Source organism: Streptomyces sp. NPDC002176 (assembly GCF_044903645.1).
GTDB lineage: Bacteria > Actinomycetota > Actinomycetes > Streptomycetales > Streptomycetaceae > Streptomyces.
Genome location: NZ_JBJDQW010000003.1, coordinates 223841 through 279921 on the forward strand (window position 1 = coordinate 223841; position 56081 = coordinate 279921).

Annotated in this window: 52 protein-coding genes (2 of these 52 running past the window's edge); 17 read left to right on the forward strand and 35 right to left on the reverse strand. The window is 72.8% G+C overall.

Translation table 11 applies throughout. The features are described from left to right. Together pyk and ACI2LY_RS14820 are read right to left on the reverse strand one after the other, a co-directional pair. Positions 1-74, reverse strand: the beginning of a protein-coding gene (gene pyk, locus ACI2LY_RS14815) for a pyruvate kinase (protein WP_404707492.1). The gene continues 1351 nt to the left of window position 1, outside the view; only the first 74 of its 1425 coding nucleotides appear in the window; the start codon lies at positions 72-74; its stop codon lies off the left edge, out of view. Positions 75-232: 158 nt separating this feature from the next. Then, positions 233-916: an SIMPL domain-containing protein gene (locus ACI2LY_RS14820; RefSeq protein WP_404707493.1), complete on the reverse strand. Its 684-nt coding sequence runs from the start codon at positions 914-916 to the stop codon at positions 233-235. A gap of 150 nt (positions 917-1066) precedes the next feature. Here ACI2LY_RS14820 and ACI2LY_RS14825 point away from each other — a divergent pair, with 150 nt between their 5' ends. Then, on the forward strand, positions 1067-2878 hold the full coding sequence (locus tag ACI2LY_RS14825; protein ID WP_404707494.1) for a bifunctional metallophosphatase/5'-nucleotidase: 1812 nt from the start codon (positions 1067-1069) through the stop codon (positions 2876-2878). Here the strand turns inward: ACI2LY_RS14825 and ACI2LY_RS14830 are convergent. The 4 genes from ACI2LY_RS14830 to ACI2LY_RS14845 form a co-directional block, all read right to left on the reverse strand. Beyond that, the gene (locus ACI2LY_RS14830; RefSeq protein ID WP_404707495.1) at positions 2875-4308 is read right to left on the reverse strand and encodes a lysine N(6)-hydroxylase/L-ornithine N(5)-oxygenase family protein; all 1434 of its coding nucleotides are present in this window, start codon (positions 4306-4308) and stop codon (positions 2875-2877) included. The two genes, ACI2LY_RS14825 and ACI2LY_RS14830, sit on opposite strands and share 4 nt — an antisense overlap. After that, the gene (locus tag ACI2LY_RS14835) at positions 4305-5663 is read right to left on the reverse strand and encodes a pyridoxal phosphate-dependent decarboxylase family protein (RefSeq protein WP_404707496.1); all 1359 of its coding nucleotides are present in this window, start codon (positions 5661-5663) and stop codon (positions 4305-4307) included. The genes ACI2LY_RS14830 and ACI2LY_RS14835 overlap by 4 nt, the downstream gene beginning before the upstream one ends. Positions 5664-5941: 278 nt before the next feature. Continuing rightward, positions 5942-8422: an aminopeptidase N gene (gene pepN, locus ACI2LY_RS14840; RefSeq protein ID WP_404707497.1), complete on the reverse strand. Its 2481-nt coding sequence runs from the start codon at positions 8420-8422 to the stop codon at positions 5942-5944. Positions 8423-8511: 89 nt separating this feature from the next. Beyond that, entirely contained in the window at positions 8512-8850 is a 339-nt protein-coding gene (locus ACI2LY_RS14845; RefSeq protein WP_388992228.1) for a chorismate mutase, read from the reverse strand. 94 nt (positions 8851-8944) lie between these two features. On the opposite strand from ACI2LY_RS14845, the gene ACI2LY_RS14850 reads away from it, so the two are divergent. Next, positions 8945-9853, forward strand: a complete 909-nt coding sequence (locus tag ACI2LY_RS14850) for a hypothetical protein (RefSeq protein ID WP_404708143.1) — start codon at positions 8945-8947, stop codon at positions 9851-9853. 7 nt (positions 9854-9860) lie between these two features. On the opposite strand, the gene ACI2LY_RS14855 is transcribed toward ACI2LY_RS14850, so the two are convergent. After that, positions 9861-11072, reverse strand: a complete 1212-nt coding sequence (locus tag ACI2LY_RS14855) for an esterase/lipase family protein (RefSeq protein WP_404707498.1) — start codon at positions 11070-11072, stop codon at positions 9861-9863. Positions 11073-11318: 246 nt separating this feature from the next. Here ACI2LY_RS14855 and ACI2LY_RS14860 point away from each other — a divergent pair, with 246 nt between their 5' ends. Further along, on the forward strand, positions 11319-12236 hold the full coding sequence (locus ACI2LY_RS14860) for a rhomboid family intramembrane serine protease (protein WP_404707499.1): 918 nt from the start codon (positions 11319-11321) through the stop codon (positions 12234-12236). A gap of 99 nt (positions 12237-12335) precedes the next feature. Here the strand turns inward: ACI2LY_RS14860 and ACI2LY_RS14865 are convergent, their stop codons facing one another. The 3 genes from ACI2LY_RS14865 to ACI2LY_RS14875 form a co-directional block, all read right to left on the reverse strand. Next, entirely contained in the window at positions 12336-13799 is a 1464-nt protein-coding gene (locus tag ACI2LY_RS14865) for a glutamate synthase subunit beta (RefSeq protein WP_404707500.1), read from the reverse strand. After that, positions 13792-18387 (reverse strand): glutamate synthase large subunit, encoded by a 4596-nt coding sequence (gene gltB, locus ACI2LY_RS14870; protein WP_404707501.1) that lies wholly within the window; start codon positions 18385-18387, stop codon positions 13792-13794. Before gltB ends, ACI2LY_RS14865 begins: the two co-directional genes overlap by 8 nt. Positions 18388-18804: 417 nt before the next feature. Next, positions 18805-19536 (reverse strand): VIT1/CCC1 transporter family protein, encoded by a 732-nt coding sequence (locus ACI2LY_RS14875; protein WP_401444625.1) that lies wholly within the window; start codon positions 19534-19536, stop codon positions 18805-18807. A gap of 282 nt (positions 19537-19818) precedes the next feature. On the opposite strand from ACI2LY_RS14875, the gene ACI2LY_RS14880 reads away from it, so the two are divergent. The 7 genes from ACI2LY_RS14880 to ACI2LY_RS14910 are packed head-to-tail and all read left to right on the forward strand — an operon-like array spanning position 19819 to position 27563. Further along, a complete protein-coding gene (locus ACI2LY_RS14880; RefSeq protein ID WP_404707502.1) occupies positions 19819-21006 on the forward strand; it encodes an ADP-ribosylglycohydrolase family protein in 1188 nt (395 codons plus the stop codon). Further along, the gene (locus ACI2LY_RS14885; protein ID WP_393597238.1) at positions 21003-22115 is read left to right on the forward strand and encodes an ADP-ribosylglycohydrolase family protein; all 1113 of its coding nucleotides are present in this window, start codon (positions 21003-21005) and stop codon (positions 22113-22115) included. Before ACI2LY_RS14880 ends, ACI2LY_RS14885 begins: the two co-directional genes overlap by 4 nt. A 7-nt stretch (positions 22116-22122) precedes the next feature. Beyond that, complete coding sequence (locus tag ACI2LY_RS14890; protein ID WP_404707503.1) at positions 22123-23307, forward strand: ADP-ribosylglycohydrolase family protein; 1185 nt, start codon at positions 22123-22125, stop codon at positions 23305-23307. Further along, positions 23295-24659, forward strand: coding sequence for an ADP-ribosylglycohydrolase family protein (locus ACI2LY_RS14895; protein ID WP_404707504.1), 1365 nt, complete (start codon positions 23295-23297; stop codon positions 24657-24659). The genes ACI2LY_RS14890 and ACI2LY_RS14895 overlap by 13 nt, the downstream gene beginning before the upstream one ends. After that, positions 24656-25549: a ribokinase gene (rbsK, locus tag ACI2LY_RS14900; RefSeq protein ID WP_404707505.1), complete on the forward strand. Its 894-nt coding sequence runs from the start codon at positions 24656-24658 to the stop codon at positions 25547-25549. The genes ACI2LY_RS14895 and rbsK overlap by 4 nt, the downstream gene beginning before the upstream one ends. Beyond that, on the forward strand, positions 25546-26760 hold the full coding sequence (locus tag ACI2LY_RS14905; RefSeq protein WP_404707506.1) for a CaiB/BaiF CoA transferase family protein: 1215 nt from the start codon (positions 25546-25548) through the stop codon (positions 26758-26760). Before rbsK ends, ACI2LY_RS14905 begins: the two co-directional genes overlap by 4 nt. Continuing rightward, on the forward strand, positions 26757-27563 hold the full coding sequence (locus tag ACI2LY_RS14910; RefSeq protein WP_404707507.1) for an HpcH/HpaI aldolase/citrate lyase family protein: 807 nt from the start codon (positions 26757-26759) through the stop codon (positions 27561-27563). Before ACI2LY_RS14905 ends, ACI2LY_RS14910 begins: the two co-directional genes overlap by 4 nt. Positions 27564-27624: 61 nt before the next feature. Here the strand turns inward: ACI2LY_RS14910 and lgt are convergent, their stop codons facing one another. From lgt to hisI, 11 genes are all read right to left on the reverse strand, one after another. After that, a complete protein-coding gene (gene lgt, locus ACI2LY_RS14915) occupies positions 27625-28662 on the reverse strand; it encodes a prolipoprotein diacylglyceryl transferase (RefSeq protein WP_404707508.1) in 1038 nt (345 codons plus the stop codon). An 84-nt stretch (positions 28663-28746) separates the two neighbouring features. Further along, on the reverse strand, positions 28747-29523 hold the full coding sequence (locus ACI2LY_RS14920; RefSeq protein WP_388992269.1) for a DsbA family protein: 777 nt from the start codon (positions 29521-29523) through the stop codon (positions 28747-28749). Positions 29524-29605: 82 nt separating this feature from the next. Continuing rightward, positions 29606-30424: a tryptophan synthase subunit alpha gene (gene trpA, locus ACI2LY_RS14925; RefSeq protein WP_404707509.1), complete on the reverse strand. Its 819-nt coding sequence runs from the start codon at positions 30422-30424 to the stop codon at positions 29606-29608. After that, positions 30421-31707 (reverse strand): tryptophan synthase subunit beta, encoded by a 1287-nt coding sequence (gene trpB / locus ACI2LY_RS14930; protein ID WP_404707510.1) that lies wholly within the window; start codon positions 31705-31707, stop codon positions 30421-30423. Before trpB ends, trpA begins: the two co-directional genes overlap by 4 nt. 79 nt (positions 31708-31786) lie before the next feature. Then, a complete protein-coding gene (gene trpM, locus ACI2LY_RS14935) occupies positions 31787-31990 on the reverse strand; it encodes a tryptophan biosynthesis modulator TrpM (protein ID WP_393603771.1) in 204 nt (67 codons plus the stop codon). Between the two features lie 21 nt (positions 31991-32011). Next, the gene (gene trpC, locus ACI2LY_RS14940) at positions 32012-32821 is read right to left on the reverse strand and encodes an indole-3-glycerol phosphate synthase TrpC (RefSeq protein WP_393911239.1); all 810 of its coding nucleotides are present in this window, start codon (positions 32819-32821) and stop codon (positions 32012-32014) included. Positions 32822-32955: 134 nt separating this feature from the next. Beyond that, entirely contained in the window at positions 32956-33414 is a 459-nt protein-coding gene (locus tag ACI2LY_RS14945) for a DUF2752 domain-containing protein (protein ID WP_404707511.1), read from the reverse strand. 92 nt (positions 33415-33506) lie between these two features. Then, a complete protein-coding gene (locus ACI2LY_RS14950; RefSeq protein ID WP_404707512.1) occupies positions 33507-33764 on the reverse strand; it encodes an HGxxPAAW family protein in 258 nt (85 codons plus the stop codon). A gap of 168 nt (positions 33765-33932) precedes the next feature. Then, positions 33933-34571, reverse strand: a complete 639-nt coding sequence (locus ACI2LY_RS14955; RefSeq protein ID WP_393911236.1) for a TIGR02234 family membrane protein — start codon at positions 34569-34571, stop codon at positions 33933-33935. A gap of 49 nt (positions 34572-34620) precedes the next feature. Continuing rightward, complete coding sequence (locus ACI2LY_RS14960) at positions 34621-36102, reverse strand: anthranilate synthase component I (protein ID WP_404708144.1); 1482 nt, start codon at positions 36100-36102, stop codon at positions 34621-34623. 5 nt (positions 36103-36107) lie between these two features. Further along, positions 36108-36488, reverse strand: a complete 381-nt coding sequence (gene hisI / locus ACI2LY_RS14965) for a phosphoribosyl-AMP cyclohydrolase (RefSeq protein ID WP_404707513.1) — start codon at positions 36486-36488, stop codon at positions 36108-36110. Between the two features lie 82 nt (positions 36489-36570). Between hisI and ACI2LY_RS14970 the strand changes: the two genes are divergently transcribed. Further along, on the forward strand, positions 36571-37206 hold the full coding sequence (locus tag ACI2LY_RS14970) for a TIGR03085 family metal-binding protein (protein ID WP_404707514.1): 636 nt from the start codon (positions 36571-36573) through the stop codon (positions 37204-37206). A gap of 25 nt (positions 37207-37231) precedes the next feature. After that, positions 37232-37630 (forward strand): VOC family protein, encoded by a 399-nt coding sequence (locus tag ACI2LY_RS14975; protein WP_404707515.1) that lies wholly within the window; start codon positions 37232-37234, stop codon positions 37628-37630. Positions 37631-37638: 8 nt separating this feature from the next. Here the strand turns inward: ACI2LY_RS14975 and ACI2LY_RS14980 are convergent, their stop codons facing one another. From ACI2LY_RS14980 to hisD, 9 genes are read right to left on the reverse strand one after another with little or no spacing between them, the layout of a single operon-like run. Next, positions 37639-38907, reverse strand: a complete 1269-nt coding sequence (locus ACI2LY_RS14980; RefSeq protein WP_404707516.1) for an MFS transporter — start codon at positions 38905-38907, stop codon at positions 37639-37641. Beyond that, positions 38900-39658 (reverse strand): imidazole glycerol phosphate synthase subunit HisF, encoded by a 759-nt coding sequence (hisF, locus tag ACI2LY_RS14985; RefSeq protein WP_401631562.1) that lies wholly within the window; start codon positions 39656-39658, stop codon positions 38900-38902. Before hisF ends, ACI2LY_RS14980 begins: the two co-directional genes overlap by 8 nt. After that, positions 39655-40050: a RidA family protein gene (locus ACI2LY_RS14990; RefSeq protein WP_404707517.1), complete on the reverse strand. Its 396-nt coding sequence runs from the start codon at positions 40048-40050 to the stop codon at positions 39655-39657. Before ACI2LY_RS14990 ends, hisF begins: the two co-directional genes overlap by 4 nt. Next, positions 40047-40772 (reverse strand): bifunctional 1-(5-phosphoribosyl)-5-((5-phosphoribosylamino)methylideneamino)imidazole-4-carboxamide isomerase/phosphoribosylanthranilate isomerase PriA, encoded by a 726-nt coding sequence (gene priA, locus ACI2LY_RS14995; protein ID WP_388992314.1) that lies wholly within the window; start codon positions 40770-40772, stop codon positions 40047-40049. The genes ACI2LY_RS14990 and priA overlap by 4 nt, the downstream gene beginning before the upstream one ends. A gap of 4 nt (positions 40773-40776) precedes the next feature. Continuing rightward, positions 40777-41424, reverse strand: coding sequence for an imidazole glycerol phosphate synthase subunit HisH (hisH, locus tag ACI2LY_RS15000; protein WP_388992317.1), 648 nt, complete (start codon positions 41422-41424; stop codon positions 40777-40779). Then, positions 41415-41579, reverse strand: a complete 165-nt coding sequence (locus ACI2LY_RS15005; RefSeq protein WP_030810044.1) for a hypothetical protein — start codon at positions 41577-41579, stop codon at positions 41415-41417. Before ACI2LY_RS15005 ends, hisH begins: the two co-directional genes overlap by 10 nt. A gap of 4 nt (positions 41580-41583) precedes the next feature. Beyond that, entirely contained in the window at positions 41584-42177 is a 594-nt protein-coding gene (hisB, locus tag ACI2LY_RS15010) for an imidazoleglycerol-phosphate dehydratase HisB (protein ID WP_161187986.1), read from the reverse strand. Continuing rightward, on the reverse strand, positions 42174-43298 hold the full coding sequence (locus ACI2LY_RS15015; protein WP_404707518.1) for a histidinol-phosphate transaminase: 1125 nt from the start codon (positions 43296-43298) through the stop codon (positions 42174-42176). The genes hisB and ACI2LY_RS15015 overlap by 4 nt, the downstream gene beginning before the upstream one ends. Next, positions 43295-44620: a histidinol dehydrogenase gene (gene hisD, locus ACI2LY_RS15020; RefSeq protein WP_404707519.1), complete on the reverse strand. Its 1326-nt coding sequence runs from the start codon at positions 44618-44620 to the stop codon at positions 43295-43297. Before hisD ends, ACI2LY_RS15015 begins: the two co-directional genes overlap by 4 nt. 304 nt (positions 44621-44924) lie before the next feature. Between hisD and ACI2LY_RS15025 the strand changes: the two genes are divergently transcribed. From ACI2LY_RS15025 to ybaK, 4 genes are all read left to right on the forward strand, one after another. Next, positions 44925-46436 (forward strand): oxidoreductase, encoded by a 1512-nt coding sequence (locus ACI2LY_RS15025; protein WP_404708145.1) that lies wholly within the window; start codon positions 44925-44927, stop codon positions 46434-46436. A 163-nt stretch (positions 46437-46599) separates the two neighbouring features. Next, positions 46600-47616 carry a hypothetical protein gene (locus ACI2LY_RS15030; RefSeq protein WP_404707520.1) on the forward strand — a complete coding sequence of 339 codons (1017 nt, stop codon included), beginning with the start codon at positions 46600-46602 and terminating at the stop codon, positions 47614-47616. Between the two features lie 101 nt (positions 47617-47717). Next, positions 47718-48458, forward strand: a complete 741-nt coding sequence (locus ACI2LY_RS15035) for an LON peptidase substrate-binding domain-containing protein (protein WP_404707521.1) — start codon at positions 47718-47720, stop codon at positions 48456-48458. Between the two features lie 23 nt (positions 48459-48481). Continuing rightward, positions 48482-48991: a Cys-tRNA(Pro) deacylase gene (ybaK, locus tag ACI2LY_RS15040; RefSeq protein WP_393597185.1), complete on the forward strand. Its 510-nt coding sequence runs from the start codon at positions 48482-48484 to the stop codon at positions 48989-48991. A 7-nt stretch (positions 48992-48998) separates the two neighbouring features. Here ybaK and ACI2LY_RS15045 read toward each other — a convergent pair whose 3' ends face one another. The 4 genes from ACI2LY_RS15045 to ACI2LY_RS15060 all read right to left on the reverse strand — a co-directional run bounded on the left by ACI2LY_RS15045 (position 48999) and on the right by ACI2LY_RS15060 (position 52925). After that, positions 48999-49682, reverse strand: coding sequence for an AAA family ATPase (locus ACI2LY_RS15045; RefSeq protein WP_393911221.1), 684 nt, complete (start codon positions 49680-49682; stop codon positions 48999-49001). 34 nt (positions 49683-49716) lie between these two features. Then, positions 49717-50538, reverse strand: coding sequence for an ABC transporter permease (locus tag ACI2LY_RS15050; RefSeq protein ID WP_404707522.1), 822 nt, complete (start codon positions 50536-50538; stop codon positions 49717-49719). Positions 50539-50614: 76 nt separating this feature from the next. After that, on the reverse strand, positions 50615-51628 hold the full coding sequence (locus ACI2LY_RS15055) for an ABC transporter ATP-binding protein (RefSeq protein ID WP_388992342.1): 1014 nt from the start codon (positions 51626-51628) through the stop codon (positions 50615-50617). Between the two features lie 79 nt (positions 51629-51707). Continuing rightward, positions 51708-52925, reverse strand: a complete 1218-nt coding sequence (locus ACI2LY_RS15060; RefSeq protein WP_404707523.1) for an NYN domain-containing protein — start codon at positions 52923-52925, stop codon at positions 51708-51710. A gap of 226 nt (positions 52926-53151) precedes the next feature. On the opposite strand from ACI2LY_RS15060, the gene ACI2LY_RS15065 reads away from it, so the two are divergent. After that, entirely contained in the window at positions 53152-53325 is a 174-nt protein-coding gene (locus ACI2LY_RS15065; protein WP_404707524.1) for a hypothetical protein, read from the forward strand. A gap of 101 nt (positions 53326-53426) precedes the next feature. Here ACI2LY_RS15065 and dnaE read toward each other — a convergent pair whose 3' ends face one another. Further along, positions 53427-56081, reverse strand: partial view of a DNA polymerase III subunit alpha gene (dnaE, locus tag ACI2LY_RS15070; protein ID WP_404707525.1) — the 3' portion only. Its footprint extends 885 nt past the window's final position; 2655 of the gene's 3540 nt are visible here — the last part of the coding sequence; its start codon lies beyond the right edge, outside the window — the gene reads right to left on this strand; its stop codon occupies positions 53427-53429.

Sequence of the window (56081 nt, forward strand, 5' to 3'; positions counted from 1 at the left end):
TCGACCAGTGCCTTGATCTGGTCGTACGAGTCGGTGGCGGGCCCCAGGGTGCAGACGATCTTTGCTCGGCGCATGGGTCGAGCCTATGGCTTACCGGCGGGTAGAGAATTCGGGCTCGATGGCCACTCAACGACCTTTGGGGAAAGGGTTATTGACAAGTGTTGAATTGTGCGATGACCCGCTCCTATGAGCGATGTTTTTCGCGCAATAGTTCTTTGGAGTGAAGGCTTCGCTAAAGCCGGGGCGGTACCAGCGTGAATCGCGCGGTGACCTGCGCGGAGACCCACAATTGCGCGGGCTGGAGGTCGAAGGGCTCGGCGGATTCGGCCGCGTCGGCGCGGCGGGCGGAGCGGCCGAAGGCGGTGACGTTGCGCGGCCGGTCGGCGCCGGTGTCGGCGAGTTCGGTGAGCGCGGCGAGGGAGGTGCCGAGCGCGTCGGCGTACTCGCGGGCGCGCTGGAGGGCGTCGGCGACGGCGCGGCGGCGGGCCTCGGCGTGCGCCGGGGAGTCGGGGCGCAGCGACCAGCCGGGGCCGTCCAGCTCGGTCAGCTCCAACTCGGCCAGGCGGGAGGTGAGTTCGCCGAGAATGCCGAAGTCGGTGATCTCGGCGTCGATGCGGACGATCCCCCGGTGGCTGCGGACCCGTTCGCCCCGGCCGCGTTCGCTGAGTTCGGGGGTGACGCTGAGGGCGCCGGTGGTGAGGTCGGGGACGGCGTCGCCGTAGGACTTGAGGACGTCGAGGGCGGTGGTGTTGCGGTGGGTGAGGTCGTCGAGGGTGGCGCGGCGGTCGCGGCCGCGGGCGGTGACGGTGATGCCGAGGCGGGCGATCTCGGCCTCGGTCTGGAACTCGGCCTCGCCCCGGACGGCGAGGAGGGGGGCGTCGGGGGTGCCGTACGCGGGGTTCGCCTCAGGGGTCATACGTCCCACTGTGTCACGTGTCCGGTGTGCCGGTGGGGGGAGTTGACGGGAATCGGTCACCGGATCGCAACCTGGGGGGTCTGTTGCGACCTGTCATGGTCGGGCCACAATCTACGCGCGTTGTCGACCCCTTGCCGAGGAGACCGAGAGATGCCGTTCGACCGCCGGAAGTTCCTGAAGCAGTCCGCCGTGACCGGGGCGGGCGTGGCGATCGCGGGCGGGGCGGGAGCCCCGGCGGCGGAGGCGGCCGGGGCCGTCACGGCGCGCCACGGGCATCACGAGAAGCGGTACGCGCTGACCGTGATGGGCACCACCGATCTGCATGGTCACGTCTTCAACTGGGACTACTTCAAGAACGCGGACTACGCCGACGCGGCGGGCAACGCGCAGGGCCTGGCCCGGATCTCGACGCTGGTGAACCAGGTCCGCGCGGAGAAGGGCCGCCGCAACACCCTGCTGCTGGACGCGGGTGACACGATCCAGGGCACCCCGCTGACGTACTACTACGCGAAGGTGGACCCGATCACCGCCAAGGGCGGGCCGGTGCACCCGATGGCGAAGGCGATGAACGCGATCGGGTACGACGCGGCGGCGCTGGGCAACCATGAGTTCAACTACGGCATCGAGACGTTGCGCCGTTTCGAGCACCAGCTGGACTTCCCGCTGCTGGGGGCGAACGCGGTGGACGCCAAGACGCTGAAGCCCGCGTTCGCGCCGTACTACATGAAGCGGTTCCATGTGCCGGGTGCGCCGCCGGTGAAGGTCGCGGTGCTGGGTCTGACCAATCCTGGTATCGCCATCTGGGACAAGGCGTTGGTGCAGGGCAAGCTGGCGTTCGAGGGGCTTGAGGAGCAGGCCGCGAAGTGGGTGCCGAAGCTGCGGTCGATGGGCGCGGACATCGTGGTGGTGTCGGCGCACTCGGGTACGTCGGGCACGTCGTCGTACGGTGACCAGGTGCCGTACGTGGAGAACGCGGCGGCGAACGTGGCGCGGCTGGTGCCGGGGATCGACGCGATCCTGGTGGGGCACGCGCACCAGGAGATCCCGGAGCTGCGGGTCGTCAATGAGAAGTCGGGGAAGACGGTGGTGCTGTCGGAGCCGCTGTGCTTCGCGGAGCGGCTGACCCTGTTCGACTTCGAGCTGGTCTTCACGCGGGGCCGCTGGCAGGTGGAGTCGGTGAAGGCGTCGCTGAAGGACTCGCGGACGGTGGCGGACGACCCGAGGATCACCAAGCTGCTCTCGAAGGAGCACGCGAAGGTGGTGGCGTACGTCAACCAGGTGGTGGGCCGGGCGACCGAGACGCTGACCACGGTGGAGGCGCGGTACAAGGACGCCCCGATCATCGACCTGATCACGAAGGTGCAGGAGGACGTGGTCAAGGCGGCGCTGGCGGGCACCGAGTACGCCTCGCTGCCGGTGCTGGCGCAGGCGTCGCCGTTCTCCCGGACGAGTGAGATCCCGGCGGGCGATGTGACCATCCGGGATCTGTCGGGGCTGTACGTGTACGACAACACGCTGGTGGCAAAGCTGCTGACGGGTGCGCAGGTGCGGGCGTACCTGGAGTACTCGGCGCAGTACTACGTACAGACGGCGCCGGGTGCGCCGGTGGACGTGGCCAGGCTGACGAACGCGGGCGACCGCCCCGACTACAACTACGACTATGTGTCGGGGCTGTCGTACGACATCGACATCGCGCAGCCCGCCGGTTCGCGGATCAAGAACCTGACCTTCGGTGGGGCTCCGCTGGACGACGCGGCGCGGTTCGTGTTCGCGGTGAACAACTACCGGGCGAACGGCGGCGGCGCGTTCCCGCATGTGGCGTCGGCGAAGGAGCTGTGGTCGGAGTCGACGGAGATCCGGACCCGGATCGCGGAGTGGGTGACCGCGAAGGGTGTGCTGGACCCGAAGGACTTCGCGTCGGTGGACTGGAAGCTGACGCGGGCGGGCACGCCGGTGTTCTAGTACGTCTGGCGGGGTGAGACCCCGGTGGTGGTGCGGGCCTGGTGGGCCGTGCCGTCGCCGGGGTTTCCGCGTTGTGGGTGGAGCCCGAAGGTGGTGAAGGCGGTCCGGGTGGGGAGCGGGTACTGCTCCTTGCCGGTCAGGGAGTTGAGGATGGTGGCGCTGCGCCAGGCGGCGAGGCCGAGGTCGGGGGCGCCGACGCCGTGGGTGTGGAGTTCGGCGTTCTGGACGTGGACGGAGCCGCCGACGGCGGGGTCGAGGACGAGCCGGAACTCGTCGTCGATCAGGGGGCGTCCGGCGTTGTCGCGGCGCAGGTGGGGGTCGAGTCCGGCGAGGAGGCCGTCGAGGGGGCGCATGCGGTAGCCGGTGGCGAGGACGACGGCGTCGGTGGTGAGGCGGGTGCGGCTGCCCTGGTCGAGGTGTTCGAGGTGGAGTTCGACCTGTCCGGTGCCGAGGCGTCCGGCGGTGCGGACCTGGACGCCGGGGGTGAGGACGGCGTCGGGCCAGCCGCCGTCGAGGGTGCGCCGGTACAGCTCGTCGTGGATGGCGGCGAGGGTGCCCGCGTCGACGCCTTTGTGGAGCTGCCATTGTGCGGCGACGAGCCGGTCTCGGACGGGTTCGGCGAGGGCGTGGAAGTAGCGGGTGTGGTCGGGGGTGAAGTGTTCCAGGCCGAGCTTGGAGTACTCCATGGGGGCGAAGGCGGCGGTGCGGCCGATCCAGTGGAGGTGTTCGCGTCCGGCGGGGCGGTGGCGGAGCAGGTCGAGGAAGACCTCGGCGCCGGACTGTCCGGAGCCGACGACGGTGACGTGTCGGGCGGCGAGCAGGGTGTCGCGGTGGGCGAGGTAGTCGGCGGCGTGCAGGACGGGGACGCCGGGTGCGGCGGCGAGGGGGCGCAGGGGTTCGGGGACGTGGGGTGCGCTGCCGATGCCGATGACGATGTTGCGGGTGCGGGTGCGGCCGAGGGCTTCGGCGTGGCCGTCGGTGTCGAGCCGGGTGAAGTCGACCTCGAACACGTCGCGTTCGGGGTTCCAGCGGACGGCGTCGGCCTGGTGGCGGAAGCGGAGTCCGGGGAGTTGTCCGGCGACCCAGCGGCAGTAGGCGTCGTATTCGGTGCGCTGGATGTGGAAGTGCTCGGCGAAGTAGAAGGGGAAGAGCCGGTCGCGGGTGCGGAGCCAGTTGAGGAAGCTCCAGGGGCTGGTGGGGTCGGCGAGGGTCACCAGGTCGGCGAGGAAGGGGACTTGGAGGGTGGCGCCGTCGATGAGGAGGCCGGGGTGCCAGTCGAAGCCGGGGCGTTGTTCGTAGAAGACGGCGTCGAGTTCGGCGAGGGGGGCGGCGAGGGCGGCCAGGGAGAGGTTGCAGGGGCCGATGCCGATGCCGACGAGGTCGCGGGGGGACTCGGGCTCCTGGCATGAAGGGTGGGGCGGGTGGCTCATGCGGGGGTGTTTCCTTCGGCGAGTTTCACGAGGTGGGCCAGGTCGTCGGGCCCGGTGTGGGGGTTGAGGAGGGTGGCCTTGAGCCAGAGGCGGCCGTCGGCGCGGGCCCGGCCGAGGACGGCGCGGCCCTCGTGCAGCAGGGTGCGGCGGACGGCGGCGACGGTGTCGTCGCTGGCGTGGGCGGGCCGGAACAGCACGGTGGCGAGGGTGGGCCGGTCGTACAGTTCGAGGCCGGGGTGTGCCTCGATGCGGTCGGCGAAGTCCTGGGCGAGACCGAGGACTTGGTCGATGAGGTCGGCGAGGCCGGTGCGGCCGAGGGTGCGCAGGGTGACCGCGGCCTTGAGGATGTCGGGGCGGCGGGTGGTGCGGGTGGAGCGGCCGAGCAGGTCGGGGAGGCCGGCCTCGGTGTCGTCGTCCGCGTTGAGGTAGTCGGCGCGTTGGTGGAGGGCGTCGAGTTCGGTGGCGTCGGCGACGGCGAGGAAGCCGGTGGCGACGGGCTGCCAGCCGAGTTTGTGCAGGTCGAGCGCGACGGTCTGGGCGGCGTCGAGTCCGGTGAGCAGGGCGCGGTGGCGGTCGCTGAGGGCGAGGGCGCCGCCGTAGGCCGCGTCGATGTGCAGCCGGACACGGTGGGCGGCGCAGCGGGCGGCGATCTCGGGGAGCGGGTCGATGAGTCCGGCGTCGGTGGTGCCCGCGGTGGCGGCGACGAGGAGGGGGCCGGTCAGCTCGGTGAGGGCGGCGTCCAGCGCGGCGGGGTCCAGGGTGCCGTTGGGGGCGGGGAGGACGACGGGGTCGGGCAGGCCGAGCAGCCAGGCGGCGCGGGGCAGGGAGTGGTGGGCGGCGGCCGAGCAGACCAGCCGGACGTGGGCGCCGTCGGCCTCGCGGGCGAGCAGCAGGGCGAGCTGGTTGGCCTCGGTGCCGCCGGTGGTGACGACGGCGTCGGCGAGGCCGATGCGGGCGGCGAGGGCGCCGGTGACGCGGGCTTCGAGGGCGGAGGCGGCGGGCGCCTGGTCCCAGGAGTCCAGCGAGGGGTTGAGCGCGCTGACGGCCAGGTCGGCGGCGGTGGCGACGGCGAGCGGCGGGCAGTGCAGGTGGGCGGCGCAGAGCGGGTCGGCGGGGTCGGCGGCGCCTGCGGCGAGGGTGTGGACGAGGGCGCGCAGGGCGTCGGGGTCGCCGTGTTCGGGGAGTACGTCGCCGAGGGCGTCGGTGACGCGGGCGGCGACGGCGTCCGGCCCGCCCGCGGGGAGGGGGCCGCCGCGGGCGGCCGCGCCGGTGGTGAGGGCGCCGAGGACGGTGTCCAGGAGCGGGCGCAGGGCGTCCGGGCCGTGGGGTCCTGAGGCGAGGGGCGGGGTGCTCATGGGCTCTCCTGCGGGGCGGGGACACGCACCGGCCCTCAGGTTCGGGAGCCGGGTGTCCGCGCTGCACAACGAGCGGGAGCGGGAAATGGGTACTGCCGTACGGGGAAAACGCGTCGGAACGGTGTGCGGGTGGCACGGGTGTCGCAGCGGGGCGGTGTGGCCGCGGGACATGTGGTCCCGCGGCCGTGTGGTCGCAGGACATGTGGCCCGAGACATGTGGTCCCGGCACATGTGGCCGCAGCACACGTCGTCCCGGCTTACACCGCCCGACCCCGGCGCTACTCCCCCCGCACCCGCAGTGCCCGCGCCAGGTCGTCCAGTTCGTCCGCGAGCTTGCGCCGCAGTGCGGGTACCGGGTCGGCGTCACGCAGGCACGCCTCTCCCAGTGCCAGGTTCTCGGCGTCGACGGCGTGGTGCGGGAAGGCCCAGGCTCCGGCGGCGGCGGCGATGGCGGGGCCGCGCCGGTCGGACACCGCGACCGCCTCCTCGTAGTAGCGGGGTACGTATTCCCGGACGAGGTCGGCCTGTTCGGGCTGCCAGAAGCCCTGGGCGGTGGCCTTGAAGAGGTAGTTGGAGAGGTCGTCGGTGGCGAACATGGCGTCCCAGGCCCGCCGCTTGGCCTCCGGGTCGGGCAGCGCGGCGCGGCAGCGGGCGGCGCCTTCCTGGCCGTTGGCGGAGGGGTCGCGCTCCAGTTCGGCGGTGATGGCGGCCTCGTCGGTGGCGCCGAGCACGGCGAGTCGGCCGAGGATGCGCCAGCGCAGCTCGGGGTCGAGTTCGGGGCCGCCGGGCACGGTGCCGTCGGCGAGCCAGGCGGCGATGGTGTCGGGGTGCGCGGCGACGTCGATGAAGTGCCGTACGGCGACCAGGCGCAGGCCGGGGTTGTCGCCGTCCTCGGTGCGGCGCAGCAGGTCGCGGCAGAGGGAGCCGAGGGTGGCGAGGGCGGCGGGCCGCTGCTCGGGGGTGAGGTAGCGGTCGGCGATGTGGGTGGCGGCGAAGGCCAGGACGCCCTGGACGAGGGCGAGGTCGGTCTCCAGCGGCAGGTGGGCGCGGGCGGTCTCCAGGTAGGCGGTGGGCGGGAGTTCGCCGTCGCGTACGGCGTCGCGCAGGGCGTTCCAGACGACGGCGCGGGTGAGCGGGTCGGGCAGGCCGGAGAGGCTGGTGCGCAGGGTCTGGAAGGACTCGGGGTCGAAGCGGACCTTGGCGTAGGTGAGGTCGCCGTCGTTGAGGAGGAGCAGCGCGGGCCGCTTGCCGAGCGGCTGGGGCGCGGTCTGCGGGATGTCGAGTCCGACGCGTTCGCGCAGGGTGAGGCGGCCCTCCTCGGTGAGGTCGTGGTCGTAGATTCCGGCGGTGACGCGGTGCGGGCGGCTGCCGTCGTGGTCGACGGTGAGGGTGCGGGTGCCGTCGGTGGTGGTGAGGCGGGGGGTGAGCTTGTCGACGCCGGTGGTGCGCAGCCAGGCGTCGGCCCAGGCGGGGACGTCGCGTTCGGTGGCGGAGGCGAGGGAGTCGATGAAGTCGGCGAGGGTGGCGTTGCCGAACCGGTGCCGTTCGAAGTGGACGTTGATCCCGGCGAGGAAGTCCTTCTCGCCGAGCCACGCGACGAGTTGGCGCAGGGCGGAGGCGCCCTTGGCGTAGGAGATGCCGTCGAAGTTGAGGAGGGCGGCGGCGGTGTCGTCGACGGACTCGGGGGCGACGGGGTGGGTGGAGGGGCGCTGGTCGGCGTCGTAGCCCCAGGACTTGCGGGTGACGCCGAACTCGACCCAGGGCTGGGTGAAGCGGGTGGCTTCCAGGGTGGTCTGGTAGCCCATGTACTCGGCGAAGGACTCGTTCAGCCAGATGTCGTCCCACCACTTGAGGGTGACGAGGTCGCCGAACCACATGTGGGCCATCTCGTGGGCGATGACCATGGCGCGGGTCTGCCGCTCGGTGTCGGTGACGGCGGAGCGGAAGACGAAGTCGTCGCGGAAGGTGACGAGTCCGGGGTTCTCCATGGCACCGGCGTTGAACTCGGGGACGAACGCCTGGTCGTAGGAGTCGAAAGGGTAGGGCTCCTCGAACTTCTCGTGGTAGCGGTCGTACAGGGCGCGGGTGATGTCCAGGATCTCGTCGGCGTCGGCGTCGAGGTGGGGGGCGAGCGAGCGGCGGCAGTGGATGCCGAAGGGCAGGCCGCGGTGCTCGGTGCGTACGGAGTGCCAGGGTCCGGCGGCGACGGCGACGAGGTAGGTGGAGATGAGCGGGGTGGTGGCGGCGCGCCAGCGGCCGTCGCCGAGGTGCTCGGTGACGCCGTTGGCGAGCACCTGCCAGCCGTCGGGGGCGGTGACGGTGACGTCGAAGACGGACTTGAGGTCGGGCTGGTCGAAGGCGGCGAAGACGCGCTGGACGTCGTCGAGGAAGAGCTGGGTGTAGACGTAGGTCTCGTCGTCGGTGGGGTCGGTGAAGCGGTGCATGCCCTCGCCGGTGCGGGAGTAGCGCATGGCCGCGTCGACGGTGAGTTCGTGCTCGCCCGCGGTGAGGTTCTTCAGCGGCAGCCGGTTGCCGTCGAGGGCGGATGTGTCCAGGGGCTGTCCGTCGAGGGTGACGGCGCGCAGCTCGGCGGGCTTCAGCTCGACGAAGGTGTCCCCGTCCGTGCGCGCGGTGAACCGGACCGCGGTACGGGAGCCGAAGGTCTCGTCACCGGTGGTGAGGTCGAGATCGACGGTGTAGCGGTGGACGTCGAGGAGCTCTGCTCGGGCTTGCGCTTCGTCGCGCGTCAGTACGGACATGGAGGCCATGCTGCCCGATCGCCCCGGCAGCGGACAGGGGCGGATTCGGTACGCGGCTTATGTCCGGCGGTGCGCCCGGCTCACTCCGGTCAGGGGCGGGTGCGGGCGGTGTCCTCGGCGATGCGTTCGTGGTGCCGGATCACCTCGGCGACGATGAAGTTCAGGAACTTCTCGGCGAAGGCGGGGTCGAGGCGGGCGTCCTCGGCGAGGCTGCGCAGCCGCTCGATCTGGCGGGCCTCGCGGCCGGGGTCGGCGGGCGGCAGGTGGTGGCGGGCCTTGAGGCGGCCGACCTGCTGGGTGGCCTTGAAGCGTTCGGCCAGCATGTGGACTACGGCCGCGTCGATGTTGTCGATGCTGGCCCGCAGCCGCTCCAGTTCCTCGCGGGCCTCGGGGTCGACGTCACCGGTGCCGGTGTTGCTGATGGTCATGGGGGTCCACCCTACGGGGCGCGGAAGGGTCGCCGTCGCGTCGGGCGGTCCTACAGTGGGAGAGATGTTCCGGGCGACCTTCGGGGGTGCGGGCGTGGCGGCAGGCGGACCGGTGGAGCACGGCTTCCCGCACCTCGCGACGGTGCGGTCGGCGGTCACGGCGCTGTACCGGCGGCTGTCGTACGAGGGGCTGCGGACCTTCGCGGCGAGTGTGGCCCCGGCGGACGTGGCGTTCGGCGACGGCGACGATCTGCATCTGGGCGCGCAGCGGGTGGCGCGGGAGCTGGTGCGGCATTTCCGGCTGCCGGACGCGCGGCTGATCGTCTGCTTCCGGGAGATGCGGCACGCGGCCGATGTGGAACTGGCGGCGGGCCCGGAGTACTTCGTGGAGCTGAACGACCGTTTCCGCACCCACCGGCAGGACATCGGCGCGGCCCTCGCCCATGAGGTGGCCCATGTGTATCTGCACCGGCTGGGCCTTGCGTTCCCGACCACGGCGGAGAACGAGATCCTCACCGACACGGTGACCACGTTCCTCGGCGCGGGCTGGCTGCTGCTGGACGCGTACCGGGAGCACGGCGAGGCGTCGCAGAAGCTGGGCTATCTCACCCCGGAGGAGTTCGGCTACGTCCTGGCGAAGCGGGCCGCGGTGTTCGGGGAGGACCCTGCGGTGTGGTTCACCAGTCCGCAGGCGTACACGGCGTATGTCGCGGGCCGGGACCGGGCGCGGGCGGACGAGCGGCGGGCGCCGCTGAGCGGGGCGGGCTGGGCGGAGCGGCGCCGGTACGCCCACGACCGGCGCGACACCGCCCGGCACGGCGAGGACCGGCACCACTCGGCCCGGCCCCGTCCGGATTCCCCCTACGAGTTCACCCCGGACGGGGCGGGCTGGAAGGTGTCCTTCCCGTGCCCGGTGTGCCATCAGCGCATCCGGGTCCCGGTGCGGGGCCGGGTCAGGGCCCGCTGCGGGTTGTGCCGGACGGTGCTGGAGTGCGACACCTGAGGGTGGCTCAGCCGGGGAGGCGGTCCGTCAGCCAGCGGGCGAGTTCCTCGGTGACGGCCGTGTGCGGGGTGGTCTCGGCGGACCAGATGAAGTCGTCGACGTCGCTCTCGTCCGGGGCGATGTCGTCCAGGTTCGCGTACAGGTCCTTCTGCTGGTCGAGGTCGCGGAGGGAGACCGCGCTGACCGTGGGCACGAAGCAGACGTCCTCGTGCCGCAGGTCGACCTGGGCGCCGACCTTCTTCAGCGCGTCGGCGAGGATGCCGTAGGAGCGCAGGGTGCCGCCGGGGGCGCCGTCCATCTCGGGGAGGTCGCCGGTGGTGATCGTCTTCTCGGACTCGGGGAAGCGGCGCTTCAGCTCGGCGACGGTGACCTCGCGGCCCTGGGCCTGGGCGTAGAAGGTGGTGCCGGGGTAGACCCGCTCGGACTTCAGCACGGTCTCGCCGGGCGGGACGGCGATGCCGGTGCCGTCGCCGCGGCCGTTGGCGAGGGCCAGCAGGCGCGGGATGCGCGGCCAGCCGCCGACCTCGGCCAGGCGCTGGAGGAACTCGCGGCGCTCGGGGGCGATGCCGTTCTGGCCGGTCATCGGGTCGTAGTGGCGCCAGAGCATCTGCCGGGCGGCCGGGCTGGTCATCTGCCGGGCGAAGTCGTTGGGCACCGGGATGAAGTGGGAGAACGCCTGGAGGCCGATGGGGATGTAGGCGCCGCGGTGCGGGGTGTCCCAGGAGAAGTACACGGCGGTCTGGTGGTCCAGGCGCTGCGTCTCCATACGGGCCAGCGCGTAGCGGGTGACGAGGCCGCCCATGCTGAAGCCGCCGACCATGAGGCGGGTGCCGCCCAGTCGTTCGGCCATCGTCCGGTGGATGGCGGCGGTCGCGGTCTGCGCGTTGTCGAGGAGGGAGGCGCTGCGCTCGTCGAAGCCGACGAGGATGACGTCCCGGCCCCGGCGGCGCAGCTCGGTCAGCAGGGGGTAAGTGCTGTCGAGGCCCGCGTAGAGCCGGGTGAGGTCGCTCGGGCCGAGGTTGAAGCCGTCGGCCATGACGACGGGCCGGATGATGCCCTGGTTGCCCTCGCCGTAGTGGATGTGGGCGTAGCCGCCGGGCAGGGACCACTTCTCGTCGGGCTCGGGCGCGGTGTACCCGGCCGGGGGCGCGGTGGTCAGCGGGCCGGTGAGGGTGAACTCCCCGACGCTCTGCTCCGCCTGCTCGTGCTGCTCGGACATGGCCGTCTCCTTCCGGACCCCGCGGGCGCGATGGTCGGGACATCATCAGCACGCCCTCTGACCTGCGAGGGGAGCCGCACCGCGGGGTTCATTCCTAAGAGTGCGGACAGGGCGGGACGGTGACGCGGCGTCGGGAAATCAGGTGATCACAGCCTCGGACCTCCCACTCCCCCAGTGATCCGATACTTTGTTCGCCGCCGTCCCCACCGGCTCACCTCTCACCCCCTTTCCTCGAAGGAGCCGGCCGTGACCGCCGAGTCCGCCGTGACCACGTGCTTCCGTCATCCCAAGGTGGAGTCGCACGTCCGCTGCACCCGCTGCGAGCGCTATATCTGCCCGGACTGCATGCGTGCGGCGTCGGTCGGCCACCAGTGCGTGGAGTGCGTGCGGGAGGGCGCCCGCTCGATACGGCGAGCGCGGACCGCGTTCGGCGGCCGGATCAGCACGTTTCCGCTGGTCACCTGGGTGCTGGTGGCGCTGAACGTGCTCGCCTACCTCGCCGAGCTGGCCCGGCCCTCGGTGGTGGACCGGTTCGGGATGCTGGGCGCGGGCCTGGTCGGGCCGGACGGCGTGCACTACCTGTGGCAGTACCCGTACGACCCGGCGCTGAGCCCGGAGGGGGTGGTCGGCGGGCAGTGGGAGCGGCTGCTGACCGGCGCGTTCCTGCACATGCCGCCGGACGACGGGATCGGGGTGGTGCACATCGTGCTGAACATGGTGGCGCTGGTGAACGTCGGCCGGGTGGTGGAGACCCAGCTCGGCCGGGCCCGCTATCTCGCGCTGTATCTGCTCTCGGCGCTCGGCGGCTCGGTCCTGGTCCTGCTGATCGCGCCGGACGCGCCGACGGTGGGCGCCTCGGGCGCGGTGTTCGGGCTGGGTGCCGCGTACTGGGTGATGGGGCGCCGCCTGGGCTACGACATGCGGGCGGTCAACCAGTACATGACGGGGCTGCTGATCTGGCTGGTGGTCTCGGCCTTCGCGACCTCCTGGCAGGGCCACCTGGGCGGCCTGCTGGCGGGCGCCGTGGTGACCCTCGCCTTCGCCTACGCCCCGCGTGGCGACCGCCGCACGCTGATCCAGTGGGCCGCCTGCGCGGGGCTTCTGGTCCTGCTGCTGGGCCTCGCGGCGGTGAAGGTGGCCACGCTCACCGGCGGCACCTACTGACAAGGCGGCGGCGCCTGCCCGGGCGTCCGGTCGGGGACTGTCGGGCAGGCGCCGTCTGATGTTCCGTACGTCGTTGTACGGCACACCGGGTCGGGAGGGTCAGACCGCCAGGGAGCGGTCGGTGGGGCGGATCGGGGCGGGCAGGTCGCTGACCCCGGTGAGGTGGCGGTCCACGCCGCGGGCGGCGGAGCGGCCCTCGGCGATGGCCCAGACGATCAGGGACTGGCCCCGGCCCGCGTCACCGGCGACGAAGACGCCGGGCACGTTGGTCTGGAAGTCGGTGTCACGGGCGATGTTGCCCCGCTCGTCCAGCTCCAGGCCGAACTGGTCGACCAGGCCGTTCTCCCGGTCGGTGCCGGTGAAGCCCATGGCGAGGGTGACCAGCTGGGCCGGGATCTTCCGCTCGCTGCCCGGCTTCGGGGTGAGCTTGCCGTCGATGAACTCGACCTCGGCCAGGTGCAGCGCCTGGACGTTGCCGTCCTCGTCGCCCTCGAAGTGGGTGGTGGAGACGGCGTAGACCCGCTCGCCGCCCTCCTCGTGGGCGCTGGTGACCTTGTACAGCATGGGGAAGGTCGGCCAGGGCTGGTTCAGCGCGTGCCGCTCGTCGTTCGGGCGGGGCATGATCTCCAGCTGGGTGACGGAGGCCGCGCCCTGGCGGTGGGCGGTGCCCACGCAGTCGGCGCCGGTGTCGCCGCCGCCGATGACGACGACGTGCTTGCCCTCGGCCGAGATCGGCGGGGCCACGAAGTCGCCCTCCTGGACCTTGTTGGACAGCGGCAGGTACTCCATCGCCTGGTGGATGCCGTTCAACTCCCGCCCGGGGACGGGGAGATCGCGGGCCATGGTGGCTCCGGCGGCGATGACGACCGCGTCGTACCGCTTCTTCAGGTCACCGGCCTTCAGGTCGCGGCCGATCTCCACGCCGGTGCGGAACCGGGTGCCCTCCGCGCGCATCTGCTCGATACGGCGGTTGATGTGCCGCTTCTCCATCTTGAACTCGGGGATGCCGTACCGCAGCAGGCCGCCGACGCGGTCGGCGCGCTCGTACACGGCGACCGTGTGACCGGCGCGGGTGAGCTGCTGGGCGGCGGCGAGCCCGGCCGGGCCGGAGCCGATGACGGCGACCGTCTTGCCGGACAGCCGCTCGGGGATGCGCGGGGCGACGTCCCCGGTCTCCCACGCCCGGTCGATGATCGAGACCTCGACGTTCTTGATGGTGACCGGCTGCTGGTTGATGCCCAGCACACAGGCCGACTCACAGGGCGCGGGGCAGAGCCGCCCGGTGAACTCGGGGAAGTTGTTGGTCGCGTGCAGCCGCTCGGAGGCGGCCGCCCAGTCCTGCCGGTAGGCGTAGTCGTTCCACTCCGGGATCAGGTTCCCGAGCGGACAGCCGTTGTGGCAGAACGGGATGCCGCAGTCCATGCATCGGCTGGCCTGCTTGCCGATGATCGGCAGCAGGGCGCCGGGGACGTAGACCTCGTTCCAGTCCTTGACGCGCTCGTCGACGGGACGGGTCCGGGCGACCTCGCGGCCGTGGTTCAGAAAGCCCTTGGGATCAGCCATTGGTCGCCGCCTCCATCATCTTCTCGGTGATCTCGGCCTCGGAGAGACCGGCTCGCTCGGCGGCGTCCTTGGCGGCGAGCACTGCCTTGTACGTGCTGGGGATGATCCTGCTGAAGCGCTCCACGGACCGGTCCCAGTCCGCGAGGAGCTTCTCGGCGACCGTGGACCCGGTCTCCTCGGCATGGCGGCGCACCACGTCGTGCAGCCAGGTCCGGTCGGCGTCGTCGAGCGGCTCGACCGCGTCTCCGTTGCCCGCGTTGACGTTGTCCGGGTTGAGGTCGATGACGTACGCGATGCCGCCGGACATGCCCGCCGCGAAGTTGCGGCCGGTCTCGCCGAGGACGACCGCGTGACCGCCGGTCATGTACTCGCAGCCGTGGTCGCCGACGCCCTCGGAGACCACCAGGGCCCCGGAGTTGCGGACGCAGAACCGCTCGCCGGTACGGCCGCGCAGGAACAGCTCGCCGCCGGTGGCGCCGTAGCCGATGGTGTTGCCCGCGATGGTGGAGTACTCCGCGAGGTGATCGGCGGCCCGGTCGGGGCGGACCACGATCCGGCCGCCGGAGAGGCCCTTGCCGACGTAGTCGTTGGCGTCGCCCTCCAGGCGGAGGGTGACTCCGCGCGGCAGGAACGCGCCGAAGGACTGCCCGGCCGAGCCGGTGAAGGTGATGTCGATGGTGTCGTCGGGCAGGCCCGCGCCGCCGAACTTCCGCGTCACCTCGTGGCCGAGCATGGTGCCGACCGTGCGGTTGATGTTGCGGATGGCGACCTGGGCGCGCACCGGGTGCGCCTCGGTGGCGTCGGTGGCGGCGAGCGCGTCGGCGGCGAGCCTGATCAGCTCGTTGTCGAGCGCCTTCTCCAGTCCGTGGTCCTGGGAGACGACCTGGTGGCGGACCGCGCCCTCGGCCAGCTCGGGCACGTGGAACAGCGGCTCCAGGTCCAGGCCCTGGGCCTTGAAGTGGTTGACGGCGCGCCGCACGTCGAGCACCTCGGCGTGGCCGACGGCCTCCTCGATGGAGCGGAAGCCCAGCTCGGCGAGGAGTTCGCGGACCTCTTCGGCGATGAACCGGAAGAAGTTGACGATGTACTCGGCCTTGCCCTCGAAGCGCTCGCGCAGCACCGGGTTCTGGGTGGCGATGCCGACCGGGCAGGTGTCCAGGTGGCAGACGCGCATCATCACGCAGCCGGAGACGACCAGCGGCGCGGTGGCGAAGCCGAACTCCTCGGCGCCGAGCAGCGCGGCGATGACGACGTCCCGGCCGGTCTTGAGCTGGCCGTCGGTCTGGACGACGATCCGGTCGCGCAGCCCGTTGAGCAGCAGGGTCTGCTGGGTCTCGGCGAGGCCCAGCTCCCAGGGGCCGCCCGCGTGCTTGAGCGAGGTGAGCGGGGAGGCGCCGGTGCCGCCGTCGTGGCCGGAGACCAGCACCACGTCGGCGTGCGCCTTGGACACACCGGCCGCGACCGTGCCGACGCCGACCTCGGAGACCAGCTTCACGTGGATGCGGGCGGCGGGGTTGGCGTTCTTCAGGTCGTGGATGAGCTGGGCGAGGTCCTCGATGGAGTAGATGTCGTGGTGTGGCGGCGGGGAGATCAGGCCGACGCCGGGCGTGGAGTGCCGGGTCTTGGCGACCCAGGGGTAGACCTTGTGGCCGGGCAGCTGGCCGCCCTCGCCGGGCTTGGCGCCCTGGGCCATCTTGATCTGGATGTCGTCGGCGTTGACCAGGTACTCGGAGGTGACGCCGAAGCGGCCGGAGGCGACCTGCTTGATGGCGCTGCGCCGGGCCGGGTCGTACAGCCGCTCCGGGTCCTCGCCGCCCTCGCCGGTGTTGGACTTGCCGCCCAGCTGGTTCATGGCGATGGCGAGGGTCTCGTGCGCCTCCTGGGAGATGGAGCCGTACGACATGGCGCCGGTGGAGAAGCGCTTGACGATCTCGGAGACCGGTTCGACCTCGTCCACCGGGATCGGGGCGCGGCCGGAGCCGAAGCCGAACAGGCCGCGCAGCGTCATCAGGCGCTCGGACTGCTCGTTCACCCGGTCGGTGTACTTCTTGAAGATGTCGTAGCTGCCGCTGCGGGTGGAGTGCTGGAGGCGGAAGACCGTCTCCGGGTCGAACAGGTGCGGCTCGCCCTCGCGGCGCCACTGGTACTCGCCGCCGATGTCGAGGGTGCGGTGCGCGGGCGCGATGCCGCTGGCCGGGTACGCCTTGGCGTGCCGGGCGCCGACCTCGCGGGCGATGACGTCGATGCCGACGCCGCCGATCTTGGAGGTGGTGCCGTCGAAGTACTTGGCCACGAAGGCGTCGTCCAGGCCGACGGCCTCGAAGACCTGGGCGCCGCGGTAGGAGGCGACGGTGGAGATGCCCATCTTGGACATCACCTTGAGCACGCCCTTGCCGAGGGCGTAGATGAGGTTGCGGATGGCCGTCTCGGGCTCCATGCCGGGCAGGAAGGTGCCCGCGCGGACCAGGTCCTCGACGGACTCCATCGCCAGGTAGGGGTTGACGGCGGCGGCGCCGAACCCGATCAGCAGGGCGACGTGGTGGACCTCGCGGACGTCTCCGGCCTCGACCAGGAGGCCCACATGGGTGCGCTCCTTGGTGCGGATGAGGTGGTGGTGGACGGCCGCGGTGAGCAGCAGCGAGGGGATCGGGGCGTGCTCGGCGTCGCAGTGCCGGTCGGAGAGCACGATGAGCCGGGCGCCGTTGTCGATGGCGGCGTCGGCCTCGGCGCAGATCTCCTCGATGCGGGCGGCGAGGGAGTCGCCGCCGCCGGAGACCCGGTAGAGGCCGGAGAGGGTGGCCGCCTTGAAGCCGGGCATGTCGCCGTCGGCGTTGATGTGGATGAGCTTGGCCAGCTCGTCGTTGTCGATGACCGGGAAGGGCAGCAGGACGGAGCGGCAGGAGGCGGCGCTCGGGTCGAGCAGGTTGCCCTGGGGGCCCAGCGAGCTGCGCAGGGAGGTGACCAGTTCCTCGCGGATGGCGTCCAGCGGCGGGTTGGTGACCTGGGCGAAGAGCTGGGTGAAGTAGTCGAAGAGCAGCCGGGGGCGCTCGGAGAGCACCGCGATGGGGCTGTCGGTGCCCATGGAGCCGATGGGTTCGGCACCGGCCTTGGCCATCGGGGCGAGGATGATCCGCAGCTCTTCCTCGGTGTAGCCGAAGGTCTGCTGGCGGCGGGTGACGGAGGCGTGGGTGTGGACGATGTGCTCGCGCTCGGGCAGGTCGCCCAGCTCGATCTCGCCCGTCTCCATCCAGTCGGTGTAGGGCTGCTCGGTGGCGAGCTGCGCCTTGATCTCGTCGTCCTCGATGATGCGGTGCTCGGCGGTGTCCACCAGGAACATCCGGCCGGGCTGCAGGCGGCCCTTGCGGACCACGCGGGCGGGGTCGATGTCGAGGACGCCGACCTCGGAGCCGAGGACGACCAGGCCGTCGTCGGTGACCCAGTAGCGGCCGGGGCGCAGGCCGTTGCGGTCGAGCACGGCGCCGACCTGGGTGCCGTCGGTGAAGGTGACGCAGGCGGGGCCGTCCCAGGGCTCCATCATCGTGGAGTGGAACTGGTAGAAGGCGCGCCGGGCCGGGTCCATGGAGTCGTGGTTCTCCCACGCCTCCGGGATCATCATCAGCACCGCGTGGGGCAGCGAGCGGCCGCCGAGGTGGAGCAGCTCCAGCACCTCGTCGAAGGACGCCGAGTCGGAGGCGTCCGGCGTACAGACGGGGAAGGTGCGGGCGAGGTTGTCGTCGGTGCCGAACAGGTCGGAGCCGAGCTGGGACTCGCGGGCGCGCATCCAGTTGCGGTTGCCCTTGACGGTGTTGATCTCACCGTTGTGGGCGACGAAGCGGTACGGGTGCGCCAGCGGCCACGACGGGAAGGTGTTCGTGGAGAAGCGGGAGTGCACCAGCGCGATCGCGGAGGCGAACCGGCGGTCGGACAGGTCCGGGAAGAAGGGCTCCAGCTGGCCGGTGGTCAGCATGCCCTTGTAGACGATCGTCCGGGCGGACAGGGACGGGAAGTAGACCCCGGCCTCCCGCTCGGCGCGCTTGCGCACCACGAACGCCTTGCGGTCCAGCGCGATGCCCTCGCTGACGCCGTCGGCGACGAAGAGCTGGCGGAAGGCGGGCATGGTCGAGCGGGCGGTCGCGCCGAGCAGTTCGGGGGCGACCGGGACCTCGCGCCAGCCGAGGACGGTGAGGCCCTCCTCGGCGGCGATCGTCTCGATCCGTGAGACGACTTCGGCGGTGCCGTCCTCGGGCAGGAAGGCGATGCCGACGGCGTAGGAACCGGCGGCGGGGAGGTCGAATCCGGCCACCTCGCGGAAGAAGGCGTCGGGCACCTGGGAGAGGATTCCGGCGCCGTCCCCGGAGTCGGGCTCGGAGCCGGTCGCGCCGCGGTGTTCGAGATTGCGCAGGACGGTCAGCGCCTGCTCGACCAGCGCATGGCTCGCCTCACCGGTGAGGGTGGCCACGAAGCCGACGCCGCAGGCGTCGTGCTCGTCGCGGGGGTCGTACATGCCCTGCGCGGCAGGGCGGGCATCCATGAAGGACCAGGCTCGGTCGGTCACGGAATGCGGGGACGGCTGGCGCGTCGTACGCATCGGCTCTCCCGTCGTCGTCAGTGGCATATAACAGGTGCCGAGGGACGACGCTGGCCCTCTGCTGGTGCAAAATTTCGTGCAGGTTACATGATGGAACGCTTGTCGGGAACCGGATACTCCGTTCCACCATGCGGACGCCACAGGGGGGCGCGGCGGGGTGCCGTGGGGTACGGCGGGCGCCGCTCCGGGCGGCTGGAAAAGCGGGGGTTCTCAGCTGTAGCGAGCGGGGTCCTGCGACTGGGCCGGACGGGTGGTGACCGGTCGGGTCCAGGGGGCGGGGAGGCGTCGTCGCCCGTCCCGCGAGTGCACCGCGGGCGCCGTTGCCCGCAGTGCTTACGGCTCATGCCCGACGCTCAAGCGTGCGAAACCCGCGAGTAACAATTATTTATGCGGGCCCCGGCATATGTCCAGGGTCTCTCAGCTCACAGCGGTCCCGAACAGGCTGCCGAGGGCGAAGGTGACGCCCGCCGCCGCACCGCCCAGCGCGAGCTGACGGAGTCCGCTGAACCACCAGCTGCGGGCGGTCACCCGGGCCACCACGGCGCCGCAGGCGAACAGTCCGGCGAGCGCGAGCAGGACGGCGGGCCACAGGGCGGTGGCGCCCAGCAGGTAGGGCAGCACGGGCAGCAGGGCACCGAGCGCGAAGGCGCCGAAGGAGGAGACGGCGGCGGTCAGCGGGGAGGGCAGGTCCTCGGGGTCGATGCCCAGTTCTTCCCGGGCGTGTATCTCCAACGCCTGCTCGGGGTCCTTCGACAGCTGCCGGGCGACCTCGCGGGCGAGCGCGGGCTCGACCCCGCGGGAGGCGTACAGCGCGGCCAGCTCGTCCTCCTCGGCCTGCGGGTGCTTGCGCAGCTCACGGCGCTCGACGTCGAGTTCGGCCTGCACGAGTTCGGCCTGCGAGGCGACGGAGGTGTACTCGCCCGCCGCCATCGAGAAGGCACCGGCCGCGAGTCCGGCGAGGCCAGTGATCACGATCGTCTGGTGGCCCACCGAGCCGCCCGCGACACCGGTCATCAGGGCGAGGTTGGAGACCAGGCCGTCCATCGCGCCGAACACGGCGGGGCGCAGCCAGCCGCCGTTGACGTCGCGGTGCGTGTGGTTGTCGCGGTGCGCCTCGTGCAGCGCGGCCTCGGTCTCGATGATGGCCATGAGGACCCCCGGGTAAGCTGAGCCAAAGCTAACTTTGGACTGATTCTATTTTTCGAAGACCCTCAATCTACGACGATCGGAGCGCCGCCGCCAGCAAGGCGAGGCTGCGCTAACCCGCTGCTTCTGCCCTGCTCAGACGCCCGCGCCGGAGATTTCCCGGTACCGAGCGGGTGATGGCGGGGGCCCGGAGGCTAGGGCGCCGCCCCTCGGGTGGGACACATCCGCAAAGAGACCACGCGGTCCACGCGGCCCACGCGGTCCTGGCGAAGGAGGGTCCCGCCCATGGCATCGCACGCACCCGCTTCCCCGCTGCCCGCCCCCGCCGGACCCGGACTCCGCGAGCGGGCGCGCGGCGCGCTGCTCGGCCTGGCCGTGGGCGACGCGCTGGGCGCCCCCGCCGAGAACCTGAAGCCCTCCGAGATCCGCGCCCGCTGGGGCCGCATCACCGGGTACGTCACCGACCGGCCCTGCGGCACGGACGACACCGAGTACGCGATCTTCTCCGGGCTGCTGCTGGCCCGGCACGGCTCCGCGCTCACCCCGGCGCATGTGGAGGGGGCCTGGCACCAGTGGATCGCGGGCCGGGCCGAGGGTCCCTTCCGGGGCGCGGGGTTCAGTGAGCGGGGCACGCTGGAGAACCTGCGCCGGGGACTGGCGGCGCCCATCTCGGCCCAGCACCGGCACGCCTGGAGCGACGGGCTGGCGATGCGGGCGGCGCCGTTCGGGGTGTTCGCGGCGGGGCGGCCCTCGGAGGCGGCCCGGCTGGTGGCGATCGACGGCTCGGTCAGCCACGAGGGCGAGGGCATCTACGGCGGCCAGGCGGTCGCGGCCGGGGTGGCCGCCGCGATGGCGGGCGCGGAACCGGCCGTGGTGATCGCGGCCGCCCTCGCCGTCGTACCGGACGACTCCTGGACCGCCCGCTCGCTGCGCCGCGCGGTCGCCGTCGCCCACCGGGGTGAACGCGCGGTCCGTTCCGCGGTGGTCATCGGCGGCTACCCCTGGACCGACCTGGCCCCCGAGGCGGTCGCCCTCGCCTTCGGCGCGTACGCGGCGGCCGACGGCGACTTCCGGGAGGCGGTCCTGACGGCCGTCAACATGGGCCGGGACGCCGACACCACGGCGGCGGTCGCGGGCGCCCTGGCGGGCGCCACCGGCGGAATCGCCGCCATCCCCGCCATATGGGCCGCCGCCATTGGTCCGGCCCGCGGCAGGTGTCTGCCCGCCATGTCGGGCCACCACATCCTCGACGTGGCCGAGCTGCTGACACCGGAGGAGGGCGGCAAGTGGGGCGAGGGAGTGGTCCTGCCGGACCTGCTGCCGGAAGGCGTACGACTGGCGCTCGGGAGCGAGCCGGGGCCCGCCGCGGTGGCGGCCGGGGAGCCGCCGCTCACCCTGACGGGCACCGCCGCGGAGACACCGTTCCCGCTCCCGCCGGCCGTGCGGGACGCCGACCCGGAGGCCCGGTCATGACCCGCCGGATCGAGGGGCTGCTGCTGGGGCTCGCCGCCGGGGACGCGGCGGGCTGGCCCGCCGCACGGCACCGGGCGGCCCGGATGCCGGAGTGGACACGGCGGCTCACCCGCGAGCTGGACACCTTCGCGGAGCAGAACGCGACCACCACGCTGCCGGTGCCCATCGCCCTGAACCAGCCCCCGGAACCGCTCCGGCTCGGCCCCTCCGACGACGCGGAGTGGGCGGCGTTCGCGGCGGAGGCGGTGCTGCGGGCCGGGGACGACGTCCTGGGCGACCTCAGCCGGGACCGCCGTATGCGCGCCGCGATCGACCTGACCTGGACCGCCGTGGCCTCCGAGGTCGCCGCGGCGGCCGAACGGGCGCCGGAGATCGAGTCGGCCGTGCTCCCGCTGCGCGCCCGCATCTCGGTGCGCGCGGGCCTCGGCAACCTCGCCGCCGGACTCCGCCCGCCCGCCACCGGCCACGACAACCCGCACTACTTCGACGACGCGGCCTGCGTACGCGCCTGTGTGCTGGCCGTCGCCCACCCCGGCGACCCGGCCCGCGCGGCGGACCTGGCGGAGTTCGACGCCCGCTACACCCAGGACGGCGACGGGGTACACGGCGCGCGGGCGATGGCGGCGGCGGTGGCCACCGCGCTGTCCGGCGCGGGCGCGGACGCGTGTGTGGCGGCCGCGCTGGACGAGCTGCCCGAGGGCACCGAGATCGGCCGCAACGCCCGGCACGCGCTGGCCCTGGTGACCGACACCGACACCGCGTTCGCCCTGGTCCCGCTGCTGGAGCACCAGATCGTGGACCACGTCTACAGCTACGGCATCGCCGCCGCCGAGACCGTCCCGGTGGCCCTCGCGCTGACCCTCGCGGCCGCCGGACGCATCGCCGAGGCGGTGCCCGCGGCCGCCTGTCTGTCCCGGGTCGCCGACTCCGCGCCCGCGCTCGCCGGGGCGCTCTGCGGCGCGCTGGGCGGCGGAGAGTGCGTGCCGGAGGCGTGGCGGCGTTCCTGCCGGACCCTCTCCGGCTGCGCGCTGCCCCGGCTGACCGGCACCGATCTCGTGGAACTCGCCGGGCTGCTGGAAGCGGCCCAACGGACCCGGCCAGGGGGATGATGCGCGCATGATGCCCAAAAGTGATGAAATCTCCGGCCCTGGTGGGACCGGCCTGGACGAGCGGATCACCGGTGCCCTGCTCGGCGCCGCCGTGGGGGACGCCCTCGGCGGGCCGGTCGAGGGGTACAGCCCCGACCAGATCGTCGAGCGCCACGGCGGCCGGGTGCACGGGATCGTCGGCCCCTGGAACGGCGACGCCTGGCGCACCGCCCGCAGAATCGCGCCGTACCACAAGGGCGACGGGCACGTCACCGACGACACCCTGATGACGCACGCGCTGATCCGGGTGTACGCCCGCGTCCGGGACCACCTCGACGCGTACGCCGTCGCGGAGCATCTGGTGCCGGACCTGATGACCGAGCCGCGCTGGATTCCCGAGCTGGAGGCGGAGGCGCTGCCGCTGCAGCGGATCTTCCTCGCCGAGAAGTGGCTGGTGGCCCGGATCGCGTACGGGCATGTGGACCCGCGTGAGGCGGGCACCGGGAACATCGTCAACTGCGGGGCGGCGATGTACATGGCCCCGGTCGGCCTGGTCAACGCGGCGAACCCGGCGGGCGCGTACGCCGAGGCGCTGGACGTGGCGGGCGCCCACCAGTCGTCGTACGGCCGGGAGGCGGCCGGGGTGTTCGCGGCCGCCGTGGCCGCCGCGTGCGCGCCGGGCGCGACCCCGGACTCGGTGGTGGCCGCGAGCCTGGCGCTGGCCAAGGACGGCACCCGCGAGGCCATCGAGAAGGTCTGCGAAGTGGCCGCCGGGCACGGTGACTTCGAGTCGGCGCTGCTCCCGCTGCGCCAGGCGGTCGCCCCGTACGACACGGTCGGCCCCGACTACCGCTCCCCCTCGCTGGGCGCCCGCCGCCCCTCCCGGCTGCACTCGATCGAGGAACTCCCGGTCGCGCTGGGCATGTTGGTGGTCGCGGGCGGTGATCTGCGGCACGCGGTGCTGGGCTCGGTGAACTACGGGCGGGACTGCGACTCGATCGCCACCATGGCCGGGGCCCTCGCGGGCGCGCTCGGCTCGCCGGTGCCCGAGGACTGGGCGAAGACGGTGGCCGAGGCGAGCCGCCTGGACCTGTGGGCCCCGGCCCGCGAGCTGACCGAGGTCGCCCGCGAGGTCTTCGTCCGGGACACCGGGCGGCGCCGGGCGCACGAGCGGGCGTTCGCCGCGCTGGGAGGCCCCGCATGCTGCGACTGACCTGGGTGCAGCCCGAGGACCTGGTCGGCCATGAGCTGCGCCAGGCCCGCCTGGACGGCCGTAACGCCACCCGGATCGAGGCGCGCTGGCGCGCGGCGGGCGGCGCGGACGCCCCCGAGCGGGCCGGTGCCTCACCCGAGCCCGCCTCCCGCTACCTGCGCCTGCTGGCGGAGGATCTGCTCGACGAACTGGCCGAGCTGCCCAGCGAGTTCACCGAGCTGGAGCCGACCGCGCTGGACCGGATCGAGGCCCTGTGCCCCGACTGGCCCGCCTCCCCCGCCGCGCGCACCGCCCCCGACCCGGACGCACTGGAGGCCGCCTGGCTGGGCCGCGCCATCGGCTGCCTGCTCGGCAAGCCGGTGGAGAAGCTCCCCCTGGACGGCATCCGCGAGTTGGCCCGCGCGACCGGCAACTGGCCGCTGACCACGTGGTTCACCGCGAAGGGCGTCCCCGAGGACCTGCTCGCCCGGCACCCCTGGAACCGCCGCTCCGCCCCGACCTCGCTGGCCGAGAACATCGACGGCATGCCGGAGGACGACGACCTCAACTACCCCCTGCTGGGCCTGCTCCTCCTCGCCCGCCACGGCCGCGCCTTCACCACCGACGACGTGGCCCGGCTCTGGCTGGACGAACTCCCGCCCGGCCGCGCCTTCACCGCCGAACGCGTCGCCCTGCGCAACCTCCTCGCCGGGGTGGAGCCCCCGCACACCGCCCGGTACCGCAACCCGTTCCGGGAGTGGATCGGCGCCCTGATCCGCGCCGACGTGCACGGCTGGACCAACGCGGGCGACCCGGCGGCCGCCGCCGCGCAGGCGCACCGGGACGCCGTCCTCACCCACACCGCCACCGGCGTGCACGCGGCGATGTTCGCGGCCGCCGTCATCGCCGCCGCTTCCACCGGCACCCAGGACGTGCACGCCTGTCTGCGCACCGGCCTCACCGTGGTCCCGCCCGCCTCCCGGCTGGCCCGCGCCGTGACCGACGCCGTCCACCTGGCGCGGGAACACACGGACTTCGACGACGTGGTGGATGCCCTCCACATGTCGTACGGCCCCACCCACCACTGGGTGCACGCCCTGCCCAACACCGCCCTGATCGCCGCCGCGCTCACCCACGCCGACGGCGACTTCACCGGCTCGGTCTGCCGGGCGGTGTCGGGCGGCTGGGACACCGATTCCAACGGCGCGACGGCGGGCTGCGTCGCGGGCCTCCTCGCGGGCGCCCCCGACGCCCTGCCGGAGCGCTGGCGGGCCCCGCTCAAGAACCGGCTCGCCACCTCGGTCGCCGACTTCGACGGCACCGGCTTCGACACCCTCGCCCGACTCACCCACCTGGAGGCGACCCGCCCATGACCCACATCGTCGTGCTCGGCAGCACGAACATGGACCTCGTCACCTATGTCGCCCGGGCACCGCAGCGCGGCGAGACCGTCACCGGCCGGGAGTTCCGCACCATTCCCGGCGGCAAGGGCGCCAACCAGGCCACCGCCGCCGCCCGCGCGGGCGCCGTGGTGTCGCTGATCGGCGCGGTCGGCAACGACGCGTACGGCACCCGGCTCCGCGAGACCCTGGAGCACTCCGGCGTCGACACCGACTTCCTGCGCACGGTCGAGGGCCCGTCCGGCACCGCGCACATCGTGGTGGACGACGAGGGCAACAACTCCATCGTCGTCGTCCCCGGCGCCAACGGCACCGTCGACCACCTCTCCCCCGGCGACGAGGGCCTGATCGCCTCCGCCGACGCCCTGCTGCTCCAGCTGGAGGTGCCGCTCCCGGCCGTGATCGCGGGCGCGGAGGCGGCCCGGCGGCACGGCGTCCGCACGGTGCTCACCCCCTCCCCCGCGCAGCCGCTGCCGGAGGAGCTGCTGAGCGTGACCGACGTCCTGGTCCCCAATGCTTACGAGGCCGTCACCCTCACCGGCCGCACCGACCCGCTCGACGCGGCCGTCGGCCTGCTCGACCTGGTGCCGGAGGTGGTGCTCACCCTGGGCGAGGCGGGGGTGCTGTACGTGTCCCGCGACACCGAGCCGCTCGCGGTGCCCGCGCACCAGGTCGCCGCGATCGACTCCACGGGCGCGGGCGACACCTTCGCGGGGGCGTACGCGGTCGCCGTCGCCGAGGAGAAGCCGCTGCGGGAGGCGCTGTCCTGGGCGGCGGCCGCGGCCGCGCTGTCGGTGCAGCGGGAAGGCGCGTCGGCGTCGATGCCGTACCGCCCCGAGATCGAGGTGCAGTACACCGCATGAGCGCCGACCGCCCCGACAACGCGCCCCGCCCGCCGCTGGACGGCCTGCGGGTGCTGGACCTGGCCACCCTGTTCGCCGGTCCGCTGGCCGCCACGATGCTCGGTGACTTCGGCGCCGAGGTGATCAAGGTGGAGCATCCGCTGCGGCCCGACCCGTCCCGCGGGCACGGCCCGGCGAAGGACGGCGTCGGCCTGTGGTGGAAGACCCTCGGCCGCAACAAGCGGACCATCACCCTGGACCTGTCCCGCCCCGGCGGCCGGGAGACCCTGCTGAGGCTCGCCGCCACCGCCGACGTGGTGATCGAGAACTTCCGCCCCGGCACCCTGGAGAAGTGGGACCTGGGCTGGCCGGAGCTGTCCGCGGCCAACCCCCGGCTGGTGCTGGCGCGGGTCACCGCCTTCGGCCAGTTCGGCCCGTACGCGCACCGGCCCGGCTTCGGCACCCTGGCCGAGGCGATGAGCGGCTTCGCGGCCCTCACCGGCGAGCCGGAGGCGCCCCCGACCCTGCCGCCGTTCGGGCTCGCGGACTCCGTCACCGCGCTGGCCACCGCGTACGCCGTGCTCACCGCGCTGGCCGCCCGGCAGCGCACCGGCGCCGGGCAGGTGGTCGACATGGCGATCATCGAGCCGATGCTCGCCGTGCTGGGCCCCCAGCCGACCTGGTACGACCAGCTCGGCTACGTCCAGGAACGCACCGGCAACCGGTCCGCGAACAACGCCCCGCGCAACACCTACCGCACCCTGGACGGCTCCTGGGTCGCGGTCTCCACCTCCGCGCAGTCGGTGGCGGAACGGGTGATGCGCCTGGTGGGGCGCCCGGAGCTGATCGACGAGCCCTGGTTCGCCACCGGGGTCCAGCGGGCCGCGCACGCCGACGAGCTGGACGAGGCGGTCGGGAACTGGATCGCCGCCCGCCCCCGTGACGAGGTGCTGGCCGCCTTCGAGAAGGCCGAGGCGGCCATCGCCCCCGTGCAGGACGTACGGGACGTCTTCGAGGACCCGCAGTACCAGGCGCTGGACACGGTCACCACCGTGGCCGACCCGGACCTCGGCCCGCTGCGCATGCAGAACGTGCTCTTCCGGCTCTCCGCGACCCCCGGCGCGATCCGCTGGGCCGGACGCGGACACGGCGCCGACACCGACGCGGTCCTCACCGAGCTGGGCCTCGGCCCGGCGGAGATCGGCGCGCTGCGCGAGGAGGGTGCGCTGTGACGCCGCTGACCTGGCTGTACGTGCCCGGCGACCGGCCGCGCGTGGTGGACAAGGCGCTCGCGGCGGGCGCCGACGTGGTGGTGATCGACCTGGAGGACGCGGTCGCCCCGGACCGCAAGGAGTACGCCCGCGCGGCCACCGCCGACCGGCTCGCGGACCCCCAGCCGGTCCCGGTGCACGTCCGCCTCAATGGCCCCGACGGTCCCTGGGCGGCGGCCGACCTCGCCGCGCTGGCCGACCTGCCGGGCGTCTCCGGGCTGCGGCTGCCCAAGGTGGCCGTCCCCGAGCAGATCCGCCGTACCGCCGAGGCCACCGCGCTGCCGCTGTACGCGCTGCTGGAGTCCGCCCTCGGCATCGAGCACGCCTACGCCATCGCCACCGCCCACCCGTCCCTGCGCGGCCTCTCCCTCGGCGAGGCCGACCTCCGCTCCGACCTCGGGGTACGGGCCGACGCGGGCCTGGACTGGTGCCGGGCGCGGGTGGTGGTGGCCGCCCGCGCGGCGGGCCTCGCCCCGCCGCCCCAGTCGGTGCATCCCGACGTACGGGACCTGGACGGGCTCGCCGCGTCCTGCGCCCGCGGTCGCGCGCTGGGCTTCGTGGGCCGCGCGGCGATCCATCCCCGCCAGCTCCCGGTGATCGCGCGGGCCTACCTCCCCACCCCGGAGGAGGTCGCGGAGGCGGAGACGGTGCTGAAGGCAGCGGCCACCGAGCAGGGTGCCCTCGCGCTGCCCGACGGCCGCTTCATCGACGCGGCGGCGGTGGCGCAGGCCCAGCGGACACTGTCGATGGCCGACGGGGCCTGAACACGGCGAAGGGCGCCCGGAGGTGTTCCGGGCGCCCTTCGGCGTGTGTACGGGGCTGGGGTCAGCCCTTCTTGCCGGACTCGGCGGTGTCCTTGACGACGGCTTCGGCTTTGGGCTCGGGCTTCGCGCCCTCCTCAGCCTTCTCGTCCTTGGTCACATCGACCTTCGTCTCGGCGTCGTCCTTGCCCTCGGCGCCCTCGGCCTTGGCCTCACCGTCACCGGCGTCCGTCTCGTCCTCGGTCCCGGCCTCGGACTCGGTCTCGTCCCCGGCCGGATCGTCGGCGGCACCCCGCTCGACGACCGCTTCGCGGCCCGGACGGCGCCGCGCGGAGAGCACCAGGTAGGTCACCGCCAGCAGGAACACCACGACGGCGGTCCAGACGTTCAGCCGGACGCCCAGGATGTGGTGGGCGTCGTCCACCCGCATGTACTCGATCCAGGCGCGGCCCGAGCAGTAGGCGGCGACGTACAGCGCGAAGGCGCGGCCGTGGCCCAGCTTGAAGCGGCGGTCGGCCCAGATGACCAGGAAGCCGACGCCCACGCACCACAGGGACTCGTAGAGGAAGGTCGGGTGGTAGTAGCCCGGCACCCGGCCGCCCTCGGAGGAGGTGATGTGCAGGGCCCAGGGCAGGTGGGTCTCGTGGCCGTACAGCTCCTGGTTGAACCAGTTGCCCCAGCGGCCGACGGCCTGCGCGAAGGCGATGCCGGGGGCGACGGCGTCGGCGTAGGCGGGCAGGGCCACGCCCATGCGCCGGGCGCCGATCCACGCGCCGACCGCGCCCAGCGCGATGGCGCCCCAGATGCCCAGGCCGCCCTCCCACACCTTGAAGGCGTCCACCCAGTCGCGGCCCGGACTGAAGTACAGCTCGTAGTCCGTGATCACGTGGTAGAGCCGGCCGCCGACGAGGCCGAAGGGCACGGCCCACACCGCGATGTCGGCGACCGTGCCGGGGCGGCCGCCCCGCGCGATCCAGCGCTTGTTGCCGAGCCAGACGGCGAGGAAGACACCGATGATGATGCAGAAGGCGTAAGCGCGCAGCGGGACGGGGCCGAGGTACAGCACCCCGTGCGACGGGCTGGGAATGTAGGCAAGTTCCATGGCAAGGACGACGCTACCGTGCCGGGCCGCGCGGTCGCCGCGCGGCCGGGCTACGGGTCCATAACGGGGAGGTGAGAAATCCCCTCATCCGCGGTCGGCGCTCTCCACCATCTCCTTGAGCTTCTCGGGGGTCATGGACTGGTCCTGGTAGATGTTCTTGCCGCCGAACAGCACGGTCGGTGTGCCGCCGTAGCCGCCGGAGGCGAACGCCTGCTGGGAGCGGTCCACCCAGGTGTTGTGGGTGCCGTCGTTGACACAGGAGCGGAACGTGGGCGTGTCGAGGCCCTTGACCTTGCCCGCGAGGTCGATCAGCTTGCCGTTGTCGGCGAAGGCGTCGTCGGTCTCCGGGGGCTGGTTCGCGTACAGCACGTCGTGGTACTCGCGGAACTTCCCGGCGTCCTGGGCGCAGGCCGCGGCGTTGGCCGAGTGCAGCGAGCCGGTGCCGCCCATGTTGCCGTCGATCAGGCGGACCAGGTGGTACTCGACCCGGAGTTTGCCCGCGTCGGTCAGTTCGTGCAGCGTGGAGCGGTACCGCGTCTCGAAGGACTGGCAGGCGGGGCAGCGGAAGTCCTCCCAGATGGTGAGCGTGGACTTGGCGCCCTCCTTGCCTACCGGGATCGCCAGGCTGTCCTTGCCCTGGGCGCCGGAGGGGGCCACGACCGGGCCCGCGTTCTTGCTGCCCTTGTCCTTGCCCGCGTTGGCCGCGATGACCCCGATCACCGCGGCGAGGCCCAGCACGCCGACGACACTGACGCCGACGATCAGCGCGCGCCGGCGCTTCTCCGCGGACTTCTGCTTCTCGCGCTCGGCGGCCAGGCGCTGGCGGGCGTTGCGCTTTCCGTCACGGTTCTTCTCGCTCACACCCCCCTGAACGAACCGGGGAGGCGCATTGCGCCTCCCCGGCCGGAGGTCCACCCGTTCGAGTGACCTGGAGCGATGCGGGTCAGGCGCCCCGGCGGACGCCCTTCGCCAGGTCGGCGGCGAGCGCGCGGACCGCGTCGACACCGGAGGCGTCGTCGGGGGCGTCCAGCATGCGCTTGACGAAGGCCGAGCCGACGATGACGCCGTCGGCGAAGGCGGCCACCTCGGCGGCCTGGGCCGCGTCGGAGACGCCGAGGCCGACACAGACGGGCAGGCCGGAGCCGGTGGCGCGGGTGCGCGTCACCAGGTCCTCGGCCTGTGCGCCCACGGACTCACGGGTGCCGGTGACACCCATCAGCGAGGCCGCGTAGACGAAGCCGCTGCCCGCCGAGGTGATCTCGGCGAGCCGGGCGTCCCGGCTGCTGGGGGCGACGACGAAGACGGTGGCGAGGCCGTGCTTCTCGGCGTGCTCGCGCCACAGCGCGGACTCCTGCACGGGCAGGTCGGGCAGGATGCAGCCCGCGCCGCCCGCCTCGGCCAGCTCGGCGGTGAACCGCTCGACGCCGTAGCGGTCGATGGGGTTCCAGTACGTCATCACGAGCACCGGCTTGCCGGTGGCCGCGTGCGCCTCGCGGACCGTGCGCATGACGTCGGCGATGCGTACGCCGCCGCGCAGGGCGATGTCGTCTGCGGTCTGGATGACCGGGCCGTCGAGCACCGGGTCGCTGTGCGGCAGGCCGACCTCGACGACGTCCGCGCCGCCGTCGAAGGCGGCCTTGATCGCCTCGATGCCGCCGTCCACGGTCGGGAACCCGGCCGGGAGGTAGGCGATGAGCGCGGCGCGGTCCTCGGCCTTGGCGGCGGCGAGGGTGTCCGACAGCAGGTTGATGGTGCCGCTCACTTGGCGTCCCCCTCGATCTCGGCGGTGTGGGCCTCGTCGGCCGCGACCTCGGCGTCGGTGTCGTACAGCCCGAAGTACCGGGCGGCGGTGTCCATGTCCTTGTCGCCGCGTCCGGAGAGGTTGACGACGATCAGCCCGTCCGGGCCCAACTCCTTGCCGACCTCCAGGGCACCGGCCAGCGCGTGGGCGCTCTCGATGGCCGGGATGATGCCCTCGGTGCGCGACAGCAGGCGCAGCGCCTGCATGGCGGCGTCGTCGGTGACCGCGCGGTACTCGCCCCGGCCGGAGTCCTTGAGGTAGGAGTGCTCGGGGCCGATGCCGGGGTAGTCCAGACCGGCCGAGATCGAGTACGGCTCGGTGATCTGGCCCTCGTCGTCCTGGAGGACGTAGGAGCGGGAGCCGTGCAGGATGCCGGGCTCGCCTGCGGTGAGGGTGGCCGCGTGCTCGCCGGTGTCGATGCCGTGTCCGGCGGGCTCGCAGCCGATCAGGCGGACGTCCGCGTCGGGGATGAAGGCGTGGAAGAGGCCGATGGCGTTGGAGCCGCCGCCGACGCAGGCGATGGCGGCGTCCGGGAGGCGCCCGGCGCGCTCCAGGATCTGTCGGCGGGCCTCCACGCCGATGACGCGGTGGAAGTCGCGGACCATCGCCGGGAAGGGGTGGGGTCCGGCGACGGTGCCGAAGAGGTAGTGGGTGTGGTCGACGTTGGCGACCCAGTCGCGGAACGCCTCGTTGATGGCGTCCTTCAGGGTGCGACTGCCGGACTTCACGGCCACGACCTCGGCGCCGAGCATGCGCATCCGGGCCACGTTGAGGGCCTGGCGCTCGGTGTCGATCTCGCCCATGTAGATGGTGCAGTCGAGGCCGAACAGGGCGCAGGCGGTGGCGGTGGCGACGCCGTGCTGACCGGCGCCGGTCTCCGCGATGACGCGGGTCTTGCCCATGCGCTTGGTGAGGAGGGCCTGGCCGAGCACGTTGTTGATCTTGTGCGAGCCGGTGTGGTTGAGGTCCTCGCGCTTGAGGAAGATCTTCGCGTTGCCGGCGTGTTCGGCGAACCTGGGGACCTCGGTGAGTGAGCTGGGGCGGCCGGTGTAGTTGACCAGGAGGTCGTCCAGCTCGCGGGCGAACTCGGGGTCCGCCTTGGCCTTGTCGTACTCGACGGCGACCTCGTCCACGGCGGCGACGAGGGCCTCCGGGATGAACTTGCCGCCGAAGGCGCCGAAGTAACCCCCGCTGGTGGGGACTTGACCCTCCGGGTCGGGGAAGAAGTAGTTGCTGCTGGGCATGCCAGTACCTCACGGTGAGTGCGTGTGAAAAGACACTATTCGCCGTGGGGGCGGGGAATCGATTGTTGACTGCGAGCCGTCAGTGGCTTGTCGCGCAGTTCCCCGCGCCCCTACAGGTCGGCTGCTGCCATCGTCTGCCGTTTACTTGCCCGGGCTCCGCGCCGATGTGGTACCTCACCCTGCGGCCGTGGACCCGGCGGGCCGGGGCTCGGCAGCCACGGGGACGGCAGCCGCGCGCGAGGCGGGCGTGGCGGTCCACGGTGGCGGTCAGGGTGAGGGTCACGGGGTCAAGCCTACCGGGGGATCAGCCGCGGCCGTGCCGCAGCGCGGGGTGCTCGCCCGCGGCCACCAGGTCGGCCACCGCGGTCTTGGGGTCGCGGCCGGTGACCAGGGACTCACCGACCAGGACGGCGTCGGCGCCCGCGTTGGCGTAGGCGATCAGGTCGTGCGGGCCGCGTACGCCGGACTCCGCGACCTTGACCAGCTCGTCGGGGATCTCCGGGGCGATCCGCTCGAAGGTGCCCCGGTCGACCTCGAGGGTCTTCAGGTTGCGGGCGTTCACACCGATGATCTTGGCGCCCGCGTCCACGGCACGCTCGATCTCGTCCTCGTCGTGCACCTCGACCAGCGGGGTCAGCCCGATGGACACGGCACGCTCGATCAGCGACTCCAGCGCGGGCTGCTCCAGCGCGGCCACGATGAGCAGCACGAGGTCGGCGCCGTACGCGCGGGCCTCCCACAGCTGGTACGAGGTGACGATGAAGTCCTTGCGCAGCACCGGGATGTCGACGCGGGCGCGGACGGCCTCGAGGTCGGCCAGCGAGCCGCCGAAGCGGCGCTGCTCGGTGAGGACGGAGATGACGGCGGCGCCGCCCGCCTCGTAGTCGGCGGCGAGGGCGGCGGGGTCGGCGATGGCGGCCAGCGCGCCCTTGGACGGGCTGGAGCGCTTGACCTCGCAGATCACCTTGACGCCGTCGCCCTTGAGGGCGGCCACGCCGTCCTTGGCCGCCGGGGCCTGCGCGGCGCGCTCCTTGAGCTCGTCGAGGCTGACGCGGGCCTGCCGCTCCGCGAGGTCGGCCCGGACTCCGTCGATGATCTCGTCGAGCACACTCACGCGAGCGGCCCCCTTTCAGCCGTTGGTCATGCGGCGGGTTCGAAAACCCGTGGTCACTGCGATGGTATCCGGAGGCGGTGCCAGGGCTCGCATCCGGCGGGCGGCGGTCCCATTACCTGGACATTCCTTGTTGATCAAGGACGGATCGAGCCACCGAACGGCAGGTTCCGGACGACGGTGAAGAGCAGCAGCGCGGAGCCGAGGACCCACAGCGGGGTGCGGCCGAGGGCCAGGCGCACCGGCAGGCCCCGGGCGGCGCGGACCGCCCAGAGGGTCCACAGCACGGCGAAGGCGAGGTAGGCGGCGACTCCGGCCGCGTTGTCGTGCAGGGCGCCGAGGAGGTCGCCGTGGACGAAGGCGTGCGCACTGCGCAGTCCGCCGCAGCCGGGGCAGTACAGCCCGGTGAGCGCGTACAGCGGGCAGACCGGGTAGTGGCCGGGCTGGTTGGGGTCGACGGCGCCGACGTAGGCGAAGGCTCCGGCCACCGCGGCGAGCACTCCGGCCGGGGCGGCGAGGCGGCGCCACAGCGGGGGCCGCGCGGGCTGGGTCTCCGCGGGCGGGGCGAAGGGCGGGGCACCGCTGTCGGCGTTCACGCTGGCATTCTGCCGCGACCCCGCCGCGGACGCGCGAAGGGGCGCCCCCGAGCCGTCCGTACGGCTCCGGGGCGCCCCTTCGGGCGATTCGCTCAGCTCTCGGCGCCGACCGGCTCACGGGTGGCGGCGGCGGTAGGGCGGGCCGGGGTGGCGCTCGCCTTCGGCATGCCGAGGCCCATGGAGCGCATGATCCAGCCCACGATGCCACCGAGGGCCACGATCACCAGACCGGCCCAGAAGCCGACGGGCTGGGCCATCACGGTGAAGGCGCCCGAGACGCAGAAACCGATGAAGGCGATGATGACACCGGTCCAGGCGGCCGGGGTGTGACCGTGGCTGCTGCCCGCCATGACTTGCTCCTCGTTGCTGTGTACGTGTCGAGTACATGCCGTACGGGTCGTACGGTCCGAGCCCGCCCGTCACTGTCCGAGCCGGGTCGCTCGCGGTCCATTGTCCCGTACGCCCCCACGCGATCGACGCGGGGGTGGGAGTCTGGTTGCCCACACTCGGGCGGTGGTTCAGGCGCCGGTGGGGTCCTCGCCCCGGTCCAGGGCCTTCCAGATCTCCTCCGGGCGCTCCGGATCGACCGGGCGCGCGGTGCGCCGGGGGCGGTCCGTGCCGCGCTCGTAGCGGCCGGACATGGCGGGCCAGCGGGAGCCGTAGCGCAGCGCGAGGAGTCCGGCGAGCAGGATCAGCACCCCGCCCACCGCCGCGGCGTAGGGCCACGCGGTGTGGGTGAGGGCGTCGACGGTGGCCGAGGTGTCGCCGGTGGTCTCGGCCGCCTTCTCGTCCAGCGCGGAGCCGTCGGCGACCCCGGCGAGGGCGGCGGCGACGATGCCCGCGCCGGAGAGCGTGAGCAGCGCGGCGACGGCGAACCGGCCCGCCCGGCGCACGGCGAACACGGCGACCAGCGCGGCCAGGCCGACGACGGCCAGGGCGGCCGGGACGCCGGTGACGTCGCTGCCCTTGGCGGTCAGCGGGAAGGCGCCTCCGGCGACCGTCGCGGTCCCCTCGGACCAGCGCTGCCGGGTCGCCAGCAGCGCCACGGCCGCGCCGAGCGCGCCGAACAGCAGGGCGGCGGCGAGGCTGCGGCGGCCGGAACGGGCGGGCGCGGCGGCTTCGGAACGGGGGTGCGGTACGGCAGTCACGTACTCCACTATCGCCTGAACCCGCCACGAAGCGTCATCCGGGGTTCCCGCGAACGCGTCACACCGAGCCCAGCCGGTTGGCGGTGTGCACGGCGCGCAGCACGGCCGCCGCCTTGTTCCGGCACTCCTGGTCCTCCGCGACCGGGTCGGAGTCCGCGACGATCCCGGCTCCGGCCTGCACGTATGCCGTGCCGTCGCGCAGCAGGGCGGTGCGGATGGCGATGGCGGTGTCGGAGTCGCCCGCGAAGTCGAGGTAGCCGACGCAGCCGCCGTACAGGCCGCGCCGGGAGGGCTCGAGTTCGTCGATGATCTGCATGGCGCGGGGCTTGGGGGCGCCGGAGAGGGTGCCGGCCGGGAAGCAGGCGGTGAGCACGTCGAAGGCGGTGCGGCCGCCCGCGATCTCGCCGGTGACGGTGGACACGATGTGCATGACGTGCGAGTAGCGCTCGATCGACATGAAGTCGACGACCTCCACCGAGCCGGGTTCGCAGACCCGGCCGAGGTCGTTGCGGCCGAGGTCGACCAGCATCAGGTGCTCGGCGCGCTCCTTGGGGTCGGCCATCAGCTCGTCGGCGAGGGCCTGGTCCTCCTGCGGGGTGGCGCCCCGGTGCCGGGTGCCCGCGATGGGGTGCACCATGGCGCGCCCGTCCTCGACCTTGACCAGCGCCTCGGGCGAGGAGCCGACCACGTCGAACCCGTCGAAGCGGAACAGGTACATGTACGGGGACGGGTTGGTGGCCCGCAGCACCCGGTACACGTCGAGGGCGCTGGCGGTGCAGGGCGTCTCGAAGCGCTGGGAGGGGACGACCTGGAACGCCTCGCCCGCGCGGATGCGCTCCTTGACGTCCTCCACGGCCTCCTGGAAGTCGGGGCCGCCCCACAGCGCGGTGTACTCGGGCAGCTCGGAGGGCGGCAGCACGGCCGGGGGCTGGGCGACCGGGCGGGCCAGGTCGGCCTCCATGGCGTCGAGCCGGGCGATCGCGTCGGCGTACGCCTCGTCCACACCGGTGTCGAGGTCGTTGTGGTTGATCGCGTTGGCGATCAGCAGGACCGAGCCCTCCCAGTGGTCCATCACGGCGAGATCGCTGGTCAGGAGCATGGTCAGCTCGGGCAGCTTGAGGTCGTCGCGTTCGCCGGGGCCGATCTTCTCCAGGCGGCGGACGATGTCGTAGCCGAGGTAGCCGACCATGCCGCCGGTGAAGGGCGGCATGCCCTCCTGGTGCGGGGTGTGCAGGGCCTGGAGGGTGGCGCGCAGCGCGGCGAGCGGGTCGCCGTCGGTGGGGACGCCGACCGGCGGGGTGCCGAGCCAGTGGGCCTCGCCGTCGCGCGTGGTCAGCGTTCCGGCCGAGCGGACGCCGACGAAGGAGTACCGGGACCAGGAGCGGCCGTTCTCGGCGGACTCCAGCAGGAAGGTGCCGGGGCGTTCGGCGGCGAGCTTGCGGTAGAGGGCGACGGGGGTGTCGCCGTCGGCGAGGAGCTTGCGGGTGACCGGGATGACGCGCCGGTCGGCGGCGAGCTTGCGGAAGGTGTCCAGGTCCATGGCGCTCACTGGCCTTCACCCTTCAGCAGCACGTCGGCGTCGAAGCAGGTGCGGTCGCCGGTGTGGCAGGCGGCGCCGGTCTGGTCGACCTTGACCAGCAGGGTGTCGGCGTCGCAGTCCAGCGCGACCGACTTGACCAGCTGGACATGGCCGGAGGTGTCGCCCTTGACCCAGTACTCCTGGCGGCTGCGGGACCAGTACGTGCAGCGGCCGGTGGTCAGGGTGCGGTGCAGCGCCTCGTCGTCCATCCAGCCGAGCATCAGCACCTCGCCGGTGTCGTACTGCTGGGCCACGGCGGGGACGAGGCCGTCCGGGTCGCGCTTGAGGCGGGCGGCGATCTCGGGGTCGAGGCCGCTGGGACGGGGGCTGCCGGTCGTACGGGTCATGGGTGCCATTGTGCCGTGCGGTGCCCGGGGTCACGTTCCGTGTCCGCTGCGTGGTCCTCGGGTGTGGCCGTAGGCTGAACCCATGTCGACCTTCGCCAAGCGTGAACGGCTCCTGCTCGCCGACCTCTTGGAAACCGCCGGCCCGGACGCACCGACTCTGTGCGAGGGCTGGACGACCCGTGATCTGGCCGCGCACGTGGTGGTGCGCGAACGGCGCCCCGACGCGGCGGCCGGGATGCTCGCCAAGCCGCTGGCCTCCCGGCTGGACCGGGTGATGGACGAGTACGCGGCCAAGCCCTACGACGAGCTGATCCGGCTGATCCGTACCGGCCCCCCGAAGTTCTCCCCGTTCCGGGTCAAGCAGGTGGACGAGGCGGCCAACACCGTCGAGTTCTACATCCACGCCGAGGACGTGCGCCGCGCCCAGCCGGACTGGAGCCCGCGGGAACTGGACCCGGTGTTCCAGGACTCGCTGTGGACGCGGCTGGAGCGTACGGCCCGGATGACCGGGCGGCACGCGCCGACCGGTCTGGTGCTGCGCCGCCCGGACGGCCGTACGGCGGTGGCGCACCGGGGCACGCCGGTGGTCACGGCGACCGGCGAGCCCTCGGAGCTGCTGATGTTCGCCTACGGGCGGCAGGATTCGGCCAAGGTGGCGCTGGAGGGCGACGCGGACGCGATCACCGCCCTGCACGACTCCCGTCAGCTGGGCCTCTGACGTCCGACGGGAGCGGGGCACCGCCATGATCAAGGTCGCCATGACCGGGGTGTACGTGGACGACGTGGCGCGGGCCCACACCTTCTACACAGAAGTGCTGGGGTTCGAGACCAGGCTGCACATGGACCTCGGTGACGGCGTGCTGTTCGTGACGGTCGGCGCCCCCGACGGCGCCCAGCCGGACCTCCAGCTGCTGCTGGAGCCCGGCGGGGGCCCGATCGCCGAGCCGTACCGCACCGCGCTGTACGAGGCGGGCCTGCCGACCATCGTGTTCGAGGTGGACGACATGCGGGTGGAGTACGAGCGGCTGCTCGCCGCCGGTGTCCGGTTCACCCATCCCCCGCAGGAACAGGGGCCGGTGCTGGCGGCCGTGTTCGACGACACGGTCGGCAACCTGGTGCAACTGACCCAGCGGCTGCACTGACCGCGCCTTCAGGCCGGGAGTTCGGCCCGCCTGAGGTGCGGGAAGCACAGCACGACGACCCCGCCGAGCCCGCACACCGCGGCGCTGGCCACGAACACCGGGCCGAGCCCGAAGGCGCCGATCGCGGCGGCCGCGAACGGCATGCTCAGCGGGGCGAGCCCCAGGCTGACCAGGCTGGCGACGGCCGTGATCCGGCCCAGGTAGGCGGGGTCGGCCTGGGTCTGGAGCAGCGCCCCGCACATCGCGCCGCTGAGCCCGGCGAGCAGCCCGACCAGCAGGGCCACGCCGACCGCGGCGGGGAGCACCGGCACATAGGCGAGGGCGCCGATGGCGACGGACCCGGCGAGGATCGAGCAGGCCGCGGTGAGTCCGGCGCGCGGTACCCGGCCGCGTACGGCCAGCAGCAGTGAGACGGCGCCCGCGCCGACGCCGAACCCGGCGAGCACCCAGCCCATGCCGGGCGCGCCCCAGCCGCGCCGGTCGGCGAGCAGGGTGAGGCCGACGTTGAGCGGGCCGACGAAGCCGAAGTCGCCGAGCGCGATGGCCAGCATCAGCGGGCCGAGGACGCGGTGGCGGCGGACGTAGCGCAGGCCGTCCACCAGACCGGCCCAGGCGGTGCCCGCCTCGCGGGCGGTCTCCTCGGTGGGCAGCGGCCTGATCCGGACGGTGATCAGCAGGGGCAGCGAGAGCGCGATGAGCAGTCCGGCCAGCCCGAACGCGGTGGCCGCGCCGCCCAGGGCGACGCCGAGTCCGCCGAGCGGGGCGCCGACGACTCCGGCGATCCGGATGGCGAGCCCGCGCAGGCCCTGGACCCGGGCGAGCTGGCCGGGGGCGGTGATCCGGGCCGGGAGCGCGCCGACGGCCGGCATGAAGACGGCGTCGACGGCGCCGAAGACCAGCGCCAGCGCGGCGAGCGGCCACAGTCCGGGCGTGGTGACGGACAGCAGCGCGGCCACGGCGAGCACGGCCGCGCACCGCACGGCGTCGCTCCCGACGACCACCCGGCGCGGCCCGAACCGGTCCGCGATCACCCCGCCGCCCAGCAGCAGCAGCGCCCTGGGCACCGCACTGGCCGCCATCACCGCCCCCGCCTCCGAGGGACTCCCGGCCCGCACGGCGGCCCAGGACAGCGCGATGTAGTAGACGTTGTCCCCGAGCATGGACGCGGTGTACGCACCCAGCCAGCGCAGCACGTTGGGGTCACGATGGGCCGCCCGGTCGCCTGTCGGGGCGGCCGGGCGTATCTCGGTGTCGGTGAGGGGGGTCGGTTCAGACACGGACCGGGTGGCCCGCTTCTCGCAGGGTCTGCTTGACCTGGCCGATGCGGAGGTCGCCGAAGTGGAAGACGGAGGCGGCCAGGACCGCGTCCGCGCCCGCGTCGACGGCGGGTGCGAAGTGCGACAGAGCGCCCGCGCCGCCGGAGGCGATGACCGGGACGGAGACGTGCTTGCGGACGGCCGCGAGCATGTCGAGGTCGTAGCCGTCCTTGGTGCCGTCGGCGTCCATCGAGTTGAGCAGGATCTCGCCCGCGCCCAGCTCGGCGGCCCGGTGCGCCCATTCGACGGCGTCGATGCCGGTGCCGGTGCGGCCGCCGTGGGTGGTGACCTCGAAGGAGCCGGACGGGGTGCGGCGGGCGTCCACCGAGAGGACGAGCACCTGGCGGCCGAACCGCTCGGCGATCTCACGGATGAGGTCGGGCCGGGCGATGGCCGCCGTGTTGACGCCCACCTTGTCGGCGCCCGCGCGCAGCAGCTTGTCCACGTCCTCGGCGGTGCGGACGCCGCCGCCCACGGTGAGCGGGATGAAGACCTGCTCGGCGGTGCGGCGCACCACGTCGTAGGTGGTCTCCCGGTCGCCGGAGGAGGCGGTGATGTCCAGGAAGGTCAGCTCGTCGGCGCCCTCGGCGTCGTAGACCTTGGCCATCTCCACCGGGTCGCCCGCGTCGCGCAGGTTCTGGAAGTTGACGCCCTTGACGACCCGGCCGTTGTCCACGTCCAGGCAGGGGATCACGCGTACGGCCAGGGTCATGCGGACACTCCTCGGAACGCCTCCACCTCGATCTCGACGACCAGACTGGGGTCCACGAAACCAGAGACGATGATCATGGATGCGGCGGGCCGGACGGTGTCGAACAGCTCCTTGTGAGCGCGCCCCACATCGTCCACGTCCCGTGCATGGGTGATGTACATACGGGTGCGCACCACATCGTCGCGGCCGAGACCCACCTGCGCCAGCGCGTCCAGCGCGACACCGAAGGCGTTCACGGCCTGCTCGTACGGGCCGCCCCCGGCGATCTGGCCGTCCACGATGGAGGTGCAGCCCGATACCAGTACCAGGCCGTTGGGCAGCTCCACGGCGCGGGAGTAGCCGAACTGGTCCTCCCAGGGCGCGCCCGAGCCGATCCGGCGGACGTCGCTCACCGGGACACCGCCGCGAGCGCCTCTTCCAGGGTGAACGCCTCGGCGTACAGCGCCTTGCCGACGATGGAGCCCTCGACGCCGAGCGGCACGAGGTCGGCGATGGCGCGCAGGTCGTCCAGCGAGGAGACGCCGCCGGAGGCGACGACCGGGCGGTCGGTGGCCGCGCAGACGTTCCGCAGCAGCTCCAGGTTGGGGCCCTGGAGGGTGCCGTCCTTGGCGATGTCGGTGACGACGTAGCGGGCGCAGCCCTCCTGGTCCAGGCGGGCGAGGGTCTCGTAGAGGTCGCCGCCGTCGCGGGTCCAGCCGCGGCCGCGCAGGGTGGTGCCGCGTACGTCGAGGCCGACCGCGATCTTGTCGCCGTGCTCGGCGATGACCTTGGCGACCCACTCGGGGGTCTCCAGCGCGGCGGTGCCGAGGTTGACGCGGGTGCAGCCGGTGGCGAGGGCGGCGGCGAGGGTGTCGTCGTCGCGGATGCCGCCGGACAGCTCCACCTTGATGTCCATCGCGCCCGTGACCTCGGCGACCAGGGCCCGGTTGTCGCCGGTGCCGAACGCGGCGTCCAGGTCGACCAGGTGCAGCCACTCGGCGCCCGCGCGCTGCCAGGCGAGGGCCGCCTCCAGCGGGGAGCCGTAGGAGGTCTCGGAGCCGGACTCGCCGTGCACGAGACGGACGGCCTGGCCGTCGCGGACGTCGACGGCGGGGAGCAGTTCGAGCTTGGCCATGGTCTTAGAGGGTTCCGATCCAGTTGGTGAGGAGCTGGGCGCCGGCGTCGCCGGACTTCTCGGGGTGGAACTGGGTGGCGGACAGGGCGCCGTTCTCCACGGCGGCCACGAACGGCCCGCCGTAGGTCGACCAGGTCACCGCGGGCGGGGTCATGGCCGCGTTGAGCTGCTCGAAGTCCCAGTCCTGCACCGCGTAGGAGTGCACGAAGTAGAAGCGGTCGGCGGGGTCGAGCCCTGCGAAGAGCCGCGAGTCGGCCGGGGCGTCGACGGTGTTCCAGCCCATGTGGGGCACGACCTCGGCCTGGAGTGGGCCGACCGTGCCGGGCCACTCGTCGAGGCCCTCGGTCTCCACGCCGTGCTCGATGCCGCGGGCGAACAGGATCTGCATGCCGACGCAGATGCCGAGCACCGGGCGGCCGCCGGACAGGCGCCGGTCGACGACCCAGTCGCCGCGGGCCTCGCGCAGGCCGGTCATGCAGGCGGCGAACGCGCCGACGCCGGGCACCAGCAGTCCGTCGGCGTTCATCGCCTTGTCGAAGTCGCGGGTGATCTCCACCTCGGCGCCCACGCGGGCCAGCGCGCGCTCGGCGGAACGGACGTTGCCGAAGCCGTAGTCGAAGACCACGACCTTCTTGGGGTCGCTCAACTCCACACCCCCAGCCGCATGACGCCCGCGACCAGGCACATGGCCGCGCCGATGGAGACCAGCACGATCAGGCTGGTGGGCATCTTCTGCTTGACGAAGGAGATGATGCCGCCGACCAGGAAGAGGCCGACGACGATCAGGATGGTGGACAGTCCGGTCATGGGGTTACAGCGCGCCCTTCGTGGAGGGGAGGATGCCGGCCGCGCGCGGGTCGCGCTCGCTGGCGTAGCGCAGGGCGCGGGCCAGGGCCTTGAACTGGCACTCCACGATGTGGTGCGCGTTGCGCCCGTAGGGCACGTGCACGTGCAGCGCGATCTGGGCCTGGGCGACGAACGACTCCAGGATGTGCCGGGTCATCGTGGTGTCGTACTCGCCGATCATCGGCGCCATCTTCTCGGGCTCGGTGTGCACGAGGTAGGGGCGGCCGGAGAGGTCGACGGTGACCTGGGCGAGGGACTCGTCCAGCGGGACCGTGCAGTTGCCGAAGCGGTAGATGCCCACCTTGTCGCCGAGCGCCTGCTTGAAGGCGGCGCCGAGCGCGAGGGCGGTGTCCTCGATGGTGTGGTGGGTGTCGATGTGCAGGTCGCCCTCGGTCTTCACGGTGAGGTCGAACAGACCGTGCCGGCCGAGCTGGTCGAGCATGTGGTCGTAGAAGCCGACGCCGGTGGCGATGTCGGTCTTGCCGGTGCCGTCGAGGTCGATCTCGACGAGAACCGAGGTCTCCTTGGTGGTGCGCTGCACGCGTCCTGTGCGGCTCATGCGTCAAGCTCCTTCTTCAAGTCCCGTACCGCGTCGAGGAACGCGTCGTTCTCTTCGGGGGTTCCGGCGGACACCCGCAGCCATCCGGGCACGCCGTTGTCCCGGACCAGCACCCCCTTGTCGAGGATGCGCTGCCATGCGCCGTGGGTGTCCTCGAAGCGGCCGAACTGCACGAAGTTGGCGTCGGACTCGGTCACCTCGTAGCCGATGGACCGCAGTTCGGTGACGAGCCGGTCCCGCTCGGCCTTGAGCTGCTCGACATAGCCGAGCAGCGTGTCGGTGTGCTCCAGCGCGGCCAGCGCGGTCGCCTGGGTGATGGCGCTCAGGTGGTAGGGCAGCCGGACCAGCTGGACGGCGTCCACCACGGCGGGGTCGGCGGCCAGGTAGCCGAGGCGCAGTCCGGCGGCGCCGAACGCCTTGGACATGGTCCGCGAGATCACCAGGTGGGGGCGGCCCTCGAGGAGCGGCAGCAGCGAGTCGCCGTGGCTGAACTCGATGTACGCCTCGTCCACGATCACCATGGACGGCTTCGCCGCCTGCGCGGCCTCGTACAGCGCGAGGACCGTCTCGGGCGGGACGGCGTTGCCGGTGGGGTTGTTGGGGGTGGTGATGAAGACGACGTCGGGCCGGTGCCGGGTGATGGTGTGCACGGCGGCGGGCAGGTCGATGGTGAAGTCCGCGCCGCGCGGCCCGGAGATCCAGCCGGTGCCGGTGCCGCGCGCGATCAGCGCGTGCATCGAGTACGACGGCTCGAAGCCGATCGCCGTGCGGCCGGGCCCGCCGAAGGTCTGGAGCAGCTGCTGGATGACCTCGTTGGAGCCGTTGGCCGCCCAGACGTTCGCCATGCCGAGGGCGTGGCGCCCGGTCCGGGTGAGGTATTCGGCCAGTTCGGTGCGGAGCTGGACGGCGTCCCGGTCGGGGTAGCGGTTCAGGTTCCGCGCGGCCTCGCGCACCCGCTCCGCGATCCGCTCGACCAGCGGTTCGGGCAGGGGGTAGGGGTTCTCGTTGGTGTTCAGCCGGACGGGGACGTCCAACTGGGGCGCGCCGTAGGGGGACTTGCCGCGCAGCTCGTCACGGACGGGGAGCTCGTCCCAGGGGGACTGGGCGCTGTTGCCGGTCACTTGGTCCCCGGTACCTTCCACCCGAAGCGGGCCTTGATCGCCGCGCCGTGCGCGGGCAGGTCCTCCGCCTCCGCGAGGGTCACCACATGGTGGGCGACCTCGGCGAGCGCGTCCTCGGTGTAGTCGACGATGTGGATGCCGCGCAGGAAGGACTGCACGGACAGCCCGGAGGAGTGGCAGGCGCAGCCGCCGGTGGGCAGTACGTGGTTGGACCCGGCCGCGTAGTCCCCGAGGGAGACCGGCGCCCAGGGGCCGATGAAGACGGCGCCCGCGTTGCGCACCCGGTCGGCGACGGCGGCCGCGTCACGGGTCTGGATCTCCAGGTGCTCGGCGCCGTACGCGTCGACCACCCGCAGGCCCTCCTCGACGCCGTCCACGAGGACGATCGCGGACTGCTGCCCGTTCAGCGCGGGCACGATCCGGTCGTCGATGTGCTTGGTGGCGGCGACCTGCGTCTTCAGCTCCTCCTCCACCGCGTCGGCCAGCGCGACCGAGTCGGTGACCAGGACGGCGGCGGCCAGCGGGTCGTGCTCGGCCTGGCTGATCAGGTCGGAGGCGACGTGCACCGGGTCGGCGGTCTCGTCGGCGAGCACGGCGATCTCGGTGGGACCGGCCTCGGCGTCGATGCCGATCTTGCCGGTGAAGTAGCGCTTGGCGGCGGCGACCCAGATGTTGCCGGGGCCGGTGACCATGTTGGCGGGCGGGCAGGACTCGGTGCCGTACGCGAACATCGCCACGGCGGTGGCGCCGCCCGCCGCGTACACCTCGTCCACGCCGAGCAGGGCGCAGGCGGCGAGGATGGTCGGGTGCGGGAGGCCGTCGAACTCGGCCTGCGCGGGCGAGGCGAGCGCGATGGACTCGACCCCGGCCTCCTGCGCGGGCACCACGTTCATGATCACGGAGGAGGGGTAGACCGAGCGGCCGCCGGGCGCGTACAGCCCGACCCGGTCGACGGGGACCCACTTCTCGGTGACGGTGCCGCCGGGGACGACCTGGGTGGTGTGGGGGTTACGGCGCTGGGCGCGGTGGACCAGGCGGGCCCGGCGGATGGACTCCTCCAGGGCCGCGCGCACGGCCGGGTCGAGGGCCTCCAGCGCGTCGGTGAGCGCCTGGGCCGGGACACGGACGGATTCCAGCCGTACCCCGTCGAACTTCTCCGCGAAGTCGATCAGTGCCGCGTCGCCACGATGATGCACGGCCTCGCAGATCGGACGCACCTTCTCCAGGGCGGCCGAGACGTCGAAGTCGGCTCGGGGCAGCAGGTCGCGCAGGGCGGGGCCCTCGGGGAGGGCGTCGCCGCGCAGATCGATTCGGGAGATCACAGTCCCAATTCTCTCAGACCGGCGCCGGGGCCCGTCCGCGCGTATCAATGGCTGATACAGAACGTAAGACAACCGCTGCGACAGAGCGTGGCCGGAACCCGCGAATTCACCCTCACTTTGTGTGTCGAACCCGTCACTCAGCGGGCATGAGCCGGGAAACGACGGATGGGACGTACGTGGGCGGCGGGCCGGGCGGGAACGCTCATGGCCGGCTCGCGGGAGAGGAGCCGCGGTGACCGAGGCACTGACGGCGGGTCCGGGCGCCGCGGAGCTGCCGGACGATCTGACCCCGGCCGAGGCGGGCATGTGGCAGGCGTTCCGCAACGGCAGCGTGTACGACCTGAGCAGCGGCGAGGCGGCCGTGGACGATCCGCACGGCGGCGTCCCCTGGGGCGCCGAGCGCAGTGTGCGGGCGCGGGTGGTGTGCTGGCTGCTGCTGGACGGGCCGCCCGCGCTCGCGGGCCGGGTCTCCTCGCTGAAGCTGACCGGGGTGCGGATCACCGGCACGGTGGACCTGGCGGGCGGCACCGTCACGCCGTACATGGAGCTGCGCGGCTGCCGGTTCGACGAGGAGGTCCGGGTGCCGGAGGCGCATTTCACCACCGTGCGGCTGGTGGACTGCGCAATACCCCGGCTGGAGGCGGCGCGGGTGCGCACGGAGGGCGATCTGCATCTGGCGCGCTGCCGGTTCCGTACCGGCGTCCGGCTGACCGACGCCCGGATCGGCACCGACCTGATGCTCAACCAGGCCGTGGCGCACCGGGACCGGAGCGGGCGGTCCATCACGGCGGACGGCATGACGGTCGGCCAGGACCTCCAGGCGGAGATGCTGGAGTCGTACGGCGAGCTGCGGCTGCGCGGCGCCCAGGTCGGGGTGTCGCTGAGCCTGCGCGGGGCCCGGCTGTCCAACCCGTACGCCCGGCTCGCGCTGAACGCCCCGCAGCTCACGGTGGAGCGGACCCTGTATCTGACCCCGGCCGCGGTGGGCAGCCCGCTGCTGAGCGGGACGACCCCGGCGCGCGGGACGCGGGTGCAGCGGTTCGAGTGCCGGGGCGGGATGCGGCTGGACGACGGCCGCTTCGGGGACGCGGTGGACCTGGAGGGGGCGCGGTTCGTGCTCACCGACGACCAGGAGCTGTCGCTGCGCCGGATACAGACGCCCGAACTGCGCTTCCTCGGGGACCGGCCGCCGTCGGGGCGGGTGGTGCTGTCCGGCGCCCGGACGGTCAACCTGGTGGACCACGCGGGCAGTTGGCCGGAGCCGGGCAACCTCCAGATGAGCGGCTTCGCGTACGAGAACCTGGTGCCGCGCGGCCCGTTCCCGCTGGCCCACCGGCTGGACTGGGTGGCGGCGGCGACCGCCGAGTACCACCCGGAGCCGTACGAGCGGCTGGCCGCCGTGCTGCGCGCGGCCGGGGAGGACGAGGACGCCCGCGAGGTGCTGCTCGCCAAGCACCGCAGACGCCGCGAGACGCTGCCTCCGGCGCTGAAGCTGTGGGGGTACGCGCAGGACTGGGCGGTCGCCTACGGGTACCGGCCGGGCCGGGCCGCGGTGTGGATGGCGGTGCTGTGGGCGGCGGGCACGCTGGCGTTCGCGCACGCCGACCCGTCGCCCGTGCACCCGGAGGACCGTCCGGCGTGGAGTCCGGCGCTGCTCACCCTGGACCTGCTGCTGCCGGTGATCGACCTGGGTCAGCTGGACCAGTGGCGGCTGCGCGGGGCGTGGCCGTGGCTGGCGGCGGTGCTGATCATCCTGGGCTGGGTGCTGGCCACGGCGGTGGCGGCGGGCGCCACGCGGCTGCTGCGGCGGAGCTGACGCACGGGGCGGGCAGGGCGGGAGGGGCACGAGGGGTGGCCGGAGTGGCAGGGGCCTGACAATAGTTGAAAAGCTACCTTTTTGCGCTTCCTTGACCTTCGGGGGCACAACCTTCCACAACTTGCCCAAACCCTCTGGCGCGGGCCCGATCTGCGGACTTTCAATGGTCGACACCATGGTTCTGCTGCCGGCGTTTTTCCGCCCCACCCGGAAGACACGACGCGCCTCGCGCCCGGACTCCCCCGCACCGGCCGACGACGTCATCCTCGACGCGCCCGACGACCGTCTCTCCCCCGCCCTGGTCGCGGCCGGGCAGGGCGAGTTCCCGGTCGCCGCCGCCCTGCTCGCGGCCACCCGCGCGGCGGGCCAGTGGGAGGAGCGCGACGCCTACGCCACCCGGCTCGCCGCCTTCGCCCGCTCCCGCCCCGAGTGGTTCGAGGCGTGGCGCGCGGCCGACCCCGGCGATCCCGGCGTCCTGCTCGTCGGCGCCCAGCTGGCGGTGGACCGCGCCTGGCCCTCGCCGGGCCGCGCCGAACTGCTGCGCGAGGTCAGCCCGCTGATCACGGCCGCCGCCCGCGCCGACGACCGCGACCCGGTGCCCTGGCGGATCGCGCTGGACCACGCGCGCGGCTCCCGCGCGGGCCACAAGTACTTCGAGGAACTGTGGGAGGCGGCCGTACGGCGCTCCCCGCACCACTACGGCTGCCATGTGGCCGCGCTGCGCTATCTGGCCACCTTCTGGCACGGCTCGCACCGCGAGTGCTTCGACTTCGCCGAGCCCGCCGCCCAGGACGCGCCGCCCGGCTCGCTGGTCCAGGCGCTGCCGCTGCGGGCCGCCTTCGGCTATCTGACCGACGCCTGCGGCCCCGTGGTGCCCCGCGACCGGCTGCTCGCCGCGGCCGACCGCGCGGTGGCCCTCTCGGCCCACTTCCCGGCGGCCGACCCGCGCCCGGCCGAGGTCCGCAACAAGCTCCTGTACGTCCTGCTGCGCCTGGAGCGCTGGGAGGAGGCCCGCACCCAGCTGGCGCTGATCGGCCCGTACGCCACCTCGTACCCGTGGAACCGGGTCTCCGAGGACCCGCTCGGCCACTTCCTGCGGCTGCGCGACGCCCTGCTGACCGGCGCCCCGCCCGCCGCGCTGGCCGCCCTGCTCCCGACCCCGCCGCGCCCCCGTCCCTGAGGTCGGCGGGGGCCCGCCAGCGCCCCGCCAGGCCAAGATCGGTGAGGCAACCGCTGGCGCCGCGGACGCTCCCGCGGACCCGACCATTAGGCTGGGGCGTCGTGACCACCGCCCGCCTGCCCCTCTTCCCGCTGAACACGGCGCTGTTCCCGGGACTCGTTCTGCCGCTGTCCGTCTTCGAGGAGCGGTATCGCGCCATGATGCGCGAGCTGCTGAAGACCCCGGAGGACGAGCCGCGCCGGTTCGTCGTCGTGGCGATCCGTGACGGCCATCAGCTGGCGCCGAGCGCCATGGGCCTGCCGGACCCCGACACCGCGACCGACGAGAGCCCGGCGGCCGGGTTCGGCCCGGACCCGCTCAAGGCGCTGCACCGGGTGGCCTGTGTGGCGGAGGCCGCGACCATCCGGGAGCGGACCGACGGCACCTTCGAGGTGCTGTGCACCGGCACCACCCGGGTCCGGCTGCTCTCGGTGGACGGCTCGGGGTCGTTCCTGACCGCCGAGGTGGAGGAGCTGGAGGAGGACCCCGGCGACGAGGCGGGCGCGCTCGCCGAGGGCGTGCTGCGCTCCTTCCAGCAGTATCAGAAGCGGCTGGCGGGCGCCCATGAGCGCTCCATCTCCGCCGACTCCGACCTGCCGGACGACCCCAGTGTGATCTCCTACCTGGTGGCGGCCGCGATGGTGCTGGACACCCCGACCAAGCAGCGTCTCCTCCAAGCCCCGGACACCGCGTCCCGGCTGCGGGACGAGCTGAAACTGCTTCGCTCGGAGACGGCGATCATCCGTAGTCTGCCCTCACTGCCCGCGTTCGAGCTGACGCGGGCGCGTACCAGTCTGAACTGAGGGAACCGAGGCCGACACCCGCGATGGCGAAGAAGTCCAAGAAGCAGCAGACGTCAGGAGCGGGCGGCACGCCCGCCACGGTTGCCCTCACCGCGGCGGGCGTCGGCCACACGGTCCACTCCTACGAGCACGACCCCGCCCACCCCTCCTTCGGCGAGGAGGCCGCCGAGGCGATGGGCGTCTCCCCCGACCGCGTCTTCAAGACCCTGGTGGCCGACGTGGACGGCACCCTGACGGTGGCCGTGGTCCCGGTCTCCGGCACGCTGGACCTGAAGGCGCTGGCCGCGGCCGTCGGCGGCAAGCGGGCGGCGATGGCCGACCCCGCGCTCGCCGAACGCACCACCGGCTACGTACGCGGCGGCATCTCCCCGCTGGGGCAGCGCAAGAAGCTCCCCACGGTGCTGGACGAGTCGGCCGGGGCGCACCCCACGATCTGCGTCTCCGCGGGCCGACGCGGCCTGGAGGTCGAACTCGCCCCCGCCGACCTCGCCACCCTGACGAAGGCCGTACTGGCCCCCATCGGCCGCGCCTGAGCGATCCCTAGGCCGGGGGTGTCCCGTAAGGACCCTGGCCGTGGGGCTCGTCCTCGTACCGGCGTGGCTCGTACGGGTCGGGGTCGCGGGGCCCGAAGAGGGCCGTCAGGCCCAGGTGGACCAGGAGGGCGCCCAGCGGCCAGGCCAGCAGGGCGCCCTTGGCACCGAGCCGGAGCGGGGCCGGGAAGGTGACGCCCGCGCCGACCGCCTTGGCGTGCGCGATGACGTCCGACGTCGGGCCCAGCCACACCCCGAGCCGCCAGGCCAGCAGCGAGCCGAGCAGGCCGCCGACGCCCAGCCCCACCACCAGCGGCACGCCCCCGCGCCGCCGCAGCAGGAACACCAGGGCCGCGCTGATCAGCCCGAAGGCCAGACCCAGCAGGGCGAACGTGCCGTCCACCCCGGCCGCCTGCTCACCCTCGGTGTCCTTGAGGTAGACCACCCAGCTGCGGTCGGTCTGCTCGCCGACGAGCGGCACGTGCGGGGCCAGCCACCACCACAGCAGCCCGAGCAGCACCCCGGAGAGCGCCACCGCCACGGCCACGGCCACGGCTTCGCGTACTTCGGTCTTCATACCGGGGCCGTCCTGTCCGTACGGGTCCGCGACCGGTGTCCCGCCCGAGGGGCCCCCTCCGTGCTGATGCGCGAAGTCGTCGTGCGGCGGCGGTGGCGGAGTCAGGGGTGCGGTCACCCTGACATCGTGCCAGGTCGTGCCGCGCGCCGCGTCACCGGACGGCGGCCCGGCGGTACGCCCGGGTCGCCACGGCCAGCGAGATCACCCCGACCCCCGCGCACACCCCCAGGTCAGCGAGGACCATCGCCCAGTCCGGGTCGGGACCGAAGGTCCGCGCGTACGCCTCCACCCCGTAGGTGGAGGGCAGCAGATCGCGGGCGAGGCGCACGATGCCCGGCATCCGGTCGGCGGGCAGCACGCCCAGCAGCAGCGCCGCCGACATGCCCAGCTGGCCCAGCAGCGTGGCGAGTTCGGGGCGCGGCGCGAGCAGCCCGCAGGCGGCACCGAGCCCGGACAGCGCGGCCCCGGCCAGCGGGATCACCGCGAGCAGCACCCACAGGTTGGACAGCGGCAGCCCGAACAGCGCGCAGCCGACCACGGCGGTCACCAGCGTCCCCGGCACGGTGAAGGAGGCGTACGCGGCCGCCGCGCCCAGCACCACGGCGGCGGGCGGCACCGGCAGCGTGGCGTAGTGGTCGAGCCCGCCGCTGGCGCGCAACTGGCCGAAGTACTGCGAGAGCAGGTTCAGCGCCACGTAGGCGACGACCAGGACGGACGATCCGGCGACCACCGCCTGGGCCTCCGGCCCGCTGTCCACGACACCGCGCATCATCACGGCGATGCCGACCGACTGGAACGTCGCCACGAACAGCAGCGGGATGCGCGCCACCCGGGCCCGCGACAGCTGCGCACGGTAGACGGCGGCCAGCGACGGCCACAGCCGCACGGGCGGCCCCAGCTCCGCAGCGCGCCGCGCCTGCCCCGGCGCGCTCTTCGCGGCACTCGGCAGCACCTCGGCGGGTACGACACTCACGACGCGCTGCTCCTCTTCCCGACGACGGCCGGACAGCGGTCCCCCAGGGACCATACGGATGCGACGAGGCCCGCGCTCACGCCTTCACCAGCCCCTGCCGGGCCGCCCCGCCGAGAGCCAGGTAGACGTCCTCCAGGCTCGGCGTGGCCAGGGTGAAGTCGTCCAGCGCGGCGAACGCGGCCCCGCCGGTGACGGTGGCGACGGCGGCCCGCGCCTCCTCGGGGGCGAGCCGGAGCGTCCAGCGGCGCCCGGCCTCCACGGCCCGTTCACGCAGGACGGCGACCTCGGGCACGTCCAGCGGCGCCCGCTCCCGCCAGACCAGCTCGACCCGGACCTCGCCGGAGACCCGCTCCTTGAGCCCGGCCGGGGTGTCGCAGGCGATCACCCGGCCCTGGTCGAGCACGGCGACCCGGTCGAGGACGGTCTCGGCCTCGATGACGTTGTGGGTGACCAGCAGCACGGACGCGCCGTGCTCGGCGCGGCGCCGGTCGACGGCGGCCCAGACGGCGCGCCGGGCCACCGGGTCCATCCCGGTGGTGGGCTCGTCCAGCACCAGCAGCGGGCGCCTGCCGACGAGCGCGGCGGCGAGGCAGGCGAGCCGCCGCTGTCCGCCGGAGAGCTTCTTCAGCGGGCGTCCGGCGATCGGGGCGAGCCCCAGCTCGTCCAGCACGGCGTCCCGTTCGGCGCGGGCGGCGCGCACGTCCAGGCCGCGCAGCCGCCCGGTGGTCTCGGCGGCGAGGGCGACGGTCAGCTCGTCCAGCGCGGAGGACTCCTGGCCGAGGTAGGCGAGGATGCGGGCGGCCCGCTCGGGGTGGCGCACGATGTCGTGGCCGAGGATCTCGACGCCGCCGGAATCGGGGCGCAGCAGCCCGGTGAGCTGCCGTACCAGGGTGGACTTGCCCGCGCCGTTCGGGCCGAGCAGTCCGAATATCTCGCCGTGGCGCACGTCCAGCGTCACCTGGTCGGTGGCCCGCACCTCGGGCGCGCCCGGCGTTCCGCGCCGCCCCTTGACGGGCGGATAGGTCTTGGTGAGCGCGCGCACGCGTACGACGTCGTCGTACCGAAGTGCCTGTCCCGCGCGCGTAGTCACAAGGGACGAGAGTACGCGGTGCGGACCCTTTACTCGCCTTTGGGTCACCTCATCACGGCGTCCGCCGGTCAGGGCCCGTTCACTCCCCTGCGGAGGCGCTCTCCGCGGCGGCGGGTACGTCGAACTCGCGCCAGAACCCGGCCCGGATGGCGTAACGGTCGTGTTCGTCGATCTGGTCGTCCTTGTGGGCGAGCAGGCCGAAGCGGGCCGCGTAGCGCAGCAGCTCGCCGTCGATGCGGTGCGGGACGCGGGGGTACATCGCGGCCAGCCGCTGGAGGTGGCCCTGGTCGCCGAGCCGGGACATCCAGCGGCGGGCGAAGACCTGGCCGACCTCGTAGGGGTCGCCGCCGACCGTGGTGATGTCCTCCTCGCGGTCGGCCCAGCGCTGCTCGGCGGTGGTGAGCTGGGCGAGCGTCGGCATGGAGGCGGCCTCCGGCGGCTCGGCGGCGGTGCCCGGCCGGTCCACCCAGCCCTTGTCGGAGGACCAGCGCAGGGTGGCGTTGGCCGGGTGCTGGGCGGGCGGGGCACCGGGGGCGCGCAGCGCGGCCAGGTCCTTGGGGGTGGGGACGCCCTTGTGGGCGGCCGCCCGCTCCTGGGAGCCGTTCTCCGGCGCCTCGGCGGCCTGGCGGTGGGTGTCCTCCTCGGCGGGGCGCCCGCCCCCGGAGAGCGCGGACTCGGGCAGCGGGGCGGAGAGGATCGCGGCGATCTCGGGGCGGGGCACCGGCGGCGGGACACAGACACCGGCCGGCTCCTTGGCGCGGACGGCCTTGACGATCCAGGCGCGGTCGAGCACGCGCCGTTCGTCGGCCTCGGCGACCAGGTCCTCGGACTGGTTGTAGTCGCCGTCGGCGGCCTGGACGGCCCACAGGTGGACGGCGACGCCGTGCTCCTTGGCGGCCATCATGCCGGGCAGCAGGTCGCCGTCGCCGGTGACGAGGACGATGTCGGAGCAGGCGCGGTTACGGGCCAGCTCGGTCAGCTCGGCGTGCATGGCCGCGTCGACGCCCTTCTGCGCCCAGCGGCCGTCGCTTCTGGTCAGGGCGCCGAGGCGGACGGTCACGCGGGGCATCACCCGGAGTCTGCGGTGCTCCGGCTGGGGGACCCGGTCGGGGGCGCCGTCGAACCAGTAGATCCGCAGCAGCGGGCGGCCGGTCTCGGACTCGGCCCGTTCGCGCAGCGCCTGGATGAGCGCGGTGTGGTCGACGATGATCCGGGACCGCGAGGGCTCACCGGCGAGGAGGCTCGCGGCGGCTCCCAGCAGATACCCGGCGTCCACCAGGACGATGCAACGGTCCACGCGACTCACCCTCTTTCCGGGAGGTATTGCTTCGGCGTTCCTTCGAGTCTGCCCGACCGCGCGGGGGTTAACGGCCGGAACTCGATCTTCGGCGTGGCGTTTCCGGGAGCCGGTGTCCCCACCAGCCCTGTCACACACGGTAATTATCCGACATGCGCTTGATGTCAGCGTATGTGAATCTAATTTCGGCCCTGGCCCCTAGACCCCCTTCAGGAGGCAGATCCCCATGGCCAAGAACAAGAACCGCAAGCAGACCGGCCCGAAGAACCGCGCTTCCCAGGCCGAGCAGTCCCAGCGCTCCGGCGAGCAGGCGTCCGAGGCGCAGGAGGCCACCGCCCAGATCGCGGGCGGCCAGCCGGACTACGCACAGAAGCAGAACAAGCGCTTCGGCCACAACTGAGTGCTGCTAAAGGGCATTTGAGCCCCCGAGCACACAGCGAGCACACGAAAAGGGGCGCACCTCCGCGGGGTGCGCCCCTTTTGCTTCGCCTACCGCCGGGCTCAGCCGGCCAGGCAGGACGGGCCGAGCAGCACCTTCAGGTCGCCGTAGAGCGCCGGGTCGGGTTTGACCCGGTGCCGGTCCAGGCGCAGCACGGTGGTCTTGTGCGGGCCCTGGAGCTTGATGCGGACCTCGCTGTCGCCCTTGTGGTGGGTGAGGATCTCACCGAGGCGGCTGATCATGGGCGGGGTGACCCGGACCGCCGGGATGGTGAGCACGACGGGGGCGTTGGTGCCCGCGTTGGACAGGTCGGGGACCTGGAGTTCCATGGCGACGAGCCGGGGCACGTCCTCGCGCTTGTCGAGCCGTCCCTTGACGAACACCACGGCGTCCTCGACCAGTTGGGTCGAGACGAGCTGGTAGGTCGCCGGGAAGAACATGCACTCGATGGAGCCCGCGAGGTCCTCCACGGTGGCGATGGCCCAGGCGTTGCCCTGCTTGGTCATCTTGCGCTGGAGGCCGGAGATGATGCCGCCGATGGTCACCACCGCGCCGTCGGAGTGCTCGCCGCCGGTCAGCTGGGAGATGCCCGCGTCGGCCTTGTCGGAGAGCACGTGCTCCAGGCCGAAGAGCGGGTGGTCGGAGACGTAGAGGCCGAGCATCTCCCGCTCCTGGGCGAGGAGATAGGTCTTCTCCCACTCCTCGTCGGTGAACTGGACGTCCAGTCCGAAGCCGGGCTCGCTGCTGGCCTCCTCCCCCATGCCGCCGAAGAGGTCGAACTGTCCCTCGGCCTCCTTGCGCTTGACCGCGACCACGTTGTCGATCATCGGCTCGTACTGCGCGGTGAGGCCCTTGCGGGTGTGGTTCATCGAGTCGAAGGCACCGGCCTTGATCAGCGACTCGGTGGTGCGCTTGTTGCAGGCGACCGCCTCGACCTTGTCGAGGTAGTCCGGGAAGGAGAGGTACTTCCCCTTGGTCTTGCGGCCCCGGATGATCGCCTCGACCACGTTGGTGCCGACGTTGCGCACGGCGGAGAGGCCGAAGAGGATCACGTCGTCGCCCTGGGCGGCGAAGTTGGACTCCGACTCGTTGACGTCCGGCGGGAGCACCTTGATGCCCATGCGGCGGCATTCGTTGAGGTAGACCGCCGACTTGTCCTTGTCGTCCTTGACGGAGGTCAGCAGTCCGGCCATGTACTCGGCCGGGTAGTTGGCCTTCAGATAGGCGGTCCAGTAGGACACCAGGCCGTACGCGGCGGAGTGCGCCTTGTTGAACGCGTATCCGGCGAAGGGGACCAGCACGTCCCACAGCGCCTGGATGGCCTCGTCGCTGAAGCCCTTCTTGCGGGCGCCGCCCTGGAACAGGACGAAGTTCTTCGCCAGTTCCTCGGGCTTCTTCTTGCCCATCACGCGGCGGAGGATGTCGGCCTCGCCGAGCGAGTAGCCCGCGATGATCTGGGCGGCCTTCTGCACCTGCTCCTGGTACACGATCAGGCCGTGGGTGACCGCGAGGACCTCCTCGAGCGGCTCCTCCAGCTCCTTGTGGATCGGCGTGATCTCCTGCAGGCCGTTCTTGCGCAGGGCGTAGTTGGTGTGCGAGTCCATGCCCATCGGGCCGGGACGGTAGAGCGCCGAGACGGCGGAGATGTCTTCGAAGTTGTCCGGCTTCATCAGGCGCAGCAGCGAGCGCATGGGGCCGCCGTCGAACTGGAAGACGCCGAGGGTGTCGCCGCGCTGGAGCAGTTCGAAGGTCTTCGGGTCGTCGAGCGGGAGGCTCAGGAGATCGATGTCGATCCCCTTGTTGGCCTTCACCATCTTGACGGCGTCGTCCATGATCGTGAGGTTGCGCAGGCCCAGGAAGTCCATCTTGAGCAGGCCGAGCGATTCACAGCTCGGGTAGTCCCACTGCGTGATGGTCACGCCGTCGGTGTGCCTCACCCACACCGGGACGTGCTCGGTGATGGTCTCGCTGGACATGATCACGCCCGCGGCGTGCACACCCATCTGGCGGACGAGGCCCTCGACGCCCTTGGCGGTGTCGATGACCTTCTTCACGTCCGGCTCGTTCTCGTACATCCCCCGGATCTCGCCCGCCTCGCCGTACCGCGGGTGCGAGGGGTCGGTGATGCCGTTGAGGTCGATGCCCTTGCCGAGGACGTCGGCGGGCATCGCCTTGGTGAGGCGGTCGCCCATCGCGTACGGGTAGCCCAGCACGCGCGCGGAGTCCTTGATGGCGTTCTTCGCCTTGATCTTGCCGTAGGTGCCGATCATGGCGACCTTGTCGGCGCCGTACTTCTCGGTCACGTACCGGATCACCTCGACGCGCCTGCGCTCGTCGAAGTCGATGTCGACATCGGGCATCGAGATGCGCTCGGGGTTGAGGAACCGCTCGAAGATCAGGCCGTGCGGGATCGGGTCGAGGTCGGTGATGCCCATGGCGTAGGCGACGATCGAACCGGCCGCGGAGCCTCGGCCGGGGCCGACCGCGATGCCGTTGTTCTTGGCCCACATGATGAAGTCGGCGACCACGAGGAAGTAGCCGGGGAAGCCCATCGAGATGATGACGTCCATCTCGTACTCGGCCTGCTTCTGCCGGTCGTCGGGGACGCCGCCGGGGAAGCGGCGCTCCATGCCCCGGCGCACCTCCTCCTTGAACCAGGTGACCTCGGTGAAGCCCTCGGGGATGTCGAACTTGGGCATGAGGTTCTTGGCCTCGAA

Bases quoted from the DNA above. Each gene is read 5' to 3' on its own strand.
- ACI2LY_RS14820 (WP_404707493.1), bottom strand. From the start codon at position 916: ATGACCCCTGAGGCGAACCCCGCGTACGGCACCCCCGACGCCCCCCTC.
- ACI2LY_RS14825 (WP_404707494.1), top strand. From the start codon at position 1,067: ATGCCGTTCGACCGCCGGAAGTTCCTGAAGCAGTCCGCCGTGACCGGG.
- ACI2LY_RS14830 (WP_404707495.1), bottom strand. From the start codon at position 4,308: ATGAGCCACCCGCCCCACCCTTCATGCCAGGAGCCCGAGTCCCCCCGC.
- ACI2LY_RS14835 (WP_404707496.1), bottom strand. From the start codon at position 5,663: ATGAGCACCCCGCCCCTCGCCTCAGGACCCCACGGCCCGGACGCCCTG.
- pepN (WP_404707497.1), bottom strand. From the start codon at position 8,422: ATGTCCGTACTGACGCGCGACGAAGCGCAAGCCCGAGCAGAGCTCCTC.
- ACI2LY_RS14845 (WP_388992228.1), bottom strand. From the start codon at position 8,850: ATGACCATCAGCAACACCGGCACCGGTGACGTCGACCCCGAGGCCCGC.
- ACI2LY_RS14855 (WP_404707498.1), bottom strand. From the start codon at position 11,072: ATGTCCGAGCAGCACGAGCAGGCGGAGCAGAGCGTCGGGGAGTTCACC.
- ACI2LY_RS14865 (WP_404707500.1), bottom strand. From the start codon at position 13,799: ATGGCTGATCCCAAGGGCTTTCTGAACCACGGCCGCGAGGTCGCCCGG.
- gltB (WP_404707501.1), bottom strand. From the start codon at position 18,387: ATGCGTACGACGCGCCAGCCGTCCCCGCATTCCGTGACCGACCGAGCC.
- ACI2LY_RS14875 (WP_401444625.1), bottom strand. From the start codon at position 19,536: ATGGCCATCATCGAGACCGAGGCCGCGCTGCACGAGGCGCACCGCGAC.
- ACI2LY_RS14880 (WP_404707502.1), top strand. From the start codon at position 19,819: ATGGCATCGCACGCACCCGCTTCCCCGCTGCCCGCCCCCGCCGGACCC.
- ACI2LY_RS14885 (WP_393597238.1), top strand. From the start codon at position 21,003: ATGACCCGCCGGATCGAGGGGCTGCTGCTGGGGCTCGCCGCCGGGGAC.
- ACI2LY_RS14890 (WP_404707503.1), top strand. From the start codon at position 22,123: ATGATGCCCAAAAGTGATGAAATCTCCGGCCCTGGTGGGACCGGCCTG.
- ACI2LY_RS14895 (WP_404707504.1), top strand. From the start codon at position 23,295: ATGCTGCGACTGACCTGGGTGCAGCCCGAGGACCTGGTCGGCCATGAG.
- rbsK (WP_404707505.1), top strand. From the start codon at position 24,656: ATGACCCACATCGTCGTGCTCGGCAGCACGAACATGGACCTCGTCACC.
- ACI2LY_RS14905 (WP_404707506.1), top strand. From the start codon at position 25,546: ATGAGCGCCGACCGCCCCGACAACGCGCCCCGCCCGCCGCTGGACGGC.
- lgt (WP_404707508.1), bottom strand. From the start codon at position 28,662: ATGGAACTTGCCTACATTCCCAGCCCGTCGCACGGGGTGCTGTACCTC.
- trpB (WP_404707510.1), bottom strand. From the start codon at position 31,707: ATGCCCAGCAGCAACTACTTCTTCCCCGACCCGGAGGGTCAAGTCCCC.
- ACI2LY_RS14950 (WP_404707512.1), bottom strand. From the start codon at position 33,764: ATGGCGGGCAGCAGCCACGGTCACACCCCGGCCGCCTGGACCGGTGTC.
- ACI2LY_RS14960 (WP_404708144.1), bottom strand. From the start codon at position 36,102: ATGGACCTGGACACCTTCCGCAAGCTCGCCGCCGACCGGCGCGTCATC.
- hisI (WP_404707513.1), bottom strand. From the start codon at position 36,488: ATGACCCGTACGACCGGCAGCCCCCGTCCCAGCGGCCTCGACCCCGAG.
- ACI2LY_RS14970 (WP_404707514.1), top strand. From the start codon at position 36,571: ATGTCGACCTTCGCCAAGCGTGAACGGCTCCTGCTCGCCGACCTCTTG.
- ACI2LY_RS14975 (WP_404707515.1), top strand. From the start codon at position 37,232: ATGATCAAGGTCGCCATGACCGGGGTGTACGTGGACGACGTGGCGCGG.
- hisF (WP_401631562.1), bottom strand. From the start codon at position 39,658: ATGACCCTGGCCGTACGCGTGATCCCCTGCCTGGACGTGGACAACGGC.
- priA (WP_388992314.1), bottom strand. From the start codon at position 40,772: ATGGCCAAGCTCGAACTGCTCCCCGCCGTCGACGTCCGCGACGGCCAG.
- ACI2LY_RS15005 (WP_030810044.1), bottom strand. From the start codon at position 41,579: ATGACCGGACTGTCCACCATCCTGATCGTCGTCGGCCTCTTCCTGGTC.
- hisB (WP_161187986.1), bottom strand. From the start codon at position 42,177: ATGAGCCGCACAGGACGCGTGCAGCGCACCACCAAGGAGACCTCGGTT.
- ACI2LY_RS15025 (WP_404708145.1), top strand. From the start codon at position 44,925: ATGTGGCAGGCGTTCCGCAACGGCAGCGTGTACGACCTGAGCAGCGGC.
- ACI2LY_RS15030 (WP_404707520.1), top strand. From the start codon at position 46,600: ATGGTCGACACCATGGTTCTGCTGCCGGCGTTTTTCCGCCCCACCCGG.
- ybaK (WP_393597185.1), top strand. From the start codon at position 48,482: ATGGCGAAGAAGTCCAAGAAGCAGCAGACGTCAGGAGCGGGCGGCACG.
- ACI2LY_RS15065 (WP_404707524.1), top strand. From the start codon at position 53,152: ATGGCCAAGAACAAGAACCGCAAGCAGACCGGCCCGAAGAACCGCGCT.